The organism is Rhizobium sp. PL01, assembly GCF_033447125.1.
Classification (GTDB): domain Bacteria; phylum Pseudomonadota; class Alphaproteobacteria; order Rhizobiales; family Rhizobiaceae; genus Pararhizobium.
The window spans coordinates 57,672-112,813 of the sequence record NZ_JAWQUM010000003.1; the positions used below are offsets into that span (position 1 = coordinate 57,672).

Below are 55,142 nucleotides of genomic sequence, written 5' to 3' on the forward strand. Positions count from 1 at the left end.
CTCCGCCGAGCGGGGCGGCAAGATAGATCGTCTTGCCGATGATGAGGCTACGGATATCGGCCTCCTTCATCTGCGTGGCTTCCGCCGCCAGAGCGATGCTGCTGATCAAGGCGCTTAGAATGACGATTGCAGTTTTCCGCATGACAGTCTCCATCGCATTGCACTCCATACGCCGCGCTTGGCAATTGGATCACTCCGCAATTGGATTAGCAGGGCCTACGCCCAATGTTTCGCCTGCATCAACGCAAGGCTATGGAACCATTCTGCTTGAACCGCGTTAAACTCAGTATTCCAAGGGAATGCTCTCCAACATAAAAGGAATGTGCCATGCTGTACTGGTTGCCAAGGCTTTGCCTGTTCCTGCTGGGCGCTGCGGTTGTGGGCCTGGGTGTCCTGCAGCTGACGTCGGAAGACATTGCCAATACATTGATCGTCGTGATTTTGGGCCTCGGTCTGTTTTCGCTGACGTTGCATGTTTTTCCGCCGGAACGCTACTGACGGAATGTCGCCATTAGGCGGGAGAAAACTGTTTTATTTTCTCGCAAACGTTGTAGGCTCCGGTCGTGAGCCGCCCACAAATCTGACATCATTCCCACGGCCCCTGCGGTAGATCAGGCTGCTCGGGCGAGAGGAATACTTGGCCGCAATGCTTGAGGTTGGGGAATGGTGATCGGGAGGCCGGCGTTTTCCAGAGCCGTGCCGCTCATGCTGTTTGCGGGCGCTATTTTGCTGCTCGCCCTTGTCCTCGTTTCGCTGCGTTTTGCCAATCAAACCCACCAGAATTCCAACGATGCGCTTGAAGCGGCAGGGTTGAATGATCGCGCACGGCTTCTTTTCAGCTTGATGCAGGACGCGGAAACGAGCCAGCGCGGGTATCTGATTACCGGCGAAGAAAAGTACTTGGCGCCGTTCAAACGGTCAGAAGCGCTCGTCAATCTCCAATTCACCAGTATTACCGGCGATATGATGAAGCTGGGCATCAGCGACGTCACGATCGGTCGGTTGAAGCGCTTGGTGGACGACAAGCTGGCTGAAATGCGCCGTACCATCGCCTTGAAGGCCGCGGGCAGGGACACTGACGCCATTGCGGTTGTCCACAGTGATACCGGCAAGCTCTCCATGGATGAAATTCGTGAGATCATGACCAGGATCGATGCTGTTACGCACAATATCAGTTTCCAGAAAAGCATGTCTCTCGACAATGCTGTATGGTGGTTGCTGATCTCCATCACCGGCGGCGCGGTGTTGCTTGTGATCCTGGTCGGCGGCGCGGTCTACCTTGCAGTTGCCCATGCGCGGCAACTGGAGGCAGCGCGCAATGCCCTTGCTGAGCACAATGGAATGCTTGAAGTTAGGATCGGCCAGCGCACACAGTTCCTGGAGCGCGCCAATCGTGAATTGCAAAGCTACTCCTACATTGTCGGGCACGATCTGCGGGCGCCGCTGGTCAATATCATGGGCTTTACTTCCGAGCTCGAACGGGCGGCCGGCATTTTTGCCGGCTACATGAAGAAACCGCCTGCGGCTCGCGACGCAGTCGCCGAGAAAGTTGCGCTTGAGGCGGTCGATGTCGATATTCCGGAGGCGCTGGGTTTCATCCGGTCCTCGATGCGGCGGATGGATGATCTGATCAATGAGATATTACGGCTTGCGCGGGCTGGAAGCCGCCAGTTGGGCCGGGAAACAATCGACCTTGCGGCGCTGCTGGCAGAGACCGTTGCCAACCTGCAGCACAGGCTGGATGAAAGCGGCGCCAGTGTGGTGTTTTCACCGAGCTTGCCGCATGTCGTCTCGGACCGGCTTGCCCTGCAGCAGATTTTCGGCAACCTTTTAGACAATGCGATTAAATATGCGGATCCATCGCGAAAGGCGCTGATCCATGTGTCCGGAACCGTAAATCACGGCAATGCGGCGATTGAGGTGCGCGACAATGGAAGAGGCATTGCCGAACGCGATCGCGAGCGGATTTTCGAGCTTTTTCGGCGCTCCGGACCGCAGGACCGGCCGGGCGAAGGCATAGGCCTTGCGCACGTGCGCGCGCTGGTTCGCCGATTGGGAGGAGACGTCGTCGTGCAGTCGGTGCTGGGGCAGGGGACGACGTTCCTCGTGACGTTTGCAGCCGATATTCGCGCGACGAAAAGCAGGGGGGAGACATGAACAACGGATTGCAATCGGTCACCATCATCATGATCGAGGATGATCAGGGGCATGCGCGCCTGATCGAAAAAAATATCCGGCGTGCTGGCGTGACCAACGAGATCGTGCCGTTCGCGACGGGTCTGGCGGCGCTCACCTTTCTACTGGGGCCGGACGGTAGCGGACAAGTCCATGCGGGTACACCACTCCTCGTCCTGCTCGATCTCAATCTTCCGGATATGACCGGTATGGATATTCTCGCCCGGATACGCGAAAGCGAACATCTGAAGCGCGTCATGGTGATCGTGCTGACCACCACGGACGATCCGGTGGAAGTCCATCGTTGCTACGATCTCGGCGCCAATGTCTATGTTGCCAAGCCGATGGAATACGAGAAATTCGTCAACGCCATCCAGCAACTTGGCCTGTTCCTCTCGGTTGTTACCGTGCCGGAGATCCCCTGATGGATCACAGCATGCCCGTCGATCATCACGAGACCACGATATTGTACATCGATGACGACGAGGCGCTCGGCGCCCTCCTGCGCAAAAACCTGGCACGCCGCGGGTTTAGGGTCATCAACGCCATCGACAGGGCATCCGGGTTTGCCAAGCTGGCAGCCGGCGGGATCGATGTGATCGCTCTCGATCACTTTCTGCTTGGCGAAACCGGCCTGGATATCCTTCCTGCCATCGAAGATATAACGGACCATCCCCCCGTCATTTATGTGAGCGGTTCCGGCGATGCCAGCATCGCGGCGGAAGCCTTGAAGCGTGGGGCTGATGATTATGTGACGAAAAGCATCTCTACCGATTTCATCGATCTGCTCGTGGCAGCCCTGAAACAGGCGTTGGAACGTGCACGGCTGCGGGCGATCGGCGGAAGCGCTGCAATTGACGGATGACAAGGCCATTGACGTGTACGTTCAGGCAACGGCAGTTGAACCCGTGTCCAGGTGTCATGTCGAAAAGACGGCATCGTAGAACGTGCTGTCGAAGACGATGGCACCGGCTTTGACACCGAGGCTCCTGTCAAGGGAACCGGGCCTGGGAACGAAAATCCTGAATGCTGTGGCGGCGGCTATGGGCGGTGAACTGACCTATGATCGCACTTCACGCGCCGGAACGGACGAACGGATCATCCTCCCGATTTAGCGCCTTTGAAAGAGCGCGCGCATGGCGGCTCCCATCGATCGGCATTTCGCCGGCGGGAACTTTTCTGCAACCGCGGAGTTTAGAGCCGTTACACACCGGTGCGGCCTCTGGTCCGGTGTTCTCAGCACATTAATCTAGTCGTCCGTCCGGTAGAGCGCGCACCGGGGGCGAGGCACATGGAGAGACTGAAATGGGTGCTGCCTTGTCGGAGAGTGGGGCTTTCCGGAAACGAAAGCTGGCGGAACTGGAGGCACAGGTCGCTGCGGCAGATATTCCCGAAACATCGCCGAAAACCGGGCTCGATCTGGTGGTCGCCTGGAGCATCGTCGGCACATTCATCATCTTTGCCTCTGCTGTCATTTACATGATGGAATCGATCCTTATGCCGGTCACGCTCGCCATCGTCATCGGCATGGTGCTCGGCCTTGCTGCGGACCGGCTGGCACACTACGGGCTGCCGCCAGCTTTGGGCGGCCTGCTTCTGGCGCTCATTTTTGTTGTCAGCCTGTTCTTTCTGATCAATGCGCTGATCGAACCGTTGACGTCGCTCGCGGGCCAGGCTCCGGGCATACTCGAGCGGGCGATCGAGCGCGTTCTGCCCTATATACAACGGTTCGAATGGGCGAAGGTGGCGATAGCCGGAACCGACGAAAAGGCCGTAACCGATGTGGCCATCCAGAATGCCGGCACCATGCTCGGGCTGGTCGCAGCAGGCGTCACGCCGGCGTTTATCCAGACGATGATCTTCATGGCAGCGCTAGGCCTCTTCCTTGTCGGACGCGGGCATTTGCGCAAGACGATCATTCTTGCATTCGCCACGCGTGATCGCCGGCTGGCCGCGATCCGGATCATGAATGCCACCGAGAATGCTGTAGGGTTCTATTTTTCGACCGCGAGCCTGATCTACCTCGTTCTCGGCACGATCACTGCCGCGATCGCCTTTGTCGGCGGCCTGACAATGGCGCCGCTCTGGGGGCTTTTCGCCTTCATTTCGAGCTTCATTCCCTATCTCGGCGTCTCGGTCATGACGGTGGCGCTTCTCAGCGCCGGTTTGATGACTCATGACGCACTGCTGCTGGCGCTTGCACCGGCCGCTGCCTTTTTCATCCTGCATCTGGTGATGGAAAATCTGGTCACCCCGGCCATTCTGGGGCACCGGCTGGAAATCAATCCATTCCTGATCTTCCTGGCAATCATCTTCTGGACCTGGATGTGGGGTGCCGTTGGTGCGATGCTGGCCATGCCGCTGTCGCTGATCGCCATGACCATCTTCAACGAGGTCCGCACCCAGCCGCCGGAGCGCCAGTTGCCGGGTTGAGCGGACGCCAGAAATGATCCGGGATCGTTCCTGTGTGCGGCAACTGAAAGAAAAATGAATGCCTCCAATGCTCGATAGCTTCGATACGGTGCAGGCTGATCTCCACGGCGGCCGGGCACCCTGGGGCGGTGGATTGCGTCCACCCCGCAATGCGTCTCTCTCGCAGAGCATCAAGACGGACGTGCTTGTCGTTGGTGGTGGCATCACCGGTTCGCTTGCCGCCCAGCATCTGGCGACGCGCGGGGTGGACGTGACTGTCGTTGACCGCGAGCAACCGGGTCTTGGCAGCACGGCTGCCAGCACGGCAATGCTGCAATGGGAAATCGATTGTACATTGGGAGAGCTGACCGGGTTTTATGGCTTTGACCGGGCCGCCCAACTCTATCGCCGCAGTGTAGCTGCTGTTCAAGGACTTGCCGGGCTGGTTGGTGGGCTGGGTTTTGAGTGCGCCTTCCGGCCCCGTTCGACCCTCTACATATCAGCCGGAGAGGCTGGCCCTTCCGCTCTGCGCGACGAGCACCTGTTGCGGCAGCGCGCAGGTCTGCCCGGTCTGCTGCTCGATCATAAAGACCTTCTGTCCCGCTTCAGTATCGATCGGGCTGCGGCCATTCTCTCACCCGGCTCTGCCGATGCGGACCCGCTTCTCTTGTCCTGGGGGCTGTTGCGTGATGCGCAGGTGCGGGGTGCACGGCTGGTCGATGCGATGGTGACGGCCTATCACGATGCGCCGGGGTCGGTGACGGTCGAGACGGACAGCCATTTCGTCATCGAGGCGCGGCATGTGATCCTGGCGACCGGATATGTCATGCCGGACTTCGTCCGCAGCGAAATCCATCGGACCGCGTCGAGCTGGGCGATTGCAACCGTGCCTCAACAGCCCGGTACGCTTTGGCCCGGTGGCGAACTGATCTGGGAGGCTTCGGAAACATACAATTATGCCCGCACCACGGCGGATGGGCGCATCATTATCGGCGGAGGCGACGACGATACGATCGATCCTGCGGCGCGCGACAGAAAGATGCCGGAGAAATCGGAAAAGCTGGTCGAAGACCTCGTCAAGCTGTGGCCTGCCGCCAATCCGGTCATCGACTTTTCATGGTCCGGCGCGTTTGGCGAGACGGATGATGGCCTGCCGCTGATTGGTGCGGTTCCGGGCATGCCGCGCATGCTTGCCGCCTATGGTTATGGCGGCAACGGTATCACCTTCAGCTTCATGGCATCACGCATCCTGGCCGAGCTTTGCGCCGGCCATCGGGAAGGCTGGTTCGACGCTTTTGCCATCGACCGGCCTTCACCGAAAGGCTAGAGCAATTCCAGCAAAAGTGCGCAGCGGTTTTGAGTCCGGAATTGCGCAAGAACAAAAGGATAGAGTGTTTTCGCGTTTCAGAGAAAAGCGAAAATACTCTAGCCCTCATAGCTTGTGGGCGCGGGCGTTCTCGTCAAAGAACAGCGCCTGGCTGATCAGCGCCTTGACCATTTCCGGATTGAACGGCTTGGTTACCAGAAAGGCCGGCTCCGGTTTGGTGCCGGTGAGAAGACGTTCCGGGAAGGCGGTGATGAAGATCACCGGGATCGTCGCGCTTTTCAGGATCTCGTTGACCGCATCGATGCCCGAGCTGCCGTCGGCGAGCTGGATATCGGCGAGGATCATCTTCGGTGCTGTCTTTTCAAACAGCGTGATGGCTTCGCCGTGGGTTCTCGCCACGCCTGCCACCTTGTGGCCAAGGCTGGTCACCATGTCTTCGATATCCATGGCGATCAGCGGTTCGTCTTCGATGATCAGGATTTCGGTAGCAACCTGCCGTGAAATATCCTCGGAAGCCTCACGCAGCAGAAGGGCCGCTTCGGCATCGGTGATGCCAAGGATCTGTGCCGTTTCATCCGGCGAAAAACCTTCTACGGAGACCAGCAGGAAAGCCTTGCGGGCTGCGGGCGCGATCACCGAGAGGTTTGCCGCTGCCCGCGCTTCCCAGCCGAAGGGCGACGTTGTTTCAGGCAAGTCCACCGTCAGGGTGTCGAACACGGAGCAGAACAGTTTGAAAAGATTGACCCTGTCGTCGGCACCCTGCGGGAAAAGCGTGATGTCTGCGATCAACGCTTCCAATACGGCGGCGACATACGCGTCGCCTGACGCTTGCGACCCGGTCACGGCACGGGAGAAACGGCGCAGGTAGGGGAGGTGGGCTGCGATCCGCATGGAAAGTGACATTGATGACTTCCTTCAGTATGATGACGCCGAATTTTAACGGTGCCCGATGCTATCGCGTAGCGAAACATGGCATTGGTTTGAACATGTTTTATGCGTTAAGGGAAGTTTCCCAGTTGAACGAATTGTGTGCCGGTTTCGAGGAAGCCGGATAAAAATTCGGAATATGGCAACGTTTTTAATGTACCAAATAAGGACGCGTGGAAGCGGCGCTGCGTGGCGATCGCCGATGCGGGTTCAGGAGCGAAACGGACGATGGCGAACATACCGGAAAATCAGCGACGTGCCGGTATGGGCAGTAGGGCAGGCGTCGGTAGCAGCGATCCCAACGCGCAAATCGCCTCCAAACTGAAGGCACTTTATAGTGCCATCGAGCAGGAACCCATTCCGGATACATTCCTCGATCTCCTCGAGAAACTTGACCAGGCCGAGCAACTCGGTAAGCCTCTAAGCTGACATCGTCACGCTATCCTGATTTTCATCCGTTCAAATTACCAGTTGTCTGGACATGAAAAACGGGCCGAGGCCCGTTTTCCTGTTCTGAACTGGTGTTTCCGATTGATCAGCAAGACGCTTCGTAACGGCGGCCATAGCGGTCGCGATAGATGCAGCGGCCCGGCTCGCTGGCATTGCCGATCAAGGCACCGGCCACGCCGCCAACGGCAGCGCCGACTGCTGCACCGCGCACATTGCCGGTCGCCACGCCACCGATAATGGCGCCGGACGCAGCACCGATACCGGCACCCTTTTCTGTCTGCGTGCAAGCGGCAAGCGGAAGGATGAGGGCGACTGCAAGGAGGATCTTTTTCATGGGTGGTTCCTTTTCACGGGTATTGATGGACGAAAGAGGGAAGCGTTGTGGACGATCAGATGCGGCCCATCAGCACGAGGATGAGAAGAATCACGACGACCAGCCCAAGACCACCTGAAGGTCCATAGCCCCAATTGCGGCTGTGGCCCCAACTCGGCAGAGCGCCGATCAGCAAGAGCACCAAGACAATCAGGAGAATTGTACCGAGCATGATATTTCCTCTTCAGTTTCCGGCCGTGCGGGTCACGGGGTCTGCTGCGGTAACGTCGCTCACGCGAATTTGTTCCAGCGTGTAGTGGTCATTAGGCACCGAGGGGCAAGGCATTTCGCAGCGAACCGCTCAACGCTTCTTTCGTAAGGATTTTCTTACGGTTTGCAGTCAGCGGCCCGAAAAGAAGAAAGGTTGCTATCAGCTGGTCGACCTTATCGCGCGCCTCGGCCATCGGTAAATGGCCGACCTTGTCAAGGATGATGGTATGCGCACGCGGCAATTTTCCAGACAGATGGATCTGGTGCAGCGGCGGAACGATCGCGTCGCGGCCACCGATGATGTTGAGGACCGGAACATCGATCAACGGTAGATCGTCGACGACGGATGTTTGGGACATCCAGGACACGAAAGCCGCAATTTCGGCGGCCTGTGACTTCAACAAGTGCTCGCGGACCTGTTCCATCCCAGCAATGGTTTCTTCGGTTTCCCAGCCGGCAGTCTTGTCGAACACACATTGAAGCGATCCACCGCGAAACGTCTCGCGTGTGGCGATCCACCGGGTGAACAACCGGACGAAAAGGTGCCGCCCAAGCAGGGGAAGGCGCAGGATGCGCGATGCCAGCCGCTCCTGCCCCTCAAATCGGCCGCAAGCGAAAGCCCCCATCAGGATGACGTTGCTGACAAGGTCTGGCCGGTGCCTCGCCAGCAGAAGCGAGATGAACCCGCCTGTCGAATGACCAATCAGGGTCACAGGTTCACCCTCGAAATCGCGTTCGATCGCCTCTGCATAAGCATTAACGATGGCGTCTGTGGTCAGTCCTCCGGACACGCCGTCCAGTTTCCACGGGTTGTGACCGGGCAGGGGATAGGCGGCAGCGCGGCCTTCCCGAACGATGCCCGGTGCAAAGCAGCTCCAGAACGCCGGCGACATGACCATGCCGTGGATCAACACGGTTTTCATGCCGGGTTCCTCGGACAGCCAATGGGGGGAGGGTGGGCACAACATCAATGGCATTCCTTTGCTGTGCGTCAGCAAATCATGCCCTGGAAGTCTTGGTTGTCTGGGGCGAGCGTGGCCAATGGCCGTCGCGGGTATCCGGGTTCACCAATTCACGCCAGGCATTCCTTGACGCGTTGGTGAAACGCCATGCGGCCCAAAAAAGTTCCCAGCGATATTTGCGGAACTTCTGCGCCATCCTCTCCGTTTTCCTGGCACATCATTCATTGTGCAGGGAGCACGACGATGGAACATATCGCAGCGATCATGATGCTTGTCGGGTGTACCCAGGGCAATGTCGAATGCAAGGAATTGCCCGCACCCGCTGTGGGGTTTGAAACCGCCGAGGAATGCCAGGCGCTGCTGCAGCCGTCGCTCAATGACATGCGTAGCAAGTACAAGATCGTCTACGGCAAATGTGCTGCGATCGATCCGGCCCTCTACCTCGAAGACGCAACAATCACGTGGGACGTTACACCTGCCAAGGGCTTGGATGTACAGGTCACCTTCGATGAGCCGGCAGCGCCGGTTCTGGTTGCCGGAAAACGTGACCCACAGAGCTTGCTCAGCAATTGAGCATTCTGACCGCTGGACATGTTTGTCCATAACCACCTGAAACGCAACCAAAGGAAATAGTCATGAATTGGGATATGATCGAAGGCAAATGGAAGGAATATCGCGGCAAGGCCCAGACACAATGGGGCAAGCTGACCGATGACGACCTCGATGTCATCAATGGCCGCCGCCAGGAATTGGCCGGCCGGATTCAGGTCCGTTACGGCGTCGAGAAAGAGGAAGCCGAGCGGCAGATCGATGAATGGTCGCGTCACTGACCGCAATCTCTCGTAAGTAGCAAGACGGCACTCGGAGATATCGTCCGTGTGCCGTTTCGCGTTTGCCTGAGCGGTCAGGATCGAAAAATTCGGAACAAAATCCTCGCCGTTCCGTTCTCAAGGGCAATCACAGCCGGCTGAACACCGGCTTTCGGCCTGACAGGCTTTCTCCCAGACTTGCATAAAGGAGTACAACAATGATCCGCACTCTTATGGCGACGACCGCGCTTGCCGCGTTCCTGACAACCGCTGGGCTGTCTACCGGCGCCTGGGCACAGGAAGGTGCTACCAAGGCTGATGCGGCCGCAGCCGCAAGCTCGAATGTTCAAGCGACCAAGCCCGGTCCCGCCGGATATTTTTCAGCCGCGCCCGAGCAGGTTCTGGCAACCTCTGTTCTGGGCAAGACAGTCTATACCGGTGCTGACGAACAAGGCGAAGCCATCGGCGATGTCAACGATGTCGTTATCAATGCCAATGGCGGTGCTGAGGCGCTGGTGATCGGCGTTGGTGGTTTCCTCGGCATCGGCGAAAAAGACGTTGCAGTGAGTTTTGACCGGGTATCTTGGTCTGACAGGGACGGGCAGCGCATCATCGTCATTTCGGCGACCAAGGAAGACCTGCAGGCAGCCCCGGAGTTCCAGCGCACGGCCATCATGGAGGGTGCCGCTGCGACAGTGCCGGAGGATCAAAGCGCTGAAGCACCGGCGGTCGCGCCCGTTATCACCGACGAGGCCGCAGAGGCGGTGCCGCCGGCCACCGGCACCACGCCGCAGATGACCGACCCTGATCTTGCTCCGCCGGTCGACCCAGCCACCACTGCCGCGACACCGGCTGATGAAATGAAACTGGTTGATCCGGCGTTGATCAGCGCTGAAAAGCTCATCGGTACCGAGGTCAAGGTCGCCGACGATACCAAGGTCGGCGAGATCGGCGACGTTCTGCTCGACAAGAACGGCAAGGTGGAGGCCTATGTCATCGACGTCGGCGGCTTTCTCGGCATCGGGGAAAAACCGGTTGCGATGAGTGCGCAGAGCGTTCAGGTGATGGCGGATGCCAAGGGGACAATGGTGATCTATTCACCGTTCACCAAGGCTCAGATGGAAACCCAGGCGGCTTATGATGAGGACGCCTACAAGGCCAACCCACGTGGCATAGTCCTGGCTGCTCCCGCAAACTAACGATTGTCCTCAAAGAACCGGCGTCAAAAACGACACCGGTTTTTCATGCCTAAGTAAAAGCCTGAGACTTTCAGCAGGCACAAAAAAAGCGGCCGATGGCCGCTATCTTTTTTCCCTCAGAGGCATTCGATTTTTATCGATCAGAACCATCGCGTGACGATTTTTCTGCAGCGTCAAGGTTGGCCAGAAGATCCGAAAGCAGACCGTCCGTCTGCTGTGGTTTTTCGGTCAAGTATAGATCGCGCAAGGTCGTGCCGATATGCTGATATCGATCGCGGCCTTTATTCGGCATGCGAACTGAGGCCGCTGCGGATTTCCAGATGTTCGTTGTCGATACGGTCATTTTACTATCTCGCATGATGTATATGCCTTCACAACGTTCCCTGCCTTGCTAAGGTTCCGAGAAATACGTGGCCAAACCGTGTCAAATTGGGACGATCTTTCGCGCCATGGTTAATGATCGGTTTCAATGGCCACGTGTCGCATTCTGCCTTTTTTACCGGAACAAAGGTTCACGTCCGGCGTTATACGGCAATGGTTTAAACTAAGGAGAATCCTCATGCTGTACTACGCTCTCGTCTTTCTCGTTGTTGCTATCATCGCCGGCGTTTTGGGCTTTGGTGGTATTGCTGGCGCTTCGGCAGGTATTGCGCAGATTCTGTTCTTCCTGTTCCTCGCCTTTCTGGTCATCTCGCTGGTGGCTGGCCTGATGCGTAGAACCTGATCCCATCTCAGGTGAAGCGTGACGAAAGGGAGCGATGCGAAAGCATCGCTCCCTTTTATCGTTGTCGTCAGATGCCATTGTCGTCCGCTTCTGCCTTGCCGAAGCCAAGAGGCTTGGCTATTCATGACCGGACTATCTCGCAACTGCACATTCCGGAGCCGGGCGAAGCATGAAATCACTGGAACTCATCGTTGAAAGGATCATCCTGTCGAGCCGTTGGCTCCTGGTGGTCTTCTATCTCGGGCTGGTGGCAGCCCTTGCGCTCTATGCGGTGTCGTTCGTCTACAAGTTCTACAAGATAGCCATCATGGTGTTCACCTATGACGAGTCGGACATGATTCTTGCCATGCTCGGGCTGATCGATGCAGCACTGGTTGCCAGCCTCATCGTCATGGTGATGATTTCCGGATACGAAAACTTCGTCAGCCGTTTCGACGAGGGCGACGCCGAGGTGTCGTTCGTTGGCAAGCTTGATTCCGGTAGCCTGAAGATCAAGGTGGCGTCGTCGATCGTGGCGATCTCATCCATTCATCTGCTTCAGATTTTCCTGAATGTGCAGAACTACACCAGCGAGCAGCTGATGTGGGCGACCATCATTCATATCGCTTTCGTGGTTTCCGCGCTGATGCTCGGGTTCCTCGAGCAGATTATGACGAGACTGAAGAAGTAAGCGGTAAGCAGTAAGCAGAGCAGGGGACCGGACATGAAGACAGACGTCGTTGTTTTGGGCGCAGGCATCGTCGGCCTGTCGACGGCTATTCACCTCGCGCGGCGGGGCAAGTCCGTGGTGTTGCTCGATCGCCGCGGCGCGGGGGAGGAAACGTCCTATGGCAATGCCGGCCTCATTCAGCGCGAAGGTGTCTTTCCCTACGGCTTTCCGCATGATTTCGGCGCGCTGTTCCGCTATGCGCTGAACAACACCATCGACGCGCACTATCATGTCCGTGCATTGCCGGGCCTGGTGCCGTTCCTCATCCGTTATTGGTGGAATTCGGGTTTTACCCAGCACCAGAACATCGCTTCGATGTATGCGCCGCTAATCGAAAATTCGATCACCGAGCATGCCGACCTCATCAACGCATCCGGTGCCGGAGACCTCATCCGCAAGGACGGTTGGATGAAGGTGTTCCGCACCGAGGGGGCGCGGGACGCGGCCTATAAGGAAGCGGAAAAGCTCTCCTCGACGTTTGGCGTCAACCACCAGAAACTCTCCAGCAGCGAGCTGAGGGTGATGGAGCCGTCGATCCGGGCGGACCTCACCGGTGGCCTGCGCTGGACCGATCCTTGGTCGATCCGCGATCCGCACAGCCTGAACAAGGCCTATCTCACCTATTTCCAATCGCTCGGCGGCCGGCTTGTTTCCGGTGACGCAGCGACGCTTGAGCATATTCTCGAAGGTGCTGGCTGGCGCGTTGCAACGCCGGAAGGCCCGCTTGAAGCCAAGGAAGTCGTCGTGGCGCTCGGCCCATGGGCCGACACCGTGACCAAGAAACTCGGCTACCGTTTCCCGCTGGCAGTCAAGCGCGGCTACCACATGCACTATGGCATGGAGGAGGGCGCGCAGCTGAACAACTGGGTGCTCGATGCCGAAAAGGGCTATTTCCTGGCGCCGATGCTGCGCGGCATCCGGCTGACCACCGGTGCCGAATTTGCCAATCGCGATGCACCGAAAACGCCGGTGCAGTTGACACGGGCAGAGCGCGTCGCCCGCGAATTCTTTCCGCTTGCCGAGCGCCGTGACGATGAGCCCTGGATGGGCGCGCGCCCTTGCACGCCGGACATGATGCCGATCATCGGCAAGGCACCGCGTCACGAGGGCCTCTGGTTTGCATTTGGCCATGCCCATCACGGCATGACCCTTGGCCCGGTCACTGGCCGCGCGCTTGCCGAAAAAATGACCGGCGAAAAGACGGTGATCGACATCAAGCCGTTCAGGCCCGACCGGTTCTTGGCCTGATCAGCACGCGGTAAAAGGCGCCGGTGGTGGAACCCGGCGCCCGCTCCTTTTTTGACCTTTTCCGATTCATTTCCTCAAGGCTGGAACAAACGTCAAAGTCATCCGTTATGTGGGTTGGCTGAAGGCGAGGGCTCGGTCGGCTGTGCTGTGCGCAGCGAATGGAAATGACCGTCGCGAGAAGCGGCGGCGGGAGCGGTGTTTTATGCAAAAACAGGTGATAGAGTTCGACGACGAAGCCGTGGGTGCTTTGATGTCCGAGGATAACGGGTTTCGCTTCCTCGCGGTCAAATATGGCGTCTGGAGTCTGGACGGCCGTCTGTTTTCAGATCCATCCGAAGCGAGACATGCCGTGAAGGTTCTCTTGTCCAAACCGGCATCGGGGTCGATGCCGCCAGCCAGCTTCTGGGTGCCGGGCGACGGCGACCCTTCACGCAGCCAGTTCCGTTGGAATGCGGTTTCCGCAGTCCCGTCACTCAACTCCGAAAACCGGGTCTGACAGCAAATCCTCTGCCAGCCACGAATTCACAAACTCGCCGCGCGGCCGCTGGCCGCGTGCGGCTGGATCGACTGAGTTAATCGTCCCAATCCGCCGGAATGCCGCTGTCTGCGCCGATCGCTTCCAGATCATTGCGGATGCTGACCACGCCGGGAACCGCATAGATCAGCGCTTCGATCTTGCGCCGCTCGTGCGCGGTATCGACAGTGCCTTTCAACCAGACTGAGCCCCGGCGTGCTTTGATATCGACGCCCGATGTGTCGAGGTCGCTGTCTTCCAGCAGGTTGGTGATCACCTCTTCAAGCGCGTCGTCATCCACATCGGCGTCGGTATCGTCGCCAAAGAGATCGGGGCCGTTTTTGCTTTCGATCGCCGTTTCGTCACTGCGTTGGAAACCGGGATTTCCCGCCTCGTCGAAATTCTCGCTGCCTTGCCCATAGGAGCCGTTGCCGACCTTGGTCCGCGATCCGGGCGTGGCGTCGGCATAGGGCCAGCCTTCATCCACATCGCGCTCCTCGTAATCGCGGTAATCTTCCTCACGCCCCGTGGTCTTCGGTGTTTTTCCGGTCATTGCGCTGCCCTCGTTCGAATGAAATCGAGAGGGAAACGGCTGGCGCGGCATTTTGTTCATTTCGCAGGCGAACGTTGCGAACAATTTCCGTTAGCGCAAATGAAAAATGGCGGAGCTGCTGAAGCAGCTCCGCCATTTGTAAGGGTTCGTCAAGCGCAGTTTAGTTCTGCGGGGCAGTACCGGTAGCCGGTGTCTGCGTATCGGTTCCGGTGGCCGGAGTCTGGGTTTCCGGGGTCGCAGGCGTGGCGTTCGGTGTCGTTGTGGTATTCGGCGTCACGTTCGTGTCCGGAGTCGCAGTGCCGGGCGTTGTGGTGCCTGGCGTCGCGCTATTGTCAACCGGCGGGGTTGATGTATCGGCCGGAGGCGTCGTGGTCTGTTCTGTCGCCGCCGGTTGTGTTGCGGTGCCATTGGTCTGATCATTCGACAGTTCTGCCGGCAACCAGACAAGAAGCGCCAGAACGAGACCGGCAAGCAGGATGATCAGAACGGGCCACTTCGAGCGTCCCGAGCGGGGTTCCAGCTCTTCAGGCCGCCGTTGATTGGCCAACGGATCGTTCACCGGAGCGCCTGTCAGCGGATCGATACGCGGACCTGCCTGTTCGGCCGGCCATGCTGCAGGATTCACGTTACGGTTTTCAGTGGGATCAAAACGTTGATTCATGGCGTTCATATCCTTTCGAGAAATGGTGCCTGTGCCAGCAAACGTTGAAGGCAACTGCCCGATAAACGTCGCTCGCAGTCTAAGGTTCCTCGAAAAGGCAATTTCGGCAAAAAGGTCACAAAATTGCTGGGAAACGGGTCGTTTTCAGCCTGAATCGCGTCAAAATCCGCCCGTCGATCGTTGGGGATCAGCTCGACGGCAGTTCGGCAATATCGCCAAATTGCGCGAGCAGACGCGGGCTGGTCATATCGCCGCTCTCTTCATCGACCTCGACGGCATAGGCTGCCACGCCGACAAACCGGTCGGCCATGGCTGCGGCAATCTTTTCGGCGCTCGCAGCATTGGATGCCTGGCGCATCTCTCCCGGTGCCAGTCCGCCACGAACCTTGCGGTAAGGGATAACGATGAATTTCTCGGCCATGGATGGCCCTTTCAAGGATTGACGCCGACACGGCCGGTCAGGGCCATCTCGATGGAATATGCGGCGATAGAGTGATTGCAGCAAGCACGCCGCGCCGGTGCAACGGCGCTGACCTTTAGCATTGATTACCGTGCCACTGTAACGGCAATCCGGCCGGTGATGCACAAAATTCCAGCCGCACGTTCTGACAACCGATTACTTTACATTTACCTCGAAAAAAGGGCGGACCGAACCGGCAGACGCGGCACGTCAAGATGATCGGGTGGTAACTTGACCTTGGCCCGATCCGCCATCATCGCGAAGCCGTTTTCCAGGTGACGGCAAAACCGCTCGGCATCAAACAGGGGAGCCAGGAACCTGTTTCGTGAAATTTCCTGCTTCAACCGCATCACGTCGTCCGGGCTTTGCGACAAGTGAACCGCGAGTTCGACAAAGGCGTCAGGCGTGGCAGCCGCCAGGTCGGGCAGGCCGAGCGCCGTCAACAGGCTCTCGGAAACCCGCGAGGCGAAGTTGCCGCCCTTCAGCGACACGACCGGCAGACCCGCCCATAGTTTGTCCGATGTGGTCGTATGGCCGTTGTAAGGGAAGGTATCGAGACCGATATCGGCCGCCTGCAATCGGGCGATATGGGCATCGTAGCCCGTCGAGGGGGCGAAGATGATTCTGTCCGCCGCGACCCCGCGTTTGCCGAAGGCTGCGCGAAAATTGCTGCGTGCCAGGTCGCCGTCGATCATCACCCAGAGAACCGAACGCTCGGAACGCCGCAGGATGTCCGCCCAGCGGTCAACGGCCGCAACCGATATCTTGCGGGCTGCATTGAAGGCGGCAAAGACGAAGCGATCCGCAGGCAAACCGAGCGCCACCCGATCGGCGGGTGGCGGAAGGGCCCGATGGACAGGGTCATTAGGCTGATAGCTTTCCGGCAGAAGGCAGAATTTCTCGTGGTAGTTCAGTCTTGAGCTGTTCGGCAGCACGATCCGATCGCCGATGACATAGTCGCAGTCGACATTGACGGCGCTACCGGGGAAGCCAAGCCAGGCCACCTGAACGGGCGCCACCCCCTGGTTGAGGATGTTGGACCGGGAGCCGCCGGTATGGCCCTTGAGATCGATAAGGATGTCGATGTTGTCCTGACGGATGACGGCGGCAGCCTCCGCATCGGTCTTGCCGTGCAGCGAAACGATCCGCCCCCATTTTGACCGGTTGTCGTCGGCGATGGCGTGTTGCTCGGGGGTATAGCAGTAGAGGGTGACGTCGAAGCGGCTGATGTCGTGCAACTCTAGCACACATTGCAGAAGGCGCATCGTGGCATGCTCGCTCCAGAAATCGCTGGACAGATAACCGAGGCGGATCCGTTCGCCCCAGGGATGCTGCCGCATCCGTCGCTGGCGGCCGCTGGCTGGTGAGGGGAAGGATGTCAGGCCGGGATTGTTCGTCGCAAGCCGGTTCAGCCGCTCGTCTGAGCATCGCAACAGGTTCGAATAGGCCGTTTCACCCTCAAGTGAGGAGAGGTCGCCACGGGCCAGCAGACGGGCATTCACCAGCTCAAGTTTTTCGATTGCCTCGAAATCGCAAAAGTCGCGCGCCACCGACATGAATTTGAACTGCGTATAGGGATCGTCGGGAAAGAGTGCCGCGAGCTTGCGAAACACGGTCAGCGTCAGCGGATTGCGTTCGTTTTCGCCAAGGATTTCTCCGGCGAGTTTCAGATGATCGGCCTCGTCGCTGTTTGCCAATGTGTGTGCGACGAGCTTGACAAGCGCGGTGTCGCCGGTACGGCGAAAGGATAGAGCCAAACTATAGGCCAGGGACGCATCGTCCGGCAGTGTGTCCAGCAGTTTAATGCCGATCAGCTGCGCGCGGTCATCATCGCCGGCCTGGACATACAGGCCCGTGGCACGGCAAAGCAGTGTGCCGGCATCGTGGCCGGAATGGGAAGCGGCCTGCTCAAAGGCTTGTGCGGCCTCGGCCGGAAGGCCAAGTTTTTCGAGAGCATCGCCGAGAAGCACGAGTGGGGCTGCATCCGTGACTGTTCCCAGCAGGGGGCTGAGAAGCGTCAGGGTTTCCAGATAGTCGCCCTGTTCGAATGCGACCCTTGCCGCTGCAACTGCCTGTCCGTCCATATCCGCTATTCCAGCAATCAGAGAAAAGGGTCAATACCCCCCATTGCTTGCGCGGGGCGGATCAACCGGCCGCTTGAAGCGCAGCCGAAATGCTGTGGGCTAACCTGCAATAATGATGGATATTCAAACATTGGGCGTCGCATACGTGCGGACAAGCCGGAAGAATCGGACGGCCCACGTCGTTTCGTGGCAGCGAGAGAGACGTCAATCTACCCGCCCGGCCCTATTCTAAATCTAATAGCAGCCGCGTCCTGTCCTTGCGGACGAGAGGCCTTTCGCAGATTTTTCGGAAAAATGAAACCCCGATTTTTGCTCGGCCTGTTTGTCCTGCTGCGTTGGCGGAGAAGCAGCCTGTTTTCCGGTGGGCAGCATGCGTGAAAAAATGGAGGCACGCCGTCGAATCGCGCACCCTGAACACAAGCGCCGCTTCGATGTGGCGTGCGCGCTGTAGTAGGAGAATGGCATTGTCGTGAAGTTTGGCTGGGGAACCTGGAAAGTAATCCAAGTCTATTTAAGTGATTGAAATGAAATTAACTTGTTGCTTTCATTGGTAACTTTCGGCAATTAGTCGCCTAGAATGGTCACCTAGGTTGTGGTTTGCGCATGTCCAATATGAAAAGACTGAAAAGCGGGGTCTATTATGCCCAGCTTGCCGTGCCGGTAGAACTTCAATCCATCTTCAATGCGAAGATGGTCAGCCGATCTTTGCGCACCAAAGAAGCCCGCAAGGCAAAGGAAGCGCTCCCTGACGTTTTGAAGGAATGGCATCGGTCCTTCGAAGCCGCCCGCCGTGAGGGTAAAGCGGTAAAGATTTTCTCGAATGACCGGCAGCACCTCCGCGAGATGACCGCCGAAGACAAGGCCGTTGCCGTCTGGCAGCATTATCAAAATACTCTTCAGAAAGATGAGGATAAGCGCCGGGCTATGCCCACGGCATCTCAAATACAGGCAGAGGAGGAACGCCTTTGGCGGCGGATAGAGAAGGTCGAGATCCACTCTGGCGACTTTATCGGGATGATCAACGCCCACGCCGATCTTGAAATCATGTTGCGGGCGCGAGGCGATGACACCAATTATCGGACCCGCCGTCTTGCTGCCCAGAAGCGAAATTTAATCAGCGGTGAAACCAAGCTTATCGAGCGTGATGTAGATAGCTTCATTTTAAAGCATCGGTTGCTTGTTGATAAAGGGACTGACGAATACCGTGATCTATGTGAGCTCATAACCCGATCCGAGATTGAGGGGCTTGAGCGGACTGTCGAGCGAGATCGGGGAGATTATACAGGATCACCGAAAGACCCTATTGTTAGGCCGGTTGCTGGCACTATCGCTGAAGCCGCAGCGCAAGGCGAGGGCATCATGGAACTATTCGCGACATACGCCCGCGAGAATCCCAATCAGATTAAGCCTGATACGCTGGCGCAAGCCCGCCGCGACGTGGGGCTCTTTGCCGAGCATGTCGGTAGCACGTTCCCGGTTCACCAGATCGATAAGAAGGCCGTCCGCGAGTGGAAGGCGCTCTTGCTTCAGTATCCGGTGAAGGCCAGCGAGATCAAGGCCTTCGAAGGGATGAAGCTGGCGCAGATCATCAAGCACAACGAGACTGTGAAAAAGCCCGCTATCAGCACCACGACCGTCAACCGCTACTTGTCCGGCTTTAGCGCCTTCTGCACTTGGCTGACGAACCACGGCTATCTAACACAGAACCCGGCTTCCGATATGTTCCTCAAGAAGTCGAAGGAGAAGACGACAAAGCCCTTCACGGTCGATCAAATGAACAAGTTGTTCCAGTCGCCGTTCTTCACCGGATGCCAGGACAGCGAAGCGCCCCGGTTTTGGAGCAAGCCCGGCAACGTGCAAATTCGCGATCATCGGTTTTGGGTGCCGCTCATCATGCTGTTCTCAGGCGCGCGCCCGGCGGAGATTGCGCAGCTTTCCGTCGCCGACGTGCGCGAGGAACATGGTCACTGGATCCTGCACGTGACGACAGAAGGCGAGGAAGGCAAGAGCGTCAAGACGGACGGCTCTATGCGCGTTGTGCCAGTGCATCCCGAATTGGTAAAGCTTGGCCTCCTCGACTATCACGCCGCTGCCAAGCAGAGCGGTGACACCCGCCTATTCCCGCTGGCAGAACGCAATGAGCGCGGGCAGATGATGGCAGGTTTTAGCCGTGACTTCCCGCGCTACCTGACGAAGATCGGTTTGAAGGACGGTCGCGGCTTGTCGCTCTATAGCTTCCGGCATGGGGTAGCTGACGCCCTTCGCCGCGCTGGATACCTTGATGAGCAATTTGGTTTTATCCTTGGTCACGTCGCGGGCAGCATGACGCAGCGCTACGGCACCTTGCCGCAGGGGATGCTTGAACAGCGTGTCGAGTTGGTGAAGGCGATTGCCTATCCCGATCTGAAGCTTGATCACCTTCAGCCGCAGTAGACCCTAAGCGCAAGGTCTACAAGCTGAAGCACGATATTGATGATGTTTAGGATGATTTCGAGTTTGGTCATATGACGCCCCTGATTGATTGGCGTCTATCCATCTATACGAAGATAGTTGCCGACCAAAACAACAATAAGGGAATCTTCTATGTTCAATTAATTTGAGCAAAAGACGTTTATTATCAGGAAATTTGATTTTAAGGATTCACAAGCGATTCCTGCCATGAGACAATAGTTTCCAGATCAATTTGGGAACTATCAATGAATCTCGCCTCTGCCATTTCCAGTGTAAAGAAGGCCATCGGCTTTCCGACAGAACAGAAGGCGCTTTCCCTAACCGATAACGGCATTGCAGAACTATTTGGCGCTTTCCCTACTGCTTCCGGCGTCGTTGTTACTGGAACAAGCGCAATGCGCGTCCCGGCAGTTCTTCAGGCCGTCCGGCTGATATCCGAAACTATCGGATCACTTCCCTGCAAGCTCTATCGGGAAACCGGCGACAGCAAGGAAGCTGCCAAGGATCATAGCGGCCACAAGATCACCCATAGCCGTGCGAACGACTGGACTAGCGCCGGGCAGCTTCGCATTGACCTCACCGTCGACGCGCTGCTTCATGGCGCTGGATATGCGCAGGTTGCCCGCGCTTCTGACGACCGCCCCCTTGAGCTTCACCGTCTGGATCCGTCGAAGGTGGAGCGCCGTTGCGAGGACGATGGCGAACCCTTCTATCTGGTATCCACAGAACGCGGACAAGTCCGGCTCTCCTATCGTGACGTTCTCTTTATCCCGGCATTCGCTGGCGTCTCGCCGGTAAAGCTTGGCCGCGAAGCTATCGGCATCGGCCTCACCCTCGAAAAACATACGTCCAATCTCTTCAGCGACGGCGCGCGACCTAGCGGCATGTTCTGGACCGAAAACGCTGTTCCCGACACCGACAACGGCACAAAGACCATTGCAAACATTTTGCGGGACTACCGGGCAGCCTTCAGCGGTGGAAAGCAGAACCGCCCGCTTATCGTGCCGAACGGCTTCCGTTATCAGCAGATGGCCCTTGCCAGCACCGACGCGCAGTTCCTTGAAAATCGCCTAGAGCAGATCAACGAGATTGCGCGCATCTTCGGCGTTCCCCCGCATATGCTCTATCAGCTTGACCGTTCCACATGGTCGAACGCCGAACAGATGGCCGCAAGCTTTCTTCAGCTTTGCCTTCGCCCTTGGCTCGACAAGTGGCAGGACGCTTATGCGACCGTGCTTCTCACCGACGAGGAACGCGACACCCTCTATTTTGAATTCGTCATTGATGACCTGCAGCGTGCCGACGCCGTAGCCCGCGCCGAAATCTTCGGCAAGCTTGTCGCCATGCGCGCCATGACCCCGAACGAAGTTCGCGGCGCAATGAACCTGCCCGCACTGCCGGGCGGCGACGAACTCGCCAATCCTTACACCACGACAACCACAACCGGCCCGGCAGATCGCAAGCCGCCGAAGGATGCTGAATGATCCATCACACCGCCTATTTTGGTGACGGCAAAAAGACCTTCGCCCTCACGCCAGAAATGATTCTCGAATTGGATCGGAAGACCGGCGTTGGAATTGCCGCGCTCTATGGCCGCTTCATGCGGCAGGATTTCCATTTCAACGACATGATCGAACTTATCCGCACCGGCCTTATCGGTGGCGGGACTTCCCCGGCAGAAGCGCAGACGCTTGTCGATCTCTACGCCAAGCCGCGCCCGGTCATGGAAATCTTTCCGCTTGCCTTCGACATTCTGGACGCACGTTGGAACGGCAAGCCGGATGATACCGAGCGTGTTGTTTGGACGAGTCCCGGTGAAGCTCCGGCTTACGGCCCACTTGTTGAATTTGGGCCTCCCCAGGACGAATTGCGACACGCCGCTGAAACCGGCGACATGACCGCAGCCATCAACGACGCGCTTGTGCAGGTGGCCGAATGAAGAACCACGACATTATCGCGAAGGCATCCATTACCAGCGATGAGGCGGGCACCGTCACCGGTATCGCTTGGCCGTTCGGCGCGCCGGACAGCGAGGGCGATGTTATCCAGAAGGGCGCTTTCGAATTTGTCACCGACGTTCCGATGTTCATCGAACACGACGGGCGCAAGATCGTCGGCGTCTGGAAGTCCTACAAGGAAACGGATGCGGGCCTTGAAGTGACGGGCCGTCTGTTCCTTGAGGCCAGCGGCCCGGCGCAAGAGGCGCACCGTCTTCTCCGCAAGTCCGCCCTGTCCGGCCTGTCGATACACGGCCCTATCATCAGCTTTGAGCAGCTACCGACCGGTGGCCGCAACATCACGAAGCTCACCATCAACGAAATCTCGCTTTGCAAGCGTCCGGTCAATTCCGGCGCTCGCGTCACCATCGTCAAATCCATTAATGAGGAAAACCCTATGGAGAACGAACTTGAGAACACACCGGCAGTCAATGTTGACCCGGTTGCTTCCCCTGAAGAACTGAAGGTCATTAAGGCCCGCGTGGATAAGCTGGAAGCCAAGGCTAATCGCCCGCTTGCGGCTAATAGCAATCACCCTGAAGGCCAGAACGACAACGGCGTCCGCAAGGCGTTCTCGGACTTCCTTCGCGGCACCATCGATAATTCCGGCGAAGTCCGCAAGGCGTTGACCGTTGCCGGTGATGCTCCGAGCCATATCCTCGCACCGGAAGAAACGTCCGGCGAGTTCATCCGCAACCTTGTCGAGTTCTCGCCTGTCCGCAGCATCGCCGATGTTCGCACGACCGGCTCGCACACGGTCATGCTGCCGAAGCGCCTCACCGTCACGAACGCCAAGTGGAAGGGCGAGGCCGTCGTCTCGGAAGCATCCGAACCGACCTTTGACCAGATGGAAATTTCCATCAAGGAAGCAACCACGCACGTCGATATCGGCAATTGGCTGATCGAAGATGCCTCCGCTGACGTGGAGGCTGAAGTTCGGCTTGCATTGGCTGAAGACTTCGCTGCCAAGGAAGGGCTTGCTTTCGTCAACGGCAGCGCTGCCGCCGAACCGAAGGGCTTCATGGCTGAAGCTGGTATCACGTCCGGCTTGAACGGCCATGCGACGAACCTTTCCGCCGACGCCTTTATCTCGCTCATGTATTCGCTGCCGGCGATCTACCGCAATCGCGGCACGTGGGCCATGAACGGCACCACGCTTGCAGCCGTGCGCAAGCTGAAGGACGGACAGGGCAACTATCTCTGGCAGCCCGCTTTCGTTGCAGGCCAGCCCGAAACCATCCTTGGCCGCCCGGTTGTCGAATTGCTCAACATGCCGGACATCGCCGCAAACGCCTTCCCGATCATCTTCGGTGACTTCAAGGCCGGTTATCGCATCTATGACCGTATCGAACTGGCTGTTCGCCCGAACCCGTATCTTCTGGCAACGGAAGGGCTTGTCCGCTTCCATGCTCGTCGCCGCGTCGGCGCTGGCGTCGTTCGCCCGGAAGTCTTCCGCAAGCTGAAGATGGCGACCGCATAATCATGACCCTCCGGCTCGCATACGACGAATTCACGCTTGAGCACGGTGGCAAAACCGTGACCTTGCGCCCGTCATTGCGGGCCGTTTCCTACCTTGAAGCCAGGTATGGCTTCGAAACCCTCTTTCGGCACGTCGATGAGTTCAACCTCACGACCATCCGCGAAATCATCCTTGCCGCTTCCCAAGCGCGGCGGGATGCAGCGGCTTTCCTGTTGTGCATTTCAGGAGAGCCGCTTTCCCTCATCCACAGCGTTGTTGCGGCACCCGTCGCCGATCTCTGCCGTGCCTTCATTCCGGCAGCGGAACCGAACGCCAAGCGCACAACCTGCACGCCTGTGCCGTGGCCGGAATTCTACCGTGAGCTTTACCGCACCGCGACCGGCGCGCTCGGCTGGACGCCCGCCGAAGCATGGGCTGCAACCCCTACCGAAATCAATGAAGCCTTCATTGGTTACATTTCCATGTTGAATCTCAGCCGTGGCAGCGGCGAAGCCCAAAGCGACGAAGACAAGCCAGTGAAACTAACCGACCCCGATCTCGACCGCAGCACACTTGAAGCCCTTAGAGGAAGTATCAAGAGGGCTGGCCGATGAGCAACCCGCCCCGCATCTGTAGTTGTGGCGAGAAGGTGCCGCATGGCGAGCTTTGTATTTGCCAGCGCACCAGCGCCCGCAAGCGTAACGCCCGCCATGACGCCCGCCGACCTTCAGCCCGCGAGCGCGGCTATAACCATGAGTGGCGTAAAGCCCGCACCGAATACCTCACCATGCACCCGTATTGCGCCATGCCCGGTTGCGGCAAGCCTGCCTCTGTCGTGGATCACATTCTTGCGCACCGTGGCGACCGCAACCTCTTTTGGAGCCGCACCAACTGGCAACCGCTATGCGCCCCTTGCCACAACTCAATCAAGCAACGGCAGGAACGCAACCAATGACACCGAAGACAATGCTTAAGCATGACGGTATCGAACAGCCCATTATCGAATGGGCGCTCGATTACGGTCTTACGCCATCCATCATCATCGCCCGCCTCAAGCGTGGCATGAGCCAAGCCGACGCGATCACAACGCCAATGCTCGTGGCACACATCGGACAACGCTTGCCGATCTACAGCCGAACGCAGGAAGATAGGACCATCAAAGGGCAAGAGCGCGCCAAAGGCAGTGTGACCCGTAGATACAGAACTGTCCTCACCTACGACGACAAGACACTTTCGATCGCCGATTGGGCAAAGGCGACCGGCATCAAAATTGGCGCCATCAATGCACGGCTCCGGGCTGGATGGAACGCAACCCGCACCCTTTCCGAGCCAAGCCGACAGCGTAAGGCCATCAACGATAACCGGGGGGGTGGTCTCCAATTTGCCAGCGTCCAAAGGGACCGGCGGGGGGAGGACCGTGCAAACGACCCCGAATATAACTTTTTCTGGAAAGGCCGAAAACTCATGAGCAGCGTCACGCTCTCGCTCGCAAAATTACACATGAACATCTTCGATGCGACCGACGATGAGCTCATTTCCTTCTACATCGAAGCTGCCGAAACGTGGCTTGGCAATTTCATCGGGCAACCGCTTGCGGAACTCGATCCCGTTCCGGCAGACCTGAAGCGCGCCGTGCTGTTGCTCACCGCCTATTATTATGAGCAGCGGGAAGCCATCGCAGCGGGCATTTCCATGCAGTTTGCGCCACTTGGCGTGACCAATATCGCCAATTCCTACCGGAAGGACTGGTTCGGCGATGGCGAATAAGAACGATAACGGCCTTGCATCGACCCTTGCAGCCTTCGACCGGGTTCGAATGGCCCCGCGTGCGGCTATCCGTCCGGCGCTTGCGAAGGCAGGCCACGACCTCGCCGACACCATGCAGCTATTTGCACAGTCGTCACGCGATACCGGCGCGCTCATGAACAGCATCGAAGTCACCGCACCCGGCGAAAGCACGCCGTCCTTTTCGCAGCCGGGCGGCGCGCGTGTTGCGGGTGAGGCCGAAGTGATTGTTACCGCTGGCAATGAGGCCGTTCGATATCCGCACCTTGTCGAATACGGCACCGCCGACACTGAAGCACAGCCGTTCTTCTGGCCTGCCTTTCGGCTTCGACGCCAGCAGCTTTTGAACCAAATCGCCCGCGCAGGCCGCAAGGCGGTGCGCGATGAATGGAATAATAAGACATGATTGAACCGACACTTGCCCTTCAAGTCGCTATCGGCAACGCGCTCGCCGTGAACCCGGCAGTGACCGCACTTGTCGAACCTATCAACATTCGCGGCGGCTCTATGCGCCCCGACGACCTGCCTTGCATCATCGCGAGCGGTGGGCAGACGATCTTTCTCGGCAATGCGTCCAGCTCGCAGTATGTGGCCCGCGTGTTCGTAGACTTGCATATTTGGGCCGTCGAAGATGGCGCAGACACCGCAAAGGCTATCGGCTTCGCAATTATGAACGCCCTGAAGGATGCCCCGGCCGTGTCCGGCTTCTCGATTGACGAATTCAGCCTGCCATCTGTCCGTTGGATGCGTGACCCCGATCCGGCGACCTCATACACGCACGGCGTCATGACCGTCGAAACCGTCGTTCGGTGGTCCGTCTAATGCGCGCTGGGAAACTTGATCGCACCATCACCATTGAACGGCAGACCCAGACCTTGAACGAAAACCGGATGCCGGTTTCCGTTTGGACAGCCGTTGCCACGGTCCGGGCCGAAGTCGTGCAGCAGTCGTCGAATGAATTCCTGTGCGGCTTCGGCGAGGCAGAGAACAGCACCGTGATTTTTCGTGTCCGATTTGTGCCAGGCATCACGACCGCCGACCGCGTTTCCTACAACGGCGCGGCCTATGATTTGAAGGAAACTAAAGAAATTGGCAGGCGTCGCGGCCTTGAGCTTAGGGCGGTCGCCACTTCATGACGCACCTACGCGGCGTAAAGCCGCCCGTTTCCCGCGACAGCAATGCACTGACGAAGGCACCGGCACCGCCGAAGCACCTTTCGCCGTATGCGCGTGCGGAATGGAAGCTGATCATGCCCGGCCTTATCGAGCGAGGGATTGCAACCAAGTCCGATCTAAGCGGCATCGCGGAACTTTGCACCACGCGCGGCCTTGCTCGCACCTATGGCGAGGCCTTGAGCATCGACCCCTTGGATAAGGTCACGTTCGGCATGTTCAACCGGGCGACACAGACCAGTCGCCAGCTTGCCGCCGAATATGGCCTCTCGCCGGTATCGCGCGCCCGCGTCGGCAGCGCAGCGCCAATTGATGACGAACCTAACGCGATGGATATGGAATGAAGGCCAGCACCTATCCGGCGTGGGTTTTCGATAACAGCCCGATTGATGACCCGTTCGGCTACGGCGACAGAGCCGTGCGTTTCCTTCGCGCCCTAAAACACCCGGCTAGCACTGCTCAGAAAAAGGCTTTTCAGCTCACGAACTGGCAGGAACGCATTATCCGCCGCATATACGGCCCTCGCAACCCGGACGGCAGCATGATCGTGAAGACGGTCCTGCTTTTCCTGCCGCGCGGGAACCGTAAGACGACGCTCGCCGCAGCGCTGGCACTTTTGCACACCATCGGCCCTGAAGCCCCCAGGGCGTCGAAGGGACAGGTGATTTTCGCCGCGAAGGATAGTGATCAGGCGCAAATCGGTTTTGAAGAAGCCAGTGAGATTATCAAGGCCGATCCGCGTATCGAAGCCCGCACGCGAATTTATGGTGCGAAAACCGGCAAAAAATTGATCGAATGCCAAGAGAAGAATACGACGCTTCGCGTGCTTTCGTCGGACGGCGGCAAGGCTCACGGTTTATCGCCGACTTTCATCCTTATGGACGAATTGCATGAGTGGCAGGGCCGAAAGCTTTGGTCAGCCCTGAAGTCGTCGCGTGTGAAAAAGCGACCGTTGACCGTCATTTGCACGACAGCCGGCGCGGGGCAGGAAAACTTGCTCTTTGATGAATATCACGAAGCTTGCAAGGTCGCGCGCGGCGAGAAGTTGAAGCCGTCCTATCTGCCGATCCTGTTTATGGCCGACCCCGGCGATGACTGGGAAGATGAGGCGACATGGCACAAAGCGAACCCCGGTCTAAGAGACGGCTTTGTTTCCATCGAAGAATTCCGCGACCTCGCTGCCGATGCGCGCGACAGGCCGCAGGAACTGTTCGAGTTCAAACAATACAACCTCAATGTTTGGCAGGCGCATTCGACCGCGCCGCTCTTTAACATGAAGACCTATGACGCCAGCTTTAATCCGCATTTCGACCTTGCCGATCTTGAGGAGTTGCCCTGCTATCTCGGCGTTGACCTGTCCGTCAACGGCGACCTCACGGCGATTGTCGGCGCGTGGCGTCACCCTGACGGCAAGGTTTCCGTGCACCCTTGGTTTTTTGTTCCCGGCGAGGATTTGCGCACGCGCGCCATTCGCGACAGCGTTCCATATGAAAAGTGGCGCGATGATAAAAAGATAACCGCTATCGACGGCCCGATCATCGAGCCCGATGAAGTAGAAGCCCAGATCAAGGAAATTTGTGCGCGGTTCGATGTGCGCGAGATCGCGTTCGATCCGCATCTTGCCAAGCATATGATGCAGCACCTTCATGACGAAGGAATGCCCGCCGTAGAGTTTCGCCAGACCCCTCTCAATATGGGTGTCGCCTACGGCACCCTTGAGCGTGTCGTGAACGGGCGCAAGCTGACGCACGGCGGTCATCCAATCCTTCGCCATCATTTCGATAGCGTCGTTGCCGTGCGCACAGACGATGGGCGCGTCAAAGCTATCAAGGGAAAGAAGACCGACCGCAAGGACGGAGCTGACGCCGCGGCTATGGCTGTATCGCGCGCCGCGGCGAACGACAACCAGCCCTCAATGCATGAACTGGACCCCGATGAATACGCAGCCCGCATGGATCGCCTGTGGGAAGAGGCGGAAATCGCAGCATAGGAATTAGAGAATGGATACCAACGAACAGCGCCTTATCGTCAGCCTTGAAGCCCGCATGACGAAGTATGAAAAGGACATGACCCGCGCGCGCATGTCGACAAACGACAATTTTAAGAAGATGGAAGGCCGCGCCCGGCAGTCGGCCCAGAACATGGAAAAGACGCTTGGCAGTGCCTCGACTTCCATCGCCGGGAAGCTTGAAGGTATGTTTGCACCGCTGTTGCGCGGTGGTGCTGTCACCGCTGCCGTGGGCGGCACCGTCATGGCGGTAAAGGAAATGGCGTCCTCGATTGCCGAAGTGGACCGTGAGGCCCGCAAGGCTGGCGTAACGTCGAAGGTTTGGCAGCAATGGACCCAGGTCGCAGTCGGCACCGGCATGTCGATCGATGGCGTGACCGACGCCCTGAAGGAATTGAACATTCGCGGCGATGAGTTCGCCAAGACCGGCAAGGGCAGTGCGCAGGAAGCTTTCACCCGGCTCGGCTATTCCGCAACCGACGTTGCGCAGAAGTTGAAAGACCCTAGCCGCTTCATTGATGAAATCATCGGCAAGCTTCAGAAGCTCGACAGTGCAGCACAGACCCGCATCCTCGACGAGGTTTTTGGGGGAACCGGAGCGGAGCAGATGGCTAAGGTTCTCGGCATGTCCGTCACCGAGATCCAGAAAATGCGCAGCGAGGCAGCGCTGTTCACGACCGAACAGATCGAGGCCGCGAAAAAGATCGACGCCGAATTCTCGACCATGTGGCGAAACTTCACGGTCTACGCCAAGCAGGCCGCTATCGAAGGCGTTGGCGTTGCCGGGAAGATCATCGGCGCGCTTCGCGGCGACTTCCTGCCGGGATACGATGAGGCAAAGGGCAACGTCGCCCGCCTGTCATCTTCGGAAGCGCAGCTTAAGCGCCTTCAAGCGCAACGCCAGAGCATTGTTGACCAGATTTCCAATGTGAAGGCCGAACCGTTCAACGTCCTGCAGGAAAGCGAACTGCGCACCCTCGAGGCCACGCTGAAGGCTTTGGACGAACAAATCCATGAGGCGACAGGCGGCAGCGACGAATTCAAGCAGTCGCTTAAGGAACTGTCCGACATGACGACCCGCCTCGACAGCGGTTTCGAGAAGAACGTCGCCAGCACCGCAAACTTCAAGAGCGCCCTTGTCGAGCTGAAGAACCTTGTGCCGGAACTGAAGGCCGAACTGGACACGCTTGCCACGACTGGCCGCTACCAGATTACCGGCGCGACCCTTGAAGGGCTGATGAAGGAACTCGGCTTGTCCGGTGATCGCCTCTATGATGAGAACACCCAGGACGAACTTGGCCGCGCCCTTGCTCTGCGTCGTGGTAACAATCCGGATGAGCTTCGGAAAGAGTGGACCGGCCTTCGCAACGTCGATGACGCAACTATCCGCAACACCTACGCAAACACGCCGATGGCAGCGCAGCCGCTCGCACCGACGACGGGCCAGCAGCAGGCCATTGACCTCGCCAAACAGCAGGACGAAGCCCGCAAGAGCTTGAACCGCACCGTGCAGGAAGGCTTGGACCTTGCTCGCTTCGAGCAGTCGATTTCCGGCATGTCGGCAAATCAGCAGCGTGTCGAGCTTCAGCTTTATCAGGCGCAGGCAGAAGCCAAGCGCAACGGCATCACCCTATCCGACACCGAAATCGCCAAGATGCGCGAAAAGATTACGATGACGGAAGGCATCAAAGGAAAAACCCAAGAGGCGGCAGATAGCGCAGAAGGCTTGAGGAACGCGCAAGAGTATTTCGCGGAAAGCTTCACGTCTTCCCTGTCCGGCCTTCTCACCGGCACGCAAACCCTTCAGGGCGCGCTTCGCGGGCTGCTAAACAGCCTTGTCGATGCAACGTTGCAGGCGGCGCTTCTCGGCAAAGGGCCGCTTTCGGGCCTTTTCGGCGGCATGGGCGGCGGTATCTTCGGTAAATTGTTTGGCCTTGGTGGGGGAGCGTTCCCGCCTGCGCCAGTCGGACTTTATGACAGGGGTGGTTATACCGGCGACGGCGGCAAGCTTGAACCGGCTGGCGTCGTGCATCGTGGCGAATACGTCATGAGCAAGGCCGCGACGGCTCGGATTGGCGTCGGCAACCTTGAGGCGATGCACCGTGGAGCCCTTCGCGGCTCTTTTGATACCGGCGGTTACGCTGGCAATGCGCCCGCCATCCGTCGCCCTGACCTGAAGGCCGCCGAACGGTAACGCGCCTTCAGTGCAGACGATTTCTATCAGCGCGCCCGTCACAGTAAATGGTTCGTCGGGTTCGCCTGAGCAAAATCAGGATCTTGCTAAGCAGGTTTCCCGAGAAATGGAGGCAACCATGCGCGGCGTTATCGCGGACGAGCTCCGTGTGCAGATGCGACCGGGCAACATGCTCAGCGCAGGAAGGGGCCGCTAATGGCCCTTCCCACGTTCGCCCCGACTATTCAGCCATCACCCGGCATAGGTCGCAAAACGAAATACAGCATCCTTGAAGCTGAATTTGCCGAGGGTTTACACCCTGTATCTCACCGGCCATGAGTGCTTTGATATCGATGTGATGTTGAAGGGTGTGGTCAACAGCATCATCAACGCCGATCCTGAACCGATCGAAGAGCTCGACTTTCTCATGGAAGAGCTTCGCGGGCTTCTTCACAATCTCAAGCATGTCAGAAAGGGCTTCGTCGCCTACAAGGAATCGGTAACGGAGGCCGCATGATGACGGATCAACCTAAGCGAAAGCGCACCGGCGAAGAGATCGTTGAACACCTTCGGGCGAAATATCGTGTTTCACCGGAAATTCAACGGCTTGTTGAACAGACCCGTCGCAAGCATGATGGGGAGCTAAAGGCGTTTCGGGCTGTTGCGCGTGGTATCATCAGCGATGCGCAACAGCGGTTGGCGACAGCCCGCAAACTGGATCCAAGCGCTTTCGCCCAGGTTCCAGACGAGGTGCTGGACAAGCTTTATACCGCAACCCAGACAGCCAAGACCCTTGAAGAAATCCCCGGCACGAAGATCAATTTTAGCTTTTCGAGCGAGGTGACGGTCAACGGCCTTCGCGTGCCTGACGAGGAATAGCACTCGCACTGACTCGCCCACCGAAACGATAAAGCCCGCCGATCATCTCGGCGGGCTTTGCGTTGTGACCGCACGAGCTGGCAAGCGTGCGGGTTCCATTCCTTAGCTAAGCAGTAAAGCGGCAGGTGGAGCGTCGTGCTCCATGGCTCCATTCAAATACCGTAACACACGTCTTGGTTCAAGTGGTGGAAAAGTGGGCAGAAGACCGGCAACTGTCTCGCAATTGAGGACGCGCCAACGGAGCATATTAGGAGACAATAAAAAAGGGACCTGTGAAATATTTAGCGCACGTGTTAATGGTAATCCAAGTCGGAGTTACCTTTTTGAGATTTCTGCCAGTCCTGTTTCATAGCGGAGAATTGTCATGAAGAAATTTCTTATAACATTTGGAATTTGCGCAGCTATAACTACTCCCGCAATGGGACAGAGTGTTGTTAAGCAATTATTGGGAAGTAAAGCTGATGAAGCTGTCAAGAATCCGGGAAAAATAATAGAGCTCGCAATACCGCCTGAAATGATAATCTTGAAAAACCTTGCAGAAGGTAAAACTGCAGATGAAGCGCTGGATGCTGCAGTGAACAACAAGCGTGAAGCTTTGAATACAGTAATTGAGGCTACACAAACTGTGAACGCCAACACCGTAGAAATCGTCCGTCAGACTTTAGGTGACGACGCAGCAAGTGTCTATCAAACTGCAAAGCTTGGAGAAACTCTAGCACTCGCTAGCACTTATGTTGTAACGAACAAGGTTGCAGACGTAGTAACTGGTGAAAAAACAATCGAACAGGCACTTCGCGAAGTGGTGAACATGCCCCTAGAAGTAGCTCTACAGCAGGCATACGACTATTACGATAGTCATTCAGAGCCCATTCCCGACGATATAAAGAAGCTGCTGGTTATTGAGTTTGACCCGAAAATTGTGAGCGGTGCTCGGTTCGCAACGAGTTCTCTCGAGCCAAATATCGCGGCCATCACAAACTCACTGCAAACGACGATTGGCAGCGCTGTGAACGGCAATCATGCGGTTACTGTTGGAAATATAATTGTCTTCCAGCAACAGCCTCCCGTCGAGGCAATCCGTTTCTGGGCGCACGAATTTGCGCACGTCGAGCAATATAATGAGTGGAAGATAGCGGGCTTTGCCTCTCGGTATTTAACGGATTATAAAAAAATAGAGTCCGATGCGGATGCTAGAGCGGAAAAGCTAATGACGAGTCTGAAATTTATAGAGGAAATGGCAAAAAAGCAGACGGATTTGGCGGCAGCCGCTGAGACGCAGCCTTAGAAATTACCCGATTTAAAAAGATCTATCTTCCGGGAATCACTTTTGATCTGGGTTCGATGTTCATAGAACCTATTTTAGTCACCTAGAATCGCACACATCAGGAAATTGAATTTCCTGTAAGTGACTGATTATATTCATGCATCGAGAGATGGCTGGGGAACCTGGATTCGAACCAGGACTAACGGAGTCAGAGTCCGTGGGTCTACCGTTAACCTATTCCCCAAAACTGCGTAGGCGATGTTTGTGCCCAGCCGGTGAGGCGGGCTTATAAACAAAAGATCGGGGGATGCAATAGATTTTGGCAAAAAATCCACAGCGTCCGGCAAAAACTCTTGAAGCGGCCATGAAACATGGCGTCGGGCCAGTACTGCACAGTGTGTAAAAAGAATTTGGTGAATTGGGACGGCGCTGATAAAGTTGGCCCAACGAAAATCAAGAGAGCGCCTCGAGCGGCTATCGTTCCGCGCGGCGCAATGGACAGACACGTGAGAGACCCCGACAACGGCGAACAGCCGTCCGTTTCCGGGGCGTCGGCAGCAGACCGCAACGACGGGCAGTCAGTACCTCGTTCCGGTAAAGGCAAGCGCAGGCGGGGAAAACCGTCCCGCGCAGCCTCTGCGAATGCCAGTTCCTCCGTTGGTAACGGAGAAACACGGCGTCCCGAAGTGACAGATGCCACCGGAGAACCGGTGCGCAAGCGTAAACGCAGGCGGCGTTCCAAATCCGGCCAAACACAGCCGTCCGTTGCCTCTGGCGCGGTCGTGGAAGCCGTTGGTTCTAAACCTGCCGCCGTACCGGGCGCCGATAATTCCAGCCGCAAACGGAGCAAGAAGAGCCGACAGCGCCGCAGCTTGCAGGGCCGCCCATTGGCGGTCAGCGAAAAGCCGCGTCCGTCCGGCGATACCATACGGCCGCAGGCGCAGCCGTCGGTGGCCGCCAGCACGCGGGGCGAGGAACGGCCACAGTCCGGCGTTAATGGTTCCGGGCAAAATGGTCACGAGCGGCGCGGCAATAACCACTCGTTTTCGCATGGCTCCGATTCGGGCTCGCCGCTCTATGCGGCGCTCGATCTCGGCACCAACAATTGCCGCCTGCTGATTGCGCAGCCGACCCGCCCGGGCCAGTTCCGTGTCGTCGACGCATTTTCGCGCATCGTGCGGTTGGGGGAGGGGCTCGGTGCGTCCGGCCGCCTGTCGCAGGATGCAATGGACCGCTCGATCGAGGCTTTGAAAGTCTGCGCTGCCAAGCTGAAGACGCGCGACATCCGCAAGACCCGGCTGATTGCGACCGAGGCCGCCCGTGCAGCCGAAAACGGCGAGGCTTTTCTTGAACGCGTTCTGGCAGAAACCGGCCTGGAACTGGAGATCATCAATCGCGAGACCGAGGCACGGCTTGCCGTCTCCGGCTGCTCGTCGCTGGTTGGACGCGAGACCAAATCGGTTGTGCTGTTCGATATCGGCGGAGGCTCCTCGGAAATCGCCGTCATCAAGATCGGCGAGAACCGGTCGAGCCGGCTTGCCAATCATATCACCCATTGGACATCGCTGCCGGTCGGCGTGGTGACGCTGTCGGAGCGCCATGGCGGCCAGGACGTCTCGCCCGCAGGTTTCGAGGCGATGGTGGTCGAGGTTCAGGGCATGCTGGCCAATTTCGATTGCCCGGCGATCCACACGCTGGAAAATCCCGGCGATGAGAATGGTTTTCACCTGATCGGCACCTCCGGCACGGTAACGACGCTGGCTGGCGTCCATCTTGACCTGCCACGCTACGATCGCCGCAAGGTCGATGGGCTCTGGCTGTCGGATGACGAGGTCTCGGCGATGCAGGCGCGGCTGTTGTCCTGGGATTTCACCGCGCGCGCCGCCAATCCCTGCATCGGCCCTGACCGCGCCGATCTGGTTCTGGCCGGATGCGCCATTCTTGAAGCCATTCGCCGCCGCTGGCCATCGGAGCGCATGCGCGTTGCCGATCGCGGCCTGCGCGAAGGGCTTTTGACGGACATGATGGCCGATGACGGTGTCTGGCGGCGCGGACGCGCCCGCCGGTATCCGCGCGGCATGCAGTACGGTTCCCACGAAGGAAACACCCAATGACAAAACCCCCGATCGGCGGAAACCGCACCGGGCGCAAGCTTGGCCAGAAGGTCAAGAAGGGCAAACTGAAAGCGTCGTCGCGGCGCTGGATCGAGCGGCATATCAACGATCCCTATGTGCAGCGCGCGCAGCTCGAAGGCTATCGCGCCCGCGCGGCGTTCAAGCTCCTGGAGATCGACGAAAAACACAAGATCCTCTCGGGCGCCAAGCGCATCATCGATCTCGGCGCTGCCCCCGGCAGCTGGTCGCAAATCGCCGCCAAGGTGACGAATTCTACTGATAGCGATCCGAAGGTCGTGGCGATCGATTTTCTCGAGCTCGATCCGCTGGCCGGCGTGCATATCCTGCAGCTGGACTTTCTTGATCCAACAGCGCCGGAAAAGCTGATGGCGGCGCTCGGCGGTACGCCGGATCTGGTGCTGTCCGATATGGCGGCACCGACGACCGGCCATCGCCAGACCGACCATATCCGCACCATGCATCTTTGCGAAGTGGCGGCCTACTTCGCCATCGACGTTCTCGGCGAGGGTGGACATTTTCTCGCCAAGACCTTCCAAGGCGGTGCGGAACGCGAGCTTTTGACGCTGCTGAAGCAGAACTTCAAGCAGGTCATCCATGTGAAACCGGCTGCATCGCGGGCCGAATCGGTCGAGATGTTCCTGCTCGCCAAGGGTTTTAAGGGCCGCAAGCCCGGTGCCCGTTCGCTGTATGACAGCGAGACAGAGATCGATGAGCGCGAAGTGGTGGATGAGCGGGACGCAATCGAGGCCGATTGAGCATGCTTCTCTACGTGACCATCGGCACCAATGATTTGGGCCGGGCGCAGCTGTTTTACGATGCAGCGCTCGGGCCGCTTGGTTTGAAGCGCCGCAAGCAGGATGATGTCGAAATCGGCTATGGAGCTGAAAGTGATACGCGCTGCCGGCTCTGGGTCGTCACCCCCTATGACCGCAATGCCGCGACGATCGGCAATGGCTCCATGGTCGCGCTCGAAGCCGAAAGCCGTGCCATGGTTGATGCTTTTTATGAGGCGGCGCTGGCCCATGGCGGGTTAGACGAGGGCGCACCTGGCCTCAGGCCGTTTCACGCGCATTTCTATGCGGCCTATGTCCGCGATCCCGACGGCAACAAGCTGTCGGCGGTTTGCGAGAAGCCGGAATAGGCTAATCCCATCTTATTTGACGCTGATCGTTTCTGCTTCTGGATCCGTCCGCATCCGGTGGCCGGACACCGATGCGCCTGCCGTTTTCGACATGCGGATCAGCGGTATGATCGCCGTCAGGGTGATCGCTGATATCAGCATGAAGGCGAGCTGGAAGTCGGCCAGTTCCAGTTTCGATCCCGTCAGTGTCGTTTCGATTTCGAGAATGCCGCCGGCCACGGCAACGCCGAGCGCCAGGCTCATCTGCTGCAGCACCGCAGTCATCGATGTGGCTTTGCTCGCTTGCGAATCCGGGATGTCGGCGAAAGCCAGTGCATTGACGCTGGTGAAGAAGAACGAGCGGGCAAAACCGGCGAGCAGCAGGACGAACATCATGACCGCGTAAGGCGTTGCGGGTGTGAAAAGGCCGTTGACGAACGTCAGGATCGTGCCGGTGATGCAGGCAAGGATCAGCGTCGTGCGGAACCCGGCAAAGATCAGCACGCGTTTGGCGAAAAACTTCGTGGTGAGCGCCCCGACGGCGCCGACGAAGGTGATCATGCCGGACTGGAATGGCGTCAGGCCAAATCCGACCTGCAGCATCAGCGGCATCAGGAAGGGCACGGCGCCGATCGAGATGCGAAACAGCGTGCCGCCAATCGCCGCTGCCCGAAACGCGCTGTCCTTGAAGAGGTTGAGATCGAGCAGTGGAGCCGGGTGGCGCCGTGCGTGGCGGACATAGAGGAAGCCGCAGATGACGCCGATGATGACGGCTGCGGCGCCGATCTGCGGTGGTAGCGCTGGCAGGCTCATCACCGATAGCCCGAACATCGTGCCGGAAGCAGCGATGGCACTGAGGAAAAAGCCCTTGATGTCGATTGGTGGTGGCGCGTCGCTCTTGATCTCCGGCAGGTAGATGCCTGACAGGATATAGCCGATAATGCCGACCGGGACGTTGATCAGAAAGATCCAGTGCCAGGAAAAATAGGTGGTGATGAAGCCGCCGAGCGGCGGCCCGGCGAGCGGCCCGACGAGAGCAGGGATGGTCAGCAGCGCCATGGCGCCAACCAGCTCGCTGCGCTGCGTCGAGCGTACCAGCACAAGGCGTGCCACCGGCGTCATCATCGCGCCGCCCATGCCCTGCAGGAAACGTGAGACGACGAAGGCAAGCACGCTGTCTGCCACGGCGCAGAGGATCGAACCGAAGACGAAGACAAGGATGGCCGCGCGAAAGATGCGCTTGGCCCCGAACCGGTCGGCCATCCATCCGCTCAAGGGAATGAAGATCGCCAGCGAGACCATGTAGGAGGTCAGCGCCAGCTTCAGGGTAATCGGCCCGACGCCGAGATCATGAGCAATCGCCGGCAGCGATGTGGCAATGACGGTTGAATCCATCTGCTCCATGAACAGAGCGACGGCGAGGATCATCGGGACGATGCGGTTCATGCTGATGGCCTTACGCGGTATGGTAGAGCGTCGGGAACATAGGACTTCTGCGGCAAATGTCGCCTTGCCGCACTCACTTTGCAATCACATCCCTGTGAGTTCAGCGGCCATCGTCTGTCAAGACCCTAGATGTTGCCTTGCCGGATGGACGCACCCGCCGTCCAATCCCAAAAAAGATGGAGAACAGCATGACGACGTCTATTCCCGTGAGCCGCCGTGCCTTATTTGGAGTTGCAGCCATTGGTGCGCTGGCGGCACCGTTGGTGATGAACAGGGTGGCTTTTGCGCAGAGTGAACCGAAAGCGGACATGATGAAGATACCGGCAGGCAGGACCAGCAGTTTCAAGATCGGCAATTTCGGCGTCACCGTCATCAGCGACGGCATCCGTATCGGCGAAAAGCCGGAGGAAACCTTCGGCATCAACCAGACGCCGGAAGCCGTCGGTGATCTGCTCAAGGCGAACTTCCTGCCGACAGACAAGTTCGCCAATGGTTTCTCGCCGACCCTGATCGATACCGGCTCCGAGGTCATCCTGTTCGACACCGGCATGGGAGAGGGCGGCCGTCCGGCCGGTGCCGGACACCTGCTGGAAGGAATTGCGGCTGCGGGCTACACGCCGGATCAGGTCAGCATCGTGGTTATCACCCATATGCACGGCGATCATATCGGCGGCCTGATGGAAGGCGGAGCGCCGGCTTTCAAGAATGCGCGCTACGTTGCAGGCCAGGCCGAGTTTGATTTCTGGAAGGATGAGGCGCGTGTCGGCACGCCGGCCGAGGGCGGACACAAGGGCGTTCTGAAAAATGTCGTTCCGCTGGCCGACAAGATGACCTTTATCGGTGACGGTGCCGAGGTGGTTCCGGGTATCACCGGCATGGCCGCTTTCGGCCACTCGCCGGGCCACATGGTCTTCAAGATCGAATCGGAAGGCAAGGGTCTGGTGCTAACAGCCGATACCGCCAATCACTTCGTGCTGTCGTTGCAGCGGCCGGATTGGGAAGTGAAGTTCGATATGGACAAGGCCAAGGCCGCTGCGACGCGCAAGAAAGTCTTCGACATGGTCGCCACGGATCGCTTGCCCTTCGTCGGGTACCACATGCCATTCCCGGCTGTCGGCTTCATCGAAAAGTTCGAGCAGGGCTATCGATTCGTGCCGGAAACCTATCAGTTCGAAATCTGATATCGCACTTGCGAGAAGAATCTTGGCTGGCCCGGCACTGTTGCCGGGCTTTTGCTATTTCCAACCCGTCATATCCGTGTTACCAGCCCTCGCCAACTTCCAAGAAACTCTCGCCCGCTTGAGCGCGGCGAGTCTCCCGCCGCACAGTTGTCCAATTGTGCGGGGAGAACACCTTTTACTGAAGGGATTTGGCCATGGCGCGCATCATCGAAACTGCAACCGGTTTGGAGGCTTTGACCTTCGACGACGTACTTCTGCAACCCGGACATTCCGAAGTCATGCCGGGGCAGACGAATATCGCCACCCGCATCGCCCAGGATATCGATCTCAACCTGCCGATCCTCTCGTCCGCGATGGACACGGTCACAGAAGGCCGCCTGGCGATTGCCATGGCGCAGGCTGGCGGTATCGGCGTGATCCACCGCAATCTCACTCCGATCGAGCAGGCCGAGCAGGTCCGTCAGGTCAAGAAGTTCGAAAGCGGCATGGTCGTCAACCCGGTGACCATCAGCCCTGACGCGACGCTGGCCGACGCCCTCGCCTTGATGAAGATGTACTCGATCTCCGGCATCCCGGTCGTCGAGAACGCCACTGGCGGCGTACCTGGACGTTTGGTCGGCATCGTTACCAATCGCGATGTGCGGTTTGCATCCGATCCGGGCCAGAAGATCTATGAACTGATGACCCGCGACAACCTGATCACGGTCACGGAAAATGTCGATCAGCAGGAAGCCAAGCGCCTCCTGCATTCGCATCGCATCGAAAAACTGCTGGTTATCGACGGTGATGGCCGTTGCGTCGGTCTGATCACCGTCAAGGACATCGAGAAGTCGCAGCTCCACCCGAACGCCTCGAAGGATGCGCAGGGCCGTCTGCGTGCCGCTGCCGCTATCAGCGTCGGTGATGACGGTATCGAGCGGGCCGAGCGGCTCATCGATGCCGGCGTTGACCTGATCGTCGTCGATACGGCACACGGCCATTCGCAGCGCGTTCTTGATGCGGTGACCAAGGTCAAGACGATGTCGAATTCCGTTCGCGTCATGGCCGGCAATGTCGCCACTGCCAGTGGCACCAAGGCGCTGATCGATGCAGGCGCTGATTCCGTCAAGGTCGGTATCGGTCCGGGCTCGATCTGCACCACCCGTATCGTCGCCGGTGTTGGCGTGCCGCAGCTCGCCGCTATCATGTCGGCGGTCGAGGCAGCTCAGGCTGCCAATATCCCGGTTATCGCCGATGGCGGCATCAAGTTTTCGGGCGATCTGGCCAAGGCCATCGCAGCCGGTGCTTCCGCCTGCATGATCGGCTCGCTGCTGGCCGGTACCGACGAAAGCCCGGGCGAAGTGTTCCTCTATCAGGGCCGCTCGTTCAAGGCCTATCGTGGCATGGGTTCCGTCGGCGCCATGGCCCGCGGCTCGGCTGACCGCTACTTCCAGGCGGAAGTGCGCGATACGCTGAAGCTGGTACCGGAAGGCATTGAAGGCCAGGTTCCGTACAAGGGCCCGGTTTCCGGCGTTCTGCATCAGCTGGCCGGTGGCCTCAAGGCGTCGATGGGATATGTCGGCGGCGCGACCATCAAGGACTTCCAGGAGCGCGCCACCTTCGTGCGCATCTCCGGCGCGGGTCTGCGCGAAAGCCACGCCCATGACGTGACGATTACCCGTGAAAGCCCGAACTATCCGGGCGCAATGTAAGCGATCACGGAAAATCTGAATATGAAAGCGGCGGAGTTGTCTTCGCCGCTTTTTTGTCTCAGGCTTCCAGCGCCCTTTGAAGTGCCGCACTCCCGTAGGCGTGCCCCTTCAGCTCGTAACCCACCACGGGAACAACCGGCGCGAACATCAGGATGATGAGGCAGGTTGTCATGCCGACACCCGCCGCTGCGCACAGGATGGAGAGGGCCACCACTGCCGTCATGCCGATCATCAATGCGAGATAGAAGGTCTCCAGCTTGCGCAGCAGGTAGACGTAATGCGCGAAGATCAGCGTGACATAGGCAAACACTGGCACGGCAACTGTCAGAACGGCGGCAACCGCGCCGATATGGGCCTTGTGCTCGATATAGTAGGCCGCGACATGCAGGCCGGCACCCGTTGCCGCAATTGATGCGAAGATCAGCATGTGACCATAGCCCCACAGAAAGGCGCGGTTGCGGAAGTGATGCAGGACCTGTCCGGACGGCAACAGGAAATACAGCCACCACATGCCGAAGGTCAGCCCGGTGCCGGCAACGCAGATGAGGATGGCGTCAAGGCTCCATCCCTGCTCACCGACGATGGCGGAGATCGACGCCACCGTTCCGACGACACCTTCTCCGAGGGTGATGATCGCCAGCAACCCGTAGCGCTCGGCAATATGATGTGCATGCCAGGGGGTGCCGCCGCCTTTGCGTTCGGCCACGACTGGCCCGAGCATTTCGATGAGTGTTAAAAGGACGACGCAGAGAAAAGTCGGCAGCAGTGGCATGTCGATGAAGATCAGCGCGATCCAGCCGATCTGGGCAATGGAGATCGTCGTCACATAGGAGAGGCAGGCGGCGCGCCGATCCGGGGTCTGCCGTGCTGCGCGCAGCCACTGAAAAATCATCGCTACACGCATGATGACATAACCGAGCACCATGATGCCGTTGTCGACATGTACACCCTTGTCGATGGACTCGAACATTTGCGGTAAGCCGAGTGCGAGGGTCAGCACGCCCACCATCTGCACCATCGTGGTCAGCCGATAGATCCAGTCGTCCGTATCGAAGGCAGAGGCAAACCACGAGAAATTCACCCAGGCCCAGCACACTGCGAACATCGCAAAACCAAAACCCGTCAGCCCGGCGGCGTAATGACCTTCGGCAAGTAGATGAGCAAGCTGGGACCCGGCAACACCAAAAGCGATGACGAAGGTCAGGTCGAACAGAAGTTCGAGCGGCGTCGCCACCCGGTGGTGTTCGTGCGGATCACGCCCGCGCATCGCGGCGGCATGATGGGTGGGCAGCGGGGCGGCGGAGGCATGTTGCTCGGACATACGGTTCTTTCTCGTTGAGGCTGCTTCACGGAACATCGTTCATTCGTAAAACAGCTGTCAAGCATGGACCGTGGCGGCTGTGACGCCAGACCTGTTCTGGATTTCCCGCTCGCCCGCTATAGATCACGTCAGGTTCGAATCGACGGAGTGATCATGCCCATATCGACTGCAATTTTCTGGCCGGTAATCGCGCAGGTTGCGCTGATCCACGCGATCTACTTTCTGATGTTGAGACGCCGTTACAGTGCCGTGCGGGCCGGAACCGCCAAGGCCTCGGACTTCTGGATTCCAGCCGTCGAACCGGAGCCGAGCGCCACCGTCGCCCGTAGCCTGATCAACCAGTTTGAGTTACCCGTTCTGTTCTTCCTGGTCTGCGTCCTGCTGCACCTGACCGCGGGTGTGAACTATATGGTTCTGGCCATTGCCTGGCTCTTCGTGATCAGCCGCTACGCCCATGCCTATGTCCATGTCACGTCCAACAGACTGCGGATACGCCAGCGCCTGTTCGTGGCGGGGTTCGTCCTCAATTTCAGTCTGTGGCTGCTTTTCGCCATACATCTTGCCGGACTTTAATTGCCAGGACTGTCACATTGTCTTGCATTGCGCAGTGCACAAGACCGGACTATCATCCGGTCCTGACAGCGCTGGAAGACGCGCTGTCTCACTGTCAACGCATTGAATTAACGGACTATACCACCTCTCAATTGCCTTCCCACGTTACCGAAACTTAATCTGCGAATGCGGAACCGGACAAGCTTCCAGCTGTTGTCTCTTCGCAGGTGCAGTCGTCCGGGAGAAAGCATCCAGTGAGCATACCCACAGAGAAGACCGTTCTGGTGTTTCAGGGCGGCGGTGCTCTCGGCGCCTATCAGGCAGGGGCCTATGAGGCGCTGCATGAAGCCGGTATCCGGCCGGATTGGCTGGCTGGCATTTCCATCGGCTCGATCAATTCCGCGATTATTGCTGGCAGCCCGGTTGACCGCCGCGTCGATAACCTCAGGACATTCTGGCACCGGGTCTCGTCGGCACTGCCGGGCCATTTTCTCGGCAATGGCGATGCGATGCGGAAATGGTTCAACGAATCCTCCGCCTTCTTTGGCTCGCTCACCGGCGTTCCCGGTTTCTTTACGCCGCGCGCCTTTGCGCCGTGGAAAATTCCCGGCGATCCGATGGCGGCAATCAGCCTTTACGATACGGCGCCATTGGAAGAGACGCTTTCTGGTCTGGTGGATTTCGACCTGATCAATTCCGGCGCCATTCGCCTCAGCCTCGGCGCCGTCGATGTGATGAGCGGCAACTTCAACTATTTCGACAACAATCACTGTGCTTTTTCGGTGAAGCATGTCGCCGCGTCCGGCGCATTGCCGCCGGGCTTCGCGCCGGTCGAGATCGATGGCCGTTTCTATTGGGACGGCGGCATTGTTTCCAACACGCCGCTGCAGCGGGTGCTGTCGGGGCAGGAACTGGAAACCGATCTGTGCATCTTCCAGGTGGATCTGTTCAGCGCCAAGGGGCCGTTGCCGCGGGACCTGTTCGATGTCGAGGCACGCGAAAAGGAAATACGCTTTTCCAGCCGCACGCGGCTCAACACCGACCAGTTCCGCAAGCTGCAGTCGGTGCGCATGGCGGCCAAGCGGCTGATGGAAAAGCTCCCGCCGGAGTTGAAGGACGATCCGGATGCAAAACTTCTCGAAAAGATCGGCAATGATTGCGCCGTCACCATGGTGCACCTGATCTATCGGCACGCTGCCTATGAAAGCGGATCCAAGGACTACGAGTTTTCGCGGCTCTCCGTGGAGGAGCACTGGAAGGCCGGGCATGACGATGTGGTCGAGACGCTGAACCATCCGGATTGGCTGAACCGCACGCGCCCGACCAACGGGATACGGGTTTTCGATCTTGCCGAGCAACGCCTGCGTGGGAAAAAGCCATGAAAATTGAAGATGTCGTTCGCAATGCCTTTGCCATGCCGCTGACGAGCCCATCCTATCCGCCGGGTCCGTACCGGTTCGTCAACCGAGAATACATGATCATCACTTATCGTACCGATCCGGAAGCCTTGCGCCGCGTGGTTCCCGAGCCGCTGCAATTCGATGAGCCGCTGGTGAAATACGAGTTCATCCGCATGCCGGATTCCACCGGCTTCGGAGATTATACCGAGTCCGGCCAGGTCATCCCGGTGACCTATCAAGGCGTGCATGGCGGCTACGTACATTCGATGTATTTGAATGACGACGCGCCGATCGCCGGTGGCCGCGAGATCTGGGGCTTTCCGAAAAAGCTTGCCGAGCCGTCGCTGACATCGATGAAGGATGCGCTGGTCGGCACGCTCGAGTATGGCGGCCAGCGGGTCGCCACGGCGACGATGGGGTTCAAGCACCGTGCGCTCGACGCGGCCAAGGTTCTGGAAAGCCTGAAACAGCCGAATTTCATGCTGAAGATCATTCCGCATGTCGATTGCACGCCGCGCATCTGCGAATTGGTTCGCTATTATCTGGAGGATTTGACGGTGAAGGGCGCCTGGGAAGGCCCGGGCGCTCTGGCACTCTTCCCCCATGCCTTGGCTCCGGTCGCCGACCTGCCGGTTCTGGAGGTCAAATCCGCCGTCCATATCCTCTCCGACCTGACGCTGGGCCTCGGCGAAGTGGTCCATGATTATCTTGCAAAGTAGGGAGTTAAAACCATGAAACTCAAGGACAAGGTCTGCATCGTCACCGGTTCGGCCAGCGGTATCGGGCTGGCGATTGCCAAGAAGTATATTTCGGAAGGCGCCAAGGTGGTGATCGCCGATCTGAAGCTCGAAGCGGCCGAAGCGACCGCCAAGGATCTGACGGCGATGGGGCCGGGCGAGGCGATGGGCCTTGCCATGGACGTCACCAGCGAAGATGCGGTCAATTCCGGCGTCGCAGCCGTCATCGCCAAATGGGGCAGGGTGGACGTGCTGGTCTCCAATGCCGGCATCCAGATCGTCAACAAGATCGAGGATTATGCCTTTTCCGATTGGAAGAAGATGCTCGCCATTCATCTTGATGGCGCCTTCCTGACCACCAAGGCCTGCATTCCGCACATGAAGGCGCAGAAGGGCGGGGCGATCATCTATATGGGCTCGGTGCATTCGCACGAGGCTTCGCCACTGAAATCGGCCTATGTTACGGCCAAGCACGGCCTGCTCGGCCTTGCCCGGGTCGTCGCCAAGGAAGGCGGCCCGGACGGCGTGCGCGCGAACGTCATTTGCCCCGGCTTCGTGAAGACGCCACTCGTTGAAAAGCAGATCCCGGAACAGGCCAAGGCGCTCGGTATTTCCGAGGATGAGGTCGTCAAGAAGATGATGCTCGGGGGCACTGTTGACACGCAGTTTACAACGGTCGACGACGTCGCCGAGGTGGCACTGCTGTTTGCCGGTTTTGAAACCAATGCGCTGACCGGCCAGTCGCTCGTCGTCAGCCACGGCTGGTATATGCAATAAGCCAGGCATCGTGATCTGGCTGCAGCCGTCGCTGCCGGATCACGTTTGCGTCAACTTAACGGTGTTGTCGTTGTCTAATGCGGCAAGTGCCGCAATTCTGTTTCCTGGGTCCGTCACGATATGCCCGGTCCATCACGATACCAATGTGCAGTGATCGAAACGCCATAAGAGCACCGGCAGGTCCTTCTGACCTGATGGTGGTGGCCACAGGAGGAAATCATGGAAAAGCCGCAGATCACCCAGGCAATGATCAACGCCTACGACGAGTACACGCATCTCTCCCTCGACCGCCGCGCTTTCATGCGCACGCTGACGGCGCTGAGCGGGTCGGCCGCCGCAGCCGCTGCGATCGCCCCGTTGCTTGCCGCCAATAGCGCCCAGGCGGAGATGATCCCCGAAGCCGATCCACGGGTAAAGGCCGAGGATGTCACCTATCCCGGCGCTGGTGGCGATATGAAGGGTTATCTGGTGCGCCCGGCCGATGCGACCGGCAAGCTGCCCGCCGTGATTGTCATCCACGAGAACCGTGGCCTCAATCCGCATATCAAGGATGTCGCCCGCCGGATGGCGCTGGAAGGGTTCGTCGCACTTGCGCCCGACTTCCTGTCGCCAGCAGGCGGAACTCCGGCCGATGAGGACAAGGCACGCGACATGATTGGTGCTCTCGATGGCAAGCAGACCGTCGACAATGCGGTGGCGACCGTCACCTACCTTGAAGGCAATGACATCACCACCGGGAAGGCCGGGGCCATCGGCTTCTGCTGGGGCGGGGGCATGGTCAACAAGCTGGCCGTCGCCTCACCCGACCTCAAGGCCGGTGTTGCCTATTACGGCGCCCAGCCGCCGGCCGAAGACGTTCCGAAGATCAAGGCAGCGCTGCTTCTGCAATATGCCGGCCTCGACGACCGCATCAATGCTGGTATCGACGCCTACAAAAAGGCGCTGACCGACAACGGCAAGGACTTCACCATCCAGATCTACGAGGGCGTCAACCACGCCTTCAACAACGACACCTCCGCTGCCCGCTATGACAAGAAGGCCGCCGATCTCGCCTGGAGCCGGACCGTTGAATTCTTGAAGGCAAAGGTGGTTTAAGGGCAAAAATTAGGGGACAGAGTGTGGGAACACCCCCCTCTGTCACTGCGTGACATCTCCCCCACAAGGAGGGAGATCATTCTTTTCCCTCGAAATTGTCGTCAAGAAAGCGCGGAGCAAGCGGCTGATCTCCCCCCTTGTGGGGGAGATGTCGGCGTCGCCGACAGAGGGGGGTAAATATCGGCAGACGCGGACCCTGACTACGCCAGCAATTCTTTCCCCGCCTCAGCAACAAGCGCAGCGAGCGCCTGCTGGTCGCCGTCGCGGCCGCTTCGGCGGCGCCAGATCAGGCCGATTTGGCGGGAAGGTTGTGGCTCGGCGAAGGGGACGATCCGCATGCGGTTGCGGGTTCGCTCGTCCTTGACAGCAATTTCGGGGATCAGCGTGATGCCCATGCCGTGGCTGACCATCTGCAACAGTGTCGCCATTGAGGTTGCGCCATAGTTGGCAACGCTGCGGCCGGCGCTCGAGCCGCAGACGGCAAGGGCCTGATCGCGCAGGCAGTGACCTTCTTCCAAAAGCAGCAGTCGGTCCATGTCGACCTGAGCCTCGGTCATCGGCGAGACCAGCACCGTACTCTCGTCATCGGCACTGGCGATCAGGAAGCGGTCTTCGAAGAGCGAATAGGACTGCAGGCTGTCGTCGCCATGCGGCAGGGCGACGATCGCGCAATCGAGCTTGCCGTGCTTGACGTCATCGACACAGCCCGTCGTCAAAAGTTCGCGCAGTTCCACGTCAAGCTTCGGATAGCGCTTCCGCAGCATCGGGATGAGCTTCGGCACGAGATAGGGCGCGACGGTTGGAATGATACCGAGCCGCAGGCGCCCCTCCAGTACACCGGTCGCCTGCCGGGCACGGTCATGCAGCGCGTCGATGGACAGGAGGATCGCACGGATATCGGGTAACAAAGCCTCGCCTTGGCGGGTTAGAAGAGCGCCGTTCCGGTTGCGCTCGATCAGTTTGACCTCGAGATGATTTTCCATCTCCATGATCTGCGCCGACAGTGCCGGCTGGCTGACATTGACCATTTCCGCAGCGCGGCCGAAGTGCCGCGTGGTTGCCAGAGCATCGAAATACCGCATTTGCCGAATGGTGATCATAATAAGATTATCCTATCGATCTTTCAATTAAATACAATTGGAAATTATGGATCTTATAGAGGATGTTGCGGCGGAACCAATGCAATTGCATTTCAAACAGGAGGCAGAAATGGACGCCAAAGTCGAGAAAACGGGCAAGTGTCCGGTCATGCACGGGTCGCTCACCAGCAACTCGGGCGAGGGGACTTCGAACCGGGAATGGTGGCCAAACCAGCTGAACCTCAAGATTCTCCACCAGAATTCGGCGCTCTCTGACCCGATGGGTACTGGCTTCGATTACGCCGAAGCGTTCAAGATGCTCGATCTCGCTGCGGTCAAGCAGGACATCTTTGCCCTGATGACGGATTCGCAGGATTGGTGGCCGGCCGACTTCGGTCATTACGGTCCCTTCTTCATCCGCATGGCCTGGCACAGCGCCGGCACATACCGCACAGGCGATGGCCGTGGCGGTGCGTCCTCCGGAACCCAGCGTTTTGCGCCGCTCAACAGCTGGCCGGATAACGTCAATCTCGACAAGGCCCGCCGCCTTCTCTGGCCGATCAAGCAGAAATACGGCAACAATCTCTCCTGGGCGGACCTTCTGGTGCTCGCGGGCAATTGCGCGCTGGAATCGATGGGCTTCAAGACTTTCGGTTTCGCCGGTGGCCGCGCCGACGTCTGGGAACCTGAAGAAGATATCTACTGGGGTGCGGAGCGCACCTGGCTCGACGACAAGCGCTATAGCGGCGACCGCGATCTGGAAAACCCGCTGGCAGCCGTGCAGATGGGACTGATCTACGTCAATCCGGAAGGCCCGAACGGCAATCCGGACCCGATGGCCTCTGCCCGCGATATCCGCGAAACCTTTGCCCGCATGGCCATGAACGACGAGGAAACCGTCGCGCTCATCGCCGGTGGCCACACCTTCGGCAAGACCCATGGTGCTGGCGATGCCGCCCATGTCGGCCGGGAGCCGGAAGGTGCCGATATCGAACAGCAGGGTCTCGGCTGGGCCAGCAGCTACGGCAGTGGCAAGGGCGGCGACACGATTTCCAGCGGTCTGGAAGTCACCTGGACCTCGACGCCGACCAAGTGGAGCAACAACTTCTTCTGGAACCTGTTCGGCTATGAATGGGAACTGACGAAGAGCCCGGCCGGTGCGCATCAGTGGACGCCGAAGCACGGCATGGGGGCTGGCTCGGTGCCAGACGCCCATGATCCGGCCAAGCGTCATGCGCCTGCCATGCTGACCAGCGACCTCGCGCTGCGCGTCGATCCTGCCTATGAGAAGATCGCGCGCCGCTTCTATGAGAACCCGGATCAGTTCGCTGATGCCTTTGCCCGCGCCTGGTTCAAGCTGACCCATCGCGATATGGGACCAAAGGTTCGTTACCTCGGACCGGAAGTGCCGAGTGAAGACCTGATCTGGCAGGATCCGATCCCGGCTGCCAGTCACCCGCTGATTGATGCGGCTGATGTTGCCGACCTCAAGGAAAAGATCCTGGCATCGGGCCTGTCGGTTTCCCAGCTGGTTTCGACTGCCTGGGCCTCGGCCTCCACCTTCCGTGGTTCAGACAAGCGCGGCGGTGCCAATGGTGCGCGCATCCGTCTTGCGCCGCAGAAGGATTGGGAAGCCAACCAGCCAGCGCAGCTCACTGCTGTCCTTACGGCGCTCGAGAGCATCCAGAAGGCCTTCAACGACGCTCACGCGGGCGGCAAGCAGGTGTCGCTCGCCGATCTGATCGTGCTGGGTGGAGCAGCCGCTGTCGAAAAGGCGGCAAAGAGTGCCGGTCACGATGTTGCCGTTGCCTTCGCACCCGGCCGCACCGATGCGTCGCAGGATGAGACCGATATCGAATCCTTCTCGGTGCTCGAGCCGGTTTCTGAAGGCTTCCGCAACTATCAGAAGGCGAGCTTCACGGTATCAGTCGAGGAGCTCTTGATCGATAAGGCACAGCTCCTGACATTGACGGCTCCGGAAATGACGGTTCTGGTCGGCGGCCTTCGGGCGTTGAACGCCAATCATGGCCAGTCCCAACATGGCGTCTTCACAACGCGTCCGGAAACGCTGACCAACGACTTCTTCGTCAACCTGCTCGACATGCGCACAGTCTGGAAGGCCGTTTCGGAAGACAAGGAAGTCTTCGAAGGACGTGACCGCGCAACCGGCGAACTGAAATGGACCGCCACCCGCGCCGATCTCGTCTTCGGCTCGAACTCGCAGCTGCGCGCTGTGGCAGAGGTTTATGGACAGAACGACGCCCAGGGCAAGTTCGTCCGTGATTTCGTTGCCGCATGGAACAAGGTGATGAACGCAGACCGGTTCGACCTCGTCTAAGCTGGCGCAGAGGCGATAAAACGGGTCCTGAAATGCAGAGCCGGGCTCTTGAAGTCCGGCTCTTTTGTGTTGCGCGGTCTGAAAGACCAATGGCTTTACCAGCGACATCGGCGCGTGCCTGTTTCGCGTTGATCTATCCAAACTTTGTAGCTAGTAGCGCGCTTTCAACACGAAATAAGAGTATTTCGATAATTTTAACACTTCCAGGGTGCGGTCGGTCGTTCACCATTTCGTGAGAATAGACGCCGATTTGGCTTGTTTTGTACCTTTTTATGCCAAAAACCCCTAAAAAATTAAGGTTAACCGCATGTAACCCGATTTCCCCAAAAATGGACCGGTTTGGTGTCTTGGGCATATATTCAAAATCGCGTATAAAAGCCCGGCAGCGTTTTTTTGGGGCTGCTGATCACGAAAACTATATTGCAGTTGATTTTTAACGGCCGCGTTTATGGTCGAGTATCGATATTGGCAGATACAAAAAGGCCGCGCTTCGAATAGAAGCACGGCCTTTTTGCTTGTCTGATTTTGGGATTACCAGCCGGGCAGCATGTGGCTCTGGCGTAGCCGCGGGTAACGCGGAAAGTTTTTCATATCACCGTCGAGATCATCGGTGCTTGTCGTCGGCGTGATGTTGTCGAGGCAGGCGGTGATGTGGTTGGTAATGGCGTTCGACAGCGAGGGGGAGAGGCCTGGACGCTTCATGATGCCGATCTGCACCGGGGCCAACGCCGGGAAACCGTCTGCCTGGGTCAGAACCTTCATGCCGGTGCGCAGTGCGGATTCCGGCAGAACCGAAACCGCCATGCCGGCCAGGACCGCTGCCGCCACCACCGTCGAGGACCAGCTGGTGAACAGGATGTTGTATTCCTTGCCGGTGGCATCGAGCGCCGAGCAGGCGGCCTGCCGCCAGGCGCAGTCGCGTTTGCCGACCGCAAGCGGTACCGGCGCGTTTTCCGGCAGCGGATGGTTGATCGAGCTGACCCAGCACAGCGGTTCGGTACGCACCACATCGGACGCGCGGGCGCGTGGATTGTGTGTCACCAGCGCGATGTCGAGTTCGCCCCTGGCCATTTTCTCGGCGAGATCAACCGACGGCTCACAGACGATGTTGAGCTCGACATTCGGATGGGTCTTGGCAAAGCGGACGATGATCTCCGGCATGTAGCGATCGGCATAGTCGTCAGGCGTGCCGATCCGAAGCGTGCCTTCCAGCCGGTTGTCGTCGAAAGACGCAATCGCTTCATTGTTCAGCCGGATCATCCGCCGGGCAAAATTGAGCAGCCGGTCGCCTTCCGTCGTCAGCCGGTTACCGCGGCCGTCCTTGGCGAAAAGCTGCTTGCCGATGCGCTCTTCCAGCCGGCGCATCTGCATCGAGACGGCGGACTGGGTCTTGAAAACCCGATCTGCTGCCTTGGTGAAGCTGCCGGTATCGGCGATGGCTACGAACGTCTGCAATTGGTCGATATCGAGCGGTGCGGACATGGTCCTGGTCCTCAAAAAGAGCACTCATAAATTTGTTTGATGAATACCATTAGAAACATTCGTTGGACTGATCAATAAGGATTTGCGAATTTGATCGTACAAATCGCATCCTGAACCACTCCGGCGAGCCTCCCATCAAGCCGGTCCACCATCATAGTTTCGACCCAGCCCCCCGCGCCGACCTCCCTGCGGGGGATGGGTCGCCCTTGCATAATTTCCCAGGTCGGAATCGATCGGGGACATTATGCGAAATCTAGAATGACAGCGACCTTTGCACGTCTGAAAGACGTGCGGCGCTGACGTGCCCGCGAAAAGGAGCAGTATCATGCGCACGACCGATCACGCACTCGACCTCACCCTAGCCGGGAAGCCGTCCGCGACATCCCGCCAGACGGGACTGATGGGCGTGCTGATGTCGGTATGGCGCCAGCTGCGAAATCGCAATGCCATCGGCACCCTGCAGGATCTCGACGATCATCAGCTGCTCGACATGGGGCTCTGCCGCCATGAAGTGCGCCAGGCGATGACCTCGCCGTTCTTCGATGATCCGGGCCGTCACCTGACACAGGCGTCGCGCGATCGAGCCAACACGTTTTACCGGAAGGCGCGCCTCGACTGAGGCCTGCGTTCGCTCCGCGGGGCCAAGGCCGGACGGTCCCGCGCAGCAGTTTAACAGTTTTGTTGCGTGCCTCAGACGTTGAAAGACGTTTCACGCAACAGGGACGCGCAGCCGCCTCTGCGCGTTACCGTTCCCCGCAGGGTTAGAGCCAATTACCCTGCTGCTTGCCCGGTGCCCGGTCCCCAAGACCGGTACCGGGCTTTTTCTTTTGTGAGGCGGAGGGGCGCGGGTGTGCCTTCAAACTCGGCAATCCGTCCTTCCTAAGCCGCAATCTTCGTCATCGCTTCCCTGAAGCCGGTTTTGTCAGCCGTAGTTAGTCCGAGGCGCCGGGGCTACCCTTCTGTTGGGGTGCGTGCGTTTAGCGAAGCGTATTGAGCGCCAGTGGAACTCGGAAGGGGCTGTTTGCGCCAACAGCAGACAAAATAGCAAAAGCCGCTAGGCGTTCGCCGCCGTTGGTCGTCTAAGCGCCTGTATGGCTCTTTCAACTTCCCCGTCATGCCAAGTGTGTGGAAACTCGATTTTCCAAATAAGACTACGCAGTTCCTCTGGAGCTATATTTTCATATCCCAGCTCCTTTAGACGCAGCACAAGAAGAAGATGGTTCAAATGCACAACCAGCCGCGCATACATACTGACATCATGAAGAACCGGCCGCATAGCAGCATAGGAGTTAAACCCAAAGGATGAGGCAATAGCCTCGTCAAGGTGCGCTGACCTAAGATGCGGATACCCGCTACGCAGAGCCTTTTTCAGCGTTGCAATATTTGAGGGTGAGAAATTAACAGAAAAATTGAGCATAAGACGATCCGATGTTCTGGTCGAAGTCCGCCGATTACGCTTCGACCTGAATGAACATGGTCGTCGAAAAAATGCTTATATGCCCTTCAACCCGGCAGCAGGTTTGGATGGGCTTCCACCCGCCGATGATACCCTTTCGGGATTTCATCCTCAAGGGGGAAATCCGCTTCGGGCCGAAAGCAGCCCCTCCAAAAAAATAGCTGATGGAGTTCCGACCAGTTTGCACGACGTGGCCCATGACCGCACCACGAATTGATCAGGCTTTCGTATTCTTCCGATACGTCTCGAACAGCCCGTCAATGCTCTTCTGATATTCCTTCTGCGCCTCAAGGCCGCTGTCGAACATCGTGTTGAACATTTCGGTGAAGGGTGCCATCGGATTGCTGTCGGCAGGCTTTTTTTCCGGCTCTGGCGCCGCAGTCGTCTGGGGCTTTCCGCTCATCATGTCCTGAAAAGCCTTCATGAAGGGGTTGGCGGCGAACATGTCGGGGGCGGATTGCTGTTTTTCTTCCTGCTTGCCCATGCCGAAGAAACCCTGCATCGCCTGCGTGAAGGGATTGTCGAACGGATTGGGAGCGGGCTGCGGCTTCCGGGCAAAACCGGATGCCTCGAGCCACGGCTTCATCATCGCTTCCATCGGTGTGTTGGCAAACGGATTCTGCATTCCTCCCATCTGGCCGCCCATCTGCCCCGAAGCCTGCTTGAACAGCCCGCCCATAATGGCGCTCGCCATCACCGGCAGCATCTGCTTGTAGATTTCCTGGCCGATGCCGGTCATCTGCGCCGCTTGGTCAGCGATGGCCCGCGACATATCCTTCGAGCCGAACAGCTGGCCGAGAATGCCGTTGCCGTCGGCCATGCCCTGCGGGGTGAAGGCCTTGGTCATATCCTCGAAATATTGCACATGGTTGCCGCTCGACATTGCGGTGAGGAAGGTGCTGAAATCGTAGGGGTTGGCGGTGTTGCGCTTGAGCGCCGTGGAAAAGGCCGGCATCAGCGCCGCTGTCGCCTTGGCCATCTGTTCCTGGGCGAGGCCGAACTGCTTGGCCATCACGTCCATGGCATTGCCGTTCTGCGCCTGCATCATCATATCAAAAAGCGGGATCATCTTTCCGTCCTCTCCAGCAGGCAGCGCAACGCATGTGACTGCACTATAACGGGAAAAAGTCACGAGAACACCGCTTTTTGTTAGCCGGGGCATTGCAGTCAGTATGCTGGCCACGGTGCAGAATTTCACTCTCCACAAGGTGCGGCTGTTCGCCTATTCTCCGTCCATCTCAACCACGAGTGGAACCGGCATGAAACGCCCGATCATTTACATCATCCCCGAAAACGCCAGCCAGCAGGATGTTGCGGCTATCACGACTGTTCTCGATCAGCACGCGGAGCTTCATCTCGGCCCCGTCGAGGAAAAACCGGATTTCGCCGTTCTCCTGCGCGATCCGGACACGCAGGTGGTCGTCGGCGGTCTTTACGGCAAGGACGATTTCGGTTGGGCCTTTATCGAATATCTGGCCATTGCGGACGACTATCGTGGCCAGGGCCTCGGCTCGCGCCTGATCGCCGAGGCGGAGACGATCGCGCGGGCACGGGGTTACATCGGCGTCTGGCTGGACACGTTCGAATTCCAGGCGCGGCCGTTCTATGAAAAGCTCGGCTACACGGTGTTCGGCGAGCTCGAAGGCGGGCCGAACGCTATTCCCCAGTACTTCCTGAAGAAGCGGTTTTAGCGGTTAGTACTGATAGTCGGTGAAGACCGGCTCGACCGAACCGTTCCAGCGCCCGTTGTAAAGCGCCAGCAGGTCCTCGGCGAGTGTCGCCTTCTTGGCGAGCACTTCGTCGAGTGGGGCGAGGAAGATGCTTTCATCGACCTCGTCGCCGTTCAGCCGGTTGCGGTTCTTCAGGCCGAGGCGCGAAATCGACAGCACTTCGCGGGAGATATCGAACAGCGATATGCCGCGATGCGTGGCTGCGAGGCCCTCTACCGGCACTGCATTGCGCATGGCAAGCGTGTCTTCGTAGGTCCAGTCGCGGGTCAGGTCTTCGGCGGCGTCAAGGGCGGCACCGTCATAGAGCAGGCCGACCCAGAAAGCCGGCAGTGCACAGATACGGCGCCACGGGCCACCATCTGCACCGCGCATTTCGAGGAAACGCTTGAGGCGCACGTCCGGGAACAGCGTCGAGAGATGGTTGGTCCAGTCGCCCATGTTTGGCTCCCAGTCGGCAAGCTCGCCCTTCAACGCGCCGTTCATGAACTGGCGGAAGGTGACATGCGTGCAATCATGGTACTTGCCGTCGCGCACGACGAAATACATCGGTACGTCGAGCGCCCATTTAACATAATCCTCGAAGCCGAAGTCGGCATTGAAGACCGCAGGCAGCACGC

The 55,142-nt window shown here is 58.5% G+C and carries 58 protein-coding genes, 1 tRNA gene and 1 pseudogene (2 of these 60 cut by a window edge); 43 read left to right on the top strand and 17 right to left on the bottom strand.

What is annotated here, in order from left to right:
* Positions 1 to 142 carry the start of a hypothetical protein gene (locus tag R6X40_RS07980; RefSeq protein ID WP_318412463.1) on the bottom strand. The gene continues 245 nt to the left of window position 1, outside the view, so only the first 142 of its 387 coding nucleotides appear in the window; it begins with the start codon at positions 140 to 142; the stop codon falls past the left edge of the window.
* 185 nt (positions 143 to 327) lie between these two features.
* On the opposite strand from R6X40_RS07980, the gene R6X40_RS07985 reads away from it, so the two are divergent.
* From R6X40_RS07985 to R6X40_RS08010, 6 genes and pseudogenes are all read left to right on the top strand, one after another.
* The gene (locus tag R6X40_RS07985) at positions 328 to 498 is read left to right on the top strand and encodes a hypothetical protein (protein ID WP_318412464.1); all 171 of its coding nucleotides are present in this window, start codon (positions 328 to 330) and stop codon (positions 496 to 498) included.
* A 165-nt stretch (positions 499 to 663) separates the two neighbouring features.
* Complete coding sequence (locus R6X40_RS07990) at positions 664 to 2,157, top strand: sensor histidine kinase (RefSeq protein WP_318412466.1); 1,494 nt, start codon at positions 664 to 666, stop codon at positions 2,155 to 2,157.
* On the top strand, positions 2,154 to 2,600 hold the full coding sequence (locus tag R6X40_RS07995; protein ID WP_318412468.1) for a response regulator: 447 nt from the start codon (positions 2,154 to 2,156) through the stop codon (positions 2,598 to 2,600). Before R6X40_RS07990 ends, R6X40_RS07995 begins: the two co-directional genes overlap by 4 nt.
* Positions 2,600 to 3,007 (top strand): annotated as a pseudogene (locus R6X40_RS08000) (response regulator); the annotation flags it as partial. The gene R6X40_RS07995 and the pseudogene R6X40_RS08000, both read left to right, overlap by 1 nt.
* A 473-nt stretch (positions 3,008 to 3,480) precedes the next feature.
* Entirely contained in the window at positions 3,481 to 4,608 is a 1,128-nt protein-coding gene (locus R6X40_RS08005; RefSeq protein WP_318412470.1) for an AI-2E family transporter, read from the top strand.
* A gap of 58 nt (positions 4,609 to 4,666) precedes the next feature.
* Positions 4,667 to 5,914: an FAD-dependent oxidoreductase gene (locus R6X40_RS08010; RefSeq protein ID WP_318412472.1), complete on the top strand. Its 1,248-nt coding sequence runs from the start codon at positions 4,667 to 4,669 to the stop codon at positions 5,912 to 5,914.
* 105 nt (positions 5,915 to 6,019) lie between these two features.
* On the opposite strand, the gene R6X40_RS08015 is transcribed toward R6X40_RS08010, so the two are convergent.
* The gene (locus tag R6X40_RS08015) at positions 6,020 to 6,817 is read right to left on the bottom strand and encodes a response regulator (RefSeq protein ID WP_318412474.1); all 798 of its coding nucleotides are present in this window, start codon (positions 6,815 to 6,817) and stop codon (positions 6,020 to 6,022) included.
* Between the two features lie 288 nt (positions 6,818 to 7,105).
* Between R6X40_RS08015 and R6X40_RS08020 the strand changes: the two genes are divergently transcribed.
* Positions 7,106 to 7,270, top strand: coding sequence for a NepR family anti-sigma factor (locus tag R6X40_RS08020; RefSeq protein ID WP_318413224.1), 165 nt, complete (start codon positions 7,106 to 7,108; stop codon positions 7,268 to 7,270).
* A gap of 106 nt (positions 7,271 to 7,376) precedes the next feature.
* Here R6X40_RS08020 and R6X40_RS08025 read toward each other — a convergent pair whose 3' ends face one another.
* The 3 genes from R6X40_RS08025 to R6X40_RS08035 form a co-directional block, all read right to left on the bottom strand.
* Positions 7,377 to 7,625: a glycine zipper domain-containing protein gene (locus tag R6X40_RS08025; protein ID WP_318412476.1), complete on the bottom strand. Its 249-nt coding sequence runs from the start codon at positions 7,623 to 7,625 to the stop codon at positions 7,377 to 7,379.
* Positions 7,626 to 7,680: 55 nt separating this feature from the next.
* Entirely contained in the window at positions 7,681 to 7,836 is a 156-nt protein-coding gene (locus R6X40_RS08030; protein WP_081927957.1) for a DUF3309 family protein, read from the bottom strand.
* Positions 7,837 to 7,927: 91 nt separating this feature from the next.
* On the bottom strand, positions 7,928 to 8,797 hold the full coding sequence (locus R6X40_RS08035) for an alpha/beta hydrolase (RefSeq protein WP_318412479.1): 870 nt from the start codon (positions 8,795 to 8,797) through the stop codon (positions 7,928 to 7,930).
* A 282-nt stretch (positions 8,798 to 9,079) separates the two neighbouring features.
* Here R6X40_RS08035 and R6X40_RS08040 point away from each other — a divergent pair, with 282 nt between their 5' ends.
* The 7 genes from R6X40_RS08040 to R6X40_RS08070 all read left to right on the top strand — a co-directional run bounded on the left by R6X40_RS08040 (position 9,080) and on the right by R6X40_RS08070 (position 14,021).
* The gene (locus R6X40_RS08040) at positions 9,080 to 9,409 is read left to right on the top strand and encodes a hypothetical protein (RefSeq protein WP_318412481.1); all 330 of its coding nucleotides are present in this window, start codon (positions 9,080 to 9,082) and stop codon (positions 9,407 to 9,409) included.
* A gap of 62 nt (positions 9,410 to 9,471) precedes the next feature.
* On the top strand, positions 9,472 to 9,666 hold the full coding sequence (locus tag R6X40_RS08045) for a CsbD family protein (RefSeq protein ID WP_318412483.1): 195 nt from the start codon (positions 9,472 to 9,474) through the stop codon (positions 9,664 to 9,666).
* A gap of 197 nt (positions 9,667 to 9,863) precedes the next feature.
* On the top strand, positions 9,864 to 10,844 hold the full coding sequence (locus R6X40_RS08050) for a PRC-barrel domain-containing protein (protein ID WP_318412485.1): 981 nt from the start codon (positions 9,864 to 9,866) through the stop codon (positions 10,842 to 10,844).
* A 559-nt stretch (positions 10,845 to 11,403) separates the two neighbouring features.
* The gene (locus R6X40_RS08055) at positions 11,404 to 11,568 is read left to right on the top strand and encodes a DUF1328 domain-containing protein (RefSeq protein ID WP_037105882.1); all 165 of its coding nucleotides are present in this window, start codon (positions 11,404 to 11,406) and stop codon (positions 11,566 to 11,568) included.
* Positions 11,569 to 11,737: 169 nt separating this feature from the next.
* Positions 11,738 to 12,238: a TIGR00645 family protein gene (locus R6X40_RS08060; protein WP_318412490.1), complete on the top strand. Its 501-nt coding sequence runs from the start codon at positions 11,738 to 11,740 to the stop codon at positions 12,236 to 12,238.
* 33 nt (positions 12,239 to 12,271) lie between these two features.
* Positions 12,272 to 13,525, top strand: a complete 1,254-nt coding sequence (locus R6X40_RS08065; RefSeq protein ID WP_318412492.1) for an FAD-binding oxidoreductase — start codon at positions 12,272 to 12,274, stop codon at positions 13,523 to 13,525.
* Positions 13,526 to 13,727: 202 nt separating this feature from the next.
* Complete coding sequence (locus R6X40_RS08070) at positions 13,728 to 14,021, top strand: hypothetical protein (RefSeq protein ID WP_318412494.1); 294 nt, start codon at positions 13,728 to 13,730, stop codon at positions 14,019 to 14,021.
* Positions 14,022 to 14,097: 76 nt separating this feature from the next.
* Here R6X40_RS08070 and R6X40_RS08075 read toward each other — a convergent pair whose 3' ends face one another.
* The 4 genes from R6X40_RS08075 to R6X40_RS08090 form a co-directional block, all read right to left on the bottom strand.
* Positions 14,098 to 14,592, bottom strand: a complete 495-nt coding sequence (locus R6X40_RS08075) for a BON domain-containing protein (protein ID WP_318412495.1) — start codon at positions 14,590 to 14,592, stop codon at positions 14,098 to 14,100.
* A gap of 160 nt (positions 14,593 to 14,752) precedes the next feature.
* Positions 14,753 to 15,253 (bottom strand): hypothetical protein, encoded by a 501-nt coding sequence (locus tag R6X40_RS08080; protein ID WP_318412497.1) that lies wholly within the window; start codon positions 15,251 to 15,253, stop codon positions 14,753 to 14,755.
* A 187-nt stretch (positions 15,254 to 15,440) separates the two neighbouring features.
* Complete coding sequence (locus R6X40_RS08085) at positions 15,441 to 15,674, bottom strand: hypothetical protein (RefSeq protein ID WP_318412499.1); 234 nt, start codon at positions 15,672 to 15,674, stop codon at positions 15,441 to 15,443.
* Between the two features lie 206 nt (positions 15,675 to 15,880).
* Complete coding sequence (locus R6X40_RS08090; RefSeq protein ID WP_318412501.1) at positions 15,881 to 17,797, bottom strand: glycosyl transferase; 1,917 nt, start codon at positions 17,795 to 17,797, stop codon at positions 15,881 to 15,883.
* A 603-nt stretch (positions 17,798 to 18,400) separates the two neighbouring features.
* On the opposite strand from R6X40_RS08090, the gene R6X40_RS08095 reads away from it, so the two are divergent.
* The 16 genes from R6X40_RS08095 to R6X40_RS08170 all read left to right on the top strand — a co-directional run bounded on the left by R6X40_RS08095 (position 18,401) and on the right by R6X40_RS08170 (position 33,006).
* Complete coding sequence (locus R6X40_RS08095) at positions 18,401 to 20,230, top strand: DUF6538 domain-containing protein (RefSeq protein WP_318412503.1); 1,830 nt, start codon at positions 18,401 to 18,403, stop codon at positions 20,228 to 20,230.
* A 263-nt stretch (positions 20,231 to 20,493) separates the two neighbouring features.
* On the top strand, positions 20,494 to 21,732 hold the full coding sequence (locus R6X40_RS08100; protein WP_318412505.1) for a phage portal protein: 1,239 nt from the start codon (positions 20,494 to 20,496) through the stop codon (positions 21,730 to 21,732).
* Positions 21,729 to 22,187, top strand: coding sequence for a gene transfer agent family protein (locus R6X40_RS08105; RefSeq protein WP_318412506.1), 459 nt, complete (start codon positions 21,729 to 21,731; stop codon positions 22,185 to 22,187). Before R6X40_RS08100 ends, R6X40_RS08105 begins: the two co-directional genes overlap by 4 nt.
* On the top strand, positions 22,184 to 23,725 hold the full coding sequence (locus tag R6X40_RS08110; RefSeq protein ID WP_318412508.1) for a phage major capsid protein: 1,542 nt from the start codon (positions 22,184 to 22,186) through the stop codon (positions 23,723 to 23,725). Before R6X40_RS08105 ends, R6X40_RS08110 begins: the two co-directional genes overlap by 4 nt.
* A gap of 2 nt (positions 23,726 to 23,727) precedes the next feature.
* Positions 23,728 to 24,318 (top strand): hypothetical protein, encoded by a 591-nt coding sequence (locus R6X40_RS08115; protein WP_318412509.1) that lies wholly within the window; start codon positions 23,728 to 23,730, stop codon positions 24,316 to 24,318.
* Positions 24,315 to 24,659 carry an HNH endonuclease signature motif containing protein gene (locus R6X40_RS08120; RefSeq protein WP_318412511.1) on the top strand — a complete coding sequence of 115 codons (345 nt, stop codon included), beginning with the start codon at positions 24,315 to 24,317 and terminating at the stop codon, positions 24,657 to 24,659. Before R6X40_RS08115 ends, R6X40_RS08120 begins: the two co-directional genes overlap by 4 nt.
* Positions 24,656 to 25,471, top strand: a complete 816-nt coding sequence (locus tag R6X40_RS08125) for a head-tail connector protein (RefSeq protein WP_318412512.1) — start codon at positions 24,656 to 24,658, stop codon at positions 25,469 to 25,471. Before R6X40_RS08120 ends, R6X40_RS08125 begins: the two co-directional genes overlap by 4 nt.
* Positions 25,461 to 25,895 carry an HK97-gp10 family putative phage morphogenesis protein gene (locus tag R6X40_RS08130; protein ID WP_318412514.1) on the top strand — a complete coding sequence of 145 codons (435 nt, stop codon included), beginning with the start codon at positions 25,461 to 25,463 and terminating at the stop codon, positions 25,893 to 25,895. Before R6X40_RS08125 ends, R6X40_RS08130 begins: the two co-directional genes overlap by 11 nt.
* Positions 25,892 to 26,311 (top strand): DUF3168 domain-containing protein, encoded by a 420-nt coding sequence (locus R6X40_RS08135; protein ID WP_318412515.1) that lies wholly within the window; start codon positions 25,892 to 25,894, stop codon positions 26,309 to 26,311. The genes R6X40_RS08130 and R6X40_RS08135 overlap by 4 nt, the downstream gene beginning before the upstream one ends.
* Complete coding sequence (locus R6X40_RS08140) at positions 26,311 to 26,625, top strand: phage head closure protein (RefSeq protein WP_318412517.1); 315 nt, start codon at positions 26,311 to 26,313, stop codon at positions 26,623 to 26,625. The genes R6X40_RS08135 and R6X40_RS08140 overlap by 1 nt, the downstream gene beginning before the upstream one ends.
* Positions 26,622 to 27,005 carry a P27 family phage terminase small subunit gene (locus R6X40_RS08145; protein ID WP_318412519.1) on the top strand — a complete coding sequence of 128 codons (384 nt, stop codon included), beginning with the start codon at positions 26,622 to 26,624 and terminating at the stop codon, positions 27,003 to 27,005. Before R6X40_RS08140 ends, R6X40_RS08145 begins: the two co-directional genes overlap by 4 nt.
* Positions 27,002 to 28,651 (top strand): terminase large subunit, encoded by a 1,650-nt coding sequence (locus tag R6X40_RS08150; protein WP_318412521.1) that lies wholly within the window; start codon positions 27,002 to 27,004, stop codon positions 28,649 to 28,651. Before R6X40_RS08145 ends, R6X40_RS08150 begins: the two co-directional genes overlap by 4 nt.
* Before the next feature lie 10 nt (positions 28,652 to 28,661).
* On the top strand, positions 28,662 to 30,863 hold the full coding sequence (locus R6X40_RS08155; protein WP_318412523.1) for a phage tail tape measure protein: 2,202 nt from the start codon (positions 28,662 to 28,664) through the stop codon (positions 30,861 to 30,863).
* A 268-nt stretch (positions 30,864 to 31,131) separates the two neighbouring features.
* The gene (locus R6X40_RS08160) at positions 31,132 to 31,359 is read left to right on the top strand and encodes a hypothetical protein (RefSeq protein ID WP_318412525.1); all 228 of its coding nucleotides are present in this window, start codon (positions 31,132 to 31,134) and stop codon (positions 31,357 to 31,359) included.
* Positions 31,356 to 31,721 (top strand): hypothetical protein, encoded by a 366-nt coding sequence (locus tag R6X40_RS08165; protein ID WP_318412526.1) that lies wholly within the window; start codon positions 31,356 to 31,358, stop codon positions 31,719 to 31,721. The genes R6X40_RS08160 and R6X40_RS08165 overlap by 4 nt, the downstream gene beginning before the upstream one ends.
* 364 nt (positions 31,722 to 32,085) lie before the next feature.
* On the top strand, positions 32,086 to 33,006 hold the full coding sequence (locus R6X40_RS08170; protein WP_318412527.1) for a DUF4157 domain-containing protein: 921 nt from the start codon (positions 32,086 to 32,088) through the stop codon (positions 33,004 to 33,006).
* Positions 33,007 to 33,155: 149 nt separating this feature from the next.
* On the opposite strand, the gene R6X40_RS08175 is transcribed toward R6X40_RS08170, so the two are convergent.
* Positions 33,156 to 33,229: transfer RNA gene (locus R6X40_RS08175), tRNA-Gln, on the bottom strand.
* A 262-nt stretch (positions 33,230 to 33,491) separates the two neighbouring features.
* Between R6X40_RS08175 and R6X40_RS08180 the strand changes: the two genes are divergently transcribed.
* Genes R6X40_RS08180 through R6X40_RS08190 form a run of 3 tightly spaced genes read left to right on the top strand, consistent with a single transcriptional unit; the run spans position 33,492 to position 36,261 of the window.
* Complete coding sequence (locus tag R6X40_RS08180; RefSeq protein ID WP_318412528.1) at positions 33,492 to 35,099, top strand: Ppx/GppA phosphatase family protein; 1,608 nt, start codon at positions 33,492 to 33,494, stop codon at positions 35,097 to 35,099.
* Positions 35,096 to 35,875 (top strand): RlmE family RNA methyltransferase, encoded by a 780-nt coding sequence (locus tag R6X40_RS08185; RefSeq protein ID WP_318412530.1) that lies wholly within the window; start codon positions 35,096 to 35,098, stop codon positions 35,873 to 35,875. Before R6X40_RS08180 ends, R6X40_RS08185 begins: the two co-directional genes overlap by 4 nt.
* Positions 35,876 to 35,877: 2 nt before the next feature.
* Positions 35,878 to 36,261, top strand: coding sequence for a VOC family protein (locus tag R6X40_RS08190; protein WP_318412531.1), 384 nt, complete (start codon positions 35,878 to 35,880; stop codon positions 36,259 to 36,261).
* A 12-nt stretch (positions 36,262 to 36,273) separates the two neighbouring features.
* On the opposite strand, the gene R6X40_RS08195 is transcribed toward R6X40_RS08190, so the two are convergent.
* A complete protein-coding gene (locus R6X40_RS08195) occupies positions 36,274 to 37,686 on the bottom strand; it encodes a DHA2 family efflux MFS transporter permease subunit (RefSeq protein WP_318412533.1) in 1,413 nt (470 codons plus the stop codon).
* 188 nt (positions 37,687 to 37,874) lie between these two features.
* On the opposite strand from R6X40_RS08195, the gene R6X40_RS08200 reads away from it, so the two are divergent.
* Positions 37,875 to 38,867, top strand: a complete 993-nt coding sequence (locus tag R6X40_RS08200) for an MBL fold metallo-hydrolase (RefSeq protein WP_318412535.1) — start codon at positions 37,875 to 37,877, stop codon at positions 38,865 to 38,867.
* 194 nt (positions 38,868 to 39,061) lie between these two features.
* On the top strand, positions 39,062 to 40,558 hold the full coding sequence (gene guaB / locus R6X40_RS08205; RefSeq protein WP_318412537.1) for an IMP dehydrogenase: 1,497 nt from the start codon (positions 39,062 to 39,064) through the stop codon (positions 40,556 to 40,558).
* Positions 40,559 to 40,616: 58 nt separating this feature from the next.
* On the opposite strand, the gene R6X40_RS08210 is transcribed toward guaB, so the two are convergent.
* Entirely contained in the window at positions 40,617 to 41,879 is a 1,263-nt protein-coding gene (locus tag R6X40_RS08210; RefSeq protein ID WP_318412539.1) for a low temperature requirement protein A, read from the bottom strand.
* A gap of 153 nt (positions 41,880 to 42,032) precedes the next feature.
* Here R6X40_RS08210 and R6X40_RS08215 point away from each other — a divergent pair, with 153 nt between their 5' ends.
* From R6X40_RS08215 to R6X40_RS08235, 5 genes are all read left to right on the top strand, one after another.
* On the top strand, positions 42,033 to 42,452 hold the full coding sequence (locus R6X40_RS08215; protein ID WP_318412541.1) for an MAPEG family protein: 420 nt from the start codon (positions 42,033 to 42,035) through the stop codon (positions 42,450 to 42,452).
* Positions 42,453 to 42,685: 233 nt separating this feature from the next.
* Positions 42,686 to 43,813: a patatin-like phospholipase family protein gene (locus R6X40_RS08220; RefSeq protein WP_318412543.1), complete on the top strand. Its 1,128-nt coding sequence runs from the start codon at positions 42,686 to 42,688 to the stop codon at positions 43,811 to 43,813.
* Positions 43,810 to 44,550, top strand: a complete 741-nt coding sequence (locus R6X40_RS08225) for an acetoacetate decarboxylase (protein WP_318412545.1) — start codon at positions 43,810 to 43,812, stop codon at positions 44,548 to 44,550. The genes R6X40_RS08220 and R6X40_RS08225 overlap by 4 nt, the downstream gene beginning before the upstream one ends.
* 12 nt (positions 44,551 to 44,562) lie before the next feature.
* On the top strand, positions 44,563 to 45,345 hold the full coding sequence (locus R6X40_RS08230; protein WP_318412547.1) for a 3-hydroxybutyrate dehydrogenase: 783 nt from the start codon (positions 44,563 to 44,565) through the stop codon (positions 45,343 to 45,345).
* Between the two features lie 219 nt (positions 45,346 to 45,564).
* Positions 45,565 to 46,440: a dienelactone hydrolase family protein gene (locus tag R6X40_RS08235; RefSeq protein WP_318412548.1), complete on the top strand. Its 876-nt coding sequence runs from the start codon at positions 45,565 to 45,567 to the stop codon at positions 46,438 to 46,440.
* A 200-nt stretch (positions 46,441 to 46,640) separates the two neighbouring features.
* Here R6X40_RS08235 and R6X40_RS08240 read toward each other — a convergent pair whose 3' ends face one another.
* Entirely contained in the window at positions 46,641 to 47,540 is a 900-nt protein-coding gene (locus R6X40_RS08240) for a hydrogen peroxide-inducible genes activator (RefSeq protein WP_318412549.1), read from the bottom strand.
* A 109-nt stretch (positions 47,541 to 47,649) separates the two neighbouring features.
* Between R6X40_RS08240 and katG the strand changes: the two genes are divergently transcribed.
* Complete coding sequence (katG, locus tag R6X40_RS08245; RefSeq protein WP_318412550.1) at positions 47,650 to 49,857, top strand: catalase/peroxidase HPI; 2,208 nt, start codon at positions 47,650 to 47,652, stop codon at positions 49,855 to 49,857.
* A gap of 531 nt (positions 49,858 to 50,388) precedes the next feature.
* Here the strand turns inward: katG and R6X40_RS08250 are convergent.
* The gene (locus R6X40_RS08250; RefSeq protein WP_113316604.1) at positions 50,389 to 51,339 is read right to left on the bottom strand and encodes a LysR substrate-binding domain-containing protein; all 951 of its coding nucleotides are present in this window, start codon (positions 51,337 to 51,339) and stop codon (positions 50,389 to 50,391) included.
* 325 nt (positions 51,340 to 51,664) lie between these two features.
* Here R6X40_RS08250 and R6X40_RS08255 point away from each other — a divergent pair, with 325 nt between their 5' ends.
* Positions 51,665 to 51,958, top strand: a complete 294-nt coding sequence (locus tag R6X40_RS08255; protein ID WP_318412552.1) for a DUF1127 domain-containing protein — start codon at positions 51,665 to 51,667, stop codon at positions 51,956 to 51,958.
* Between the two features lie 435 nt (positions 51,959 to 52,393).
* On the opposite strand, the gene R6X40_RS08260 is transcribed toward R6X40_RS08255, so the two are convergent.
* Both R6X40_RS08260 and R6X40_RS08265 read right to left on the bottom strand, forming a co-directional pair.
* Positions 52,394 to 52,756, bottom strand: coding sequence for a hypothetical protein (locus R6X40_RS08260; protein WP_318412553.1), 363 nt, complete (start codon positions 52,754 to 52,756; stop codon positions 52,394 to 52,396).
* 256 nt (positions 52,757 to 53,012) lie between these two features.
* Positions 53,013 to 53,864: a DUF937 domain-containing protein gene (locus R6X40_RS08265; RefSeq protein WP_318412554.1), complete on the bottom strand. Its 852-nt coding sequence runs from the start codon at positions 53,862 to 53,864 to the stop codon at positions 53,013 to 53,015.
* A gap of 190 nt (positions 53,865 to 54,054) precedes the next feature.
* Between R6X40_RS08265 and R6X40_RS08270 the strand changes: the two genes are divergently transcribed.
* Positions 54,055 to 54,486 (top strand): GNAT family N-acetyltransferase, encoded by a 432-nt coding sequence (locus tag R6X40_RS08270; protein ID WP_318412555.1) that lies wholly within the window; start codon positions 54,055 to 54,057, stop codon positions 54,484 to 54,486.
* A 3-nt stretch (positions 54,487 to 54,489) separates the two neighbouring features.
* On the opposite strand, the gene R6X40_RS08275 is transcribed toward R6X40_RS08270, so the two are convergent.
* Positions 54,490 to 55,142, bottom strand: partial view of a glutamate--cysteine ligase gene (locus tag R6X40_RS08275; protein WP_318412556.1) — the final stretch only. Its footprint extends 721 nt past the window's final position; the window shows 653 of its 1,374 coding nt (coding positions 722-1,374); the start codon falls outside the window, past its right edge — the gene reads right to left on this strand; the stop codon is at positions 54,490 to 54,492.

Excerpts from the sequence above, each read along its gene's own strand:
- R6X40_RS08125 (WP_318412512.1), top strand. The coding sequence starts at position 24,656 with ATGACACCGAAGACAATGCTTAAGCATGACGGTATCGAACAGCCCATT.
- R6X40_RS08030 (WP_081927957.1), bottom strand. The coding sequence starts at position 7,836 with ATGCTCGGTACAATTCTCCTGATTGTCTTGGTGCTCTTGCTGATCGGC.
- R6X40_RS08215 (WP_318412541.1), top strand. The coding sequence starts at position 42,033 with ATGCCCATATCGACTGCAATTTTCTGGCCGGTAATCGCGCAGGTTGCG.
- R6X40_RS08050 (WP_318412485.1), top strand. The coding sequence starts at position 9,864 with ATGATCCGCACTCTTATGGCGACGACCGCGCTTGCCGCGTTCCTGACA.
- R6X40_RS08190 (WP_318412531.1), top strand. The coding sequence starts at position 35,878 with ATGCTTCTCTACGTGACCATCGGCACCAATGATTTGGGCCGGGCGCAG.
- R6X40_RS08035 (WP_318412479.1), bottom strand. The coding sequence starts at position 8,797 with ATGAAAACCGTGTTGATCCACGGCATGGTCATGTCGCCGGCGTTCTGG.
- R6X40_RS08150 (WP_318412521.1), top strand. The coding sequence starts at position 27,002 with ATGAAGGCCAGCACCTATCCGGCGTGGGTTTTCGATAACAGCCCGATT.
- R6X40_RS08235 (WP_318412548.1), top strand. The coding sequence starts at position 45,565 with ATGGAAAAGCCGCAGATCACCCAGGCAATGATCAACGCCTACGACGAG.
- R6X40_RS08020 (WP_318413224.1), top strand. The coding sequence starts at position 7,106 with ATGGGCAGTAGGGCAGGCGTCGGTAGCAGCGATCCCAACGCGCAAATC.
- R6X40_RS08165 (WP_318412526.1), top strand. The coding sequence starts at position 31,356 with ATGATGACGGATCAACCTAAGCGAAAGCGCACCGGCGAAGAGATCGTT.
- R6X40_RS08155 (WP_318412523.1), top strand. The coding sequence starts at position 28,662 with ATGGATACCAACGAACAGCGCCTTATCGTCAGCCTTGAAGCCCGCATG.
- R6X40_RS08055 (WP_037105882.1), top strand. The coding sequence starts at position 11,404 with ATGCTGTACTACGCTCTCGTCTTTCTCGTTGTTGCTATCATCGCCGGC.
- katG (WP_318412550.1), top strand. The coding sequence starts at position 47,650 with ATGGACGCCAAAGTCGAGAAAACGGGCAAGTGTCCGGTCATGCACGGG.
- R6X40_RS08120 (WP_318412511.1), top strand. The coding sequence starts at position 24,315 with ATGAGCAACCCGCCCCGCATCTGTAGTTGTGGCGAGAAGGTGCCGCAT.
- R6X40_RS08135 (WP_318412515.1), top strand. The coding sequence starts at position 25,892 with ATGATTGAACCGACACTTGCCCTTCAAGTCGCTATCGGCAACGCGCTC.
- R6X40_RS08040 (WP_318412481.1), top strand. The coding sequence starts at position 9,080 with ATGGAACATATCGCAGCGATCATGATGCTTGTCGGGTGTACCCAGGGC.
- R6X40_RS07985 (WP_318412464.1), top strand. The coding sequence starts at position 328 with ATGCTGTACTGGTTGCCAAGGCTTTGCCTGTTCCTGCTGGGCGCTGCG.
- R6X40_RS08005 (WP_318412470.1), top strand. The coding sequence starts at position 3,481 with ATGGGTGCTGCCTTGTCGGAGAGTGGGGCTTTCCGGAAACGAAAGCTG.
- guaB (WP_318412537.1), top strand. The coding sequence starts at position 39,062 with ATGGCGCGCATCATCGAAACTGCAACCGGTTTGGAGGCTTTGACCTTC.
- R6X40_RS08265 (WP_318412554.1), bottom strand. The coding sequence starts at position 53,864 with ATGATCCCGCTTTTTGATATGATGATGCAGGCGCAGAACGGCAATGCC.
- R6X40_RS08060 (WP_318412490.1), top strand. The coding sequence starts at position 11,738 with ATGAAATCACTGGAACTCATCGTTGAAAGGATCATCCTGTCGAGCCGT.
- R6X40_RS07995 (WP_318412468.1), top strand. The coding sequence starts at position 2,154 with ATGAACAACGGATTGCAATCGGTCACCATCATCATGATCGAGGATGAT.
- R6X40_RS08025 (WP_318412476.1), bottom strand. The coding sequence starts at position 7,625 with ATGAAAAAGATCCTCCTTGCAGTCGCCCTCATCCTTCCGCTTGCCGCT.
- R6X40_RS08225 (WP_318412545.1), top strand. The coding sequence starts at position 43,810 with ATGAAAATTGAAGATGTCGTTCGCAATGCCTTTGCCATGCCGCTGACG.
- R6X40_RS08260 (WP_318412553.1), bottom strand. The coding sequence starts at position 52,756 with ATGCTCAATTTTTCTGTTAATTTCTCACCCTCAAATATTGCAACGCTG.
- R6X40_RS08015 (WP_318412474.1), bottom strand. The coding sequence starts at position 6,817 with ATGTCACTTTCCATGCGGATCGCAGCCCACCTCCCCTACCTGCGCCGT.
- R6X40_RS08095 (WP_318412503.1), top strand. The coding sequence starts at position 18,401 with ATGTCCAATATGAAAAGACTGAAAAGCGGGGTCTATTATGCCCAGCTT.
- R6X40_RS08195 (WP_318412533.1), bottom strand. The coding sequence starts at position 37,686 with ATGAACCGCATCGTCCCGATGATCCTCGCCGTCGCTCTGTTCATGGAG.
- R6X40_RS08105 (WP_318412506.1), top strand. The coding sequence starts at position 21,729 with ATGATCCATCACACCGCCTATTTTGGTGACGGCAAAAAGACCTTCGCC.
- R6X40_RS08045 (WP_318412483.1), top strand. The coding sequence starts at position 9,472 with ATGAATTGGGATATGATCGAAGGCAAATGGAAGGAATATCGCGGCAAG.
- R6X40_RS08085 (WP_318412499.1), bottom strand. The coding sequence starts at position 15,674 with ATGGCCGAGAAATTCATCGTTATCCCTTACCGCAAGGTTCGTGGCGGA.
- R6X40_RS08075 (WP_318412495.1), bottom strand. The coding sequence starts at position 14,592 with ATGACCGGAAAAACACCGAAGACCACGGGGCGTGAGGAAGATTACCGC.
- R6X40_RS08115 (WP_318412509.1), top strand. The coding sequence starts at position 23,728 with ATGACCCTCCGGCTCGCATACGACGAATTCACGCTTGAGCACGGTGGC.
- R6X40_RS08110 (WP_318412508.1), top strand. The coding sequence starts at position 22,184 with ATGAAGAACCACGACATTATCGCGAAGGCATCCATTACCAGCGATGAG.
- R6X40_RS08270 (WP_318412555.1), top strand. The coding sequence starts at position 54,055 with ATGAAACGCCCGATCATTTACATCATCCCCGAAAACGCCAGCCAGCAG.
- R6X40_RS08070 (WP_318412494.1), top strand. The coding sequence starts at position 13,728 with ATGCAAAAACAGGTGATAGAGTTCGACGACGAAGCCGTGGGTGCTTTG.
- R6X40_RS08185 (WP_318412530.1), top strand. The coding sequence starts at position 35,096 with ATGACAAAACCCCCGATCGGCGGAAACCGCACCGGGCGCAAGCTTGGC.
- R6X40_RS08250 (WP_113316604.1), bottom strand. The coding sequence starts at position 51,339 with ATGTCCGCACCGCTCGATATCGACCAATTGCAGACGTTCGTAGCCATC.
- R6X40_RS08200 (WP_318412535.1), top strand. The coding sequence starts at position 37,875 with ATGACGACGTCTATTCCCGTGAGCCGCCGTGCCTTATTTGGAGTTGCA.
- R6X40_RS08145 (WP_318412519.1), top strand. The coding sequence starts at position 26,622 with ATGACGCACCTACGCGGCGTAAAGCCGCCCGTTTCCCGCGACAGCAAT.
- R6X40_RS08140 (WP_318412517.1), top strand. The coding sequence starts at position 26,311 with ATGCGCGCTGGGAAACTTGATCGCACCATCACCATTGAACGGCAGACC.
- R6X40_RS08010 (WP_318412472.1), top strand. The coding sequence starts at position 4,667 with ATGCCTCCAATGCTCGATAGCTTCGATACGGTGCAGGCTGATCTCCAC.
- R6X40_RS08230 (WP_318412547.1), top strand. The coding sequence starts at position 44,563 with ATGAAACTCAAGGACAAGGTCTGCATCGTCACCGGTTCGGCCAGCGGT.
- R6X40_RS07990 (WP_318412466.1), top strand. The coding sequence starts at position 664 with ATGGTGATCGGGAGGCCGGCGTTTTCCAGAGCCGTGCCGCTCATGCTG.
- R6X40_RS08130 (WP_318412514.1), top strand. The coding sequence starts at position 25,461 with ATGGCGAATAAGAACGATAACGGCCTTGCATCGACCCTTGCAGCCTTC.
- R6X40_RS08065 (WP_318412492.1), top strand. The coding sequence starts at position 12,272 with ATGAAGACAGACGTCGTTGTTTTGGGCGCAGGCATCGTCGGCCTGTCG.
- R6X40_RS08210 (WP_318412539.1), bottom strand. The coding sequence starts at position 41,879 with ATGTCCGAGCAACATGCCTCCGCCGCCCCGCTGCCCACCCATCATGCC.
- R6X40_RS08255 (WP_318412552.1), top strand. The coding sequence starts at position 51,665 with ATGCGCACGACCGATCACGCACTCGACCTCACCCTAGCCGGGAAGCCG.
- R6X40_RS08100 (WP_318412505.1), top strand. The coding sequence starts at position 20,494 with ATGAATCTCGCCTCTGCCATTTCCAGTGTAAAGAAGGCCATCGGCTTT.
- R6X40_RS08240 (WP_318412549.1), bottom strand. The coding sequence starts at position 47,540 with ATGATCACCATTCGGCAAATGCGGTATTTCGATGCTCTGGCAACCACG.
- R6X40_RS08170 (WP_318412527.1), top strand. The coding sequence starts at position 32,086 with ATGAAGAAATTTCTTATAACATTTGGAATTTGCGCAGCTATAACTACT.
- R6X40_RS08090 (WP_318412501.1), bottom strand. The coding sequence starts at position 17,797 with ATGGACGGACAGGCAGTTGCAGCGGCAAGGGTCGCATTCGAACAGGGC.
- R6X40_RS08080 (WP_318412497.1), bottom strand. The coding sequence starts at position 15,253 with ATGAATCAACGTTTTGATCCCACTGAAAACCGTAACGTGAATCCTGCA.